Source organism: Micromonospora sp. AMSO31t, assembly GCF_008868175.1.
In the GTDB taxonomy this organism is placed as follows: Bacteria; Actinomycetota; Actinomycetes; order Mycobacteriales; family Micromonosporaceae; genus Micromonospora.
This window is the reverse complement of record NZ_WBKT01000003.1, coordinates 57672-113289: the sequence shown is the minus strand read 5'-3', so window position 1 is coordinate 113289 and position 55618 is coordinate 57672. Positions and strand designations below refer to the sequence as shown.

At 69.8% G+C, this 55618-nt stretch carries 55 protein-coding genes, 1 tRNA gene and 5 pseudogenes (1 of these 61 running past the window's edge); 27 read left to right on the top strand and 34 right to left on the bottom strand.

Going from position 1 to position 55618, the window contains the following annotated elements; genetic code table 11:
* From F8274_RS01555 to F8274_RS32515, 4 genes and pseudogenes are all read left to right on the top strand, one after another.
* Positions 1-495 carry the 3' portion of a TIGR02611 family protein gene (locus F8274_RS01555; RefSeq protein ID WP_370518185.1) on the top strand. The gene continues 18 nt to the left of window position 1, outside the view, so only the last 495 of its 513 coding nucleotides appear in the window; its start codon lies off the left edge, out of view; its stop codon occupies positions 493-495.
* Between the two features lie 50 nt (positions 496-545).
* Positions 546-617 (top strand) — tRNA-Val (locus F8274_RS01550).
* Positions 618-1181: 564 nt separating this feature from the next.
* Entirely contained in the window at positions 1182-1760 is a 579-nt protein-coding gene (locus F8274_RS01545; RefSeq protein WP_151460442.1) for a hypothetical protein, read from the top strand.
* A gap of 102 nt (positions 1761-1862) precedes the next feature.
* Positions 1863-2045, top strand: a pseudogene (locus tag F8274_RS32515) (IS5/IS1182 family transposase); the annotation flags it as partial.
* 262 nt (positions 2046-2307) lie between these two features.
* On the opposite strand, the pseudogene F8274_RS01540 reads toward F8274_RS32515, so the two are convergent.
* From F8274_RS01540 to F8274_RS01530, 3 genes and pseudogenes are all read right to left on the bottom strand, one after another.
* Positions 2308-2808 (bottom strand): annotated as a pseudogene (locus F8274_RS01540) (tyrosine-type recombinase/integrase); the annotation flags it as partial.
* 57 nt (positions 2809-2865) lie between these two features.
* The gene (locus F8274_RS01535; RefSeq protein WP_192579659.1) at positions 2866-4074 is read right to left on the bottom strand and encodes a low temperature requirement protein A; all 1209 of its coding nucleotides are present in this window, start codon (positions 4072-4074) and stop codon (positions 2866-2868) included.
* 432 nt (positions 4075-4506) lie between these two features.
* A complete protein-coding gene (locus F8274_RS01530; protein ID WP_091269831.1) occupies positions 4507-4731 on the bottom strand; it encodes a winged helix-turn-helix domain-containing protein in 225 nt (74 codons plus the stop codon).
* Positions 4732-5216: 485 nt separating this feature from the next.
* Between F8274_RS01530 and F8274_RS32510 the strand changes: the two genes are divergently transcribed.
* Entirely contained in the window at positions 5217-5438 is a 222-nt protein-coding gene (locus tag F8274_RS32510) for a flavin reductase (RefSeq protein WP_151460439.1), read from the top strand.
* On the top strand, positions 5435-5608 hold the full coding sequence (locus F8274_RS31085; RefSeq protein WP_192579658.1) for a hypothetical protein: 174 nt from the start codon (positions 5435-5437) through the stop codon (positions 5606-5608). Before F8274_RS32510 ends, F8274_RS31085 begins: the two co-directional genes overlap by 4 nt.
* Positions 5609-6000: 392 nt before the next feature.
* Here F8274_RS31085 and F8274_RS01515 read toward each other — a convergent pair whose 3' ends face one another.
* From F8274_RS01515 to amcA, 4 genes are all read right to left on the bottom strand, one after another.
* Positions 6001-6783, bottom strand: coding sequence for a phosphotransferase family protein (locus F8274_RS01515; protein ID WP_151460438.1), 783 nt, complete (start codon positions 6781-6783; stop codon positions 6001-6003).
* A gap of 15 nt (positions 6784-6798) precedes the next feature.
* A complete protein-coding gene (locus F8274_RS01510) occupies positions 6799-7218 on the bottom strand; it encodes a hypothetical protein (protein WP_225853537.1) in 420 nt (139 codons plus the stop codon).
* A 237-nt stretch (positions 7219-7455) separates the two neighbouring features.
* Positions 7456-7788, bottom strand: coding sequence for a hypothetical protein (locus F8274_RS31665; RefSeq protein WP_151460436.1), 333 nt, complete (start codon positions 7786-7788; stop codon positions 7456-7458).
* 277 nt (positions 7789-8065) lie between these two features.
* Positions 8066-8248, bottom strand: a complete 183-nt coding sequence (amcA, locus tag F8274_RS32425) for a multiple cyclophane-containing RiPP AmcA (protein ID WP_151460435.1) — start codon at positions 8246-8248, stop codon at positions 8066-8068.
* 443 nt (positions 8249-8691) lie between these two features.
* Between amcA and F8274_RS01495 the strand changes: the two genes are divergently transcribed.
* Positions 8692-9777, top strand: a complete 1086-nt coding sequence (locus F8274_RS01495) for a helix-turn-helix transcriptional regulator (RefSeq protein ID WP_225853536.1) — start codon at positions 8692-8694, stop codon at positions 9775-9777.
* A 244-nt stretch (positions 9778-10021) separates the two neighbouring features.
* Here F8274_RS01495 and F8274_RS01490 read toward each other — a convergent pair whose 3' ends face one another.
* The 7 genes and pseudogenes from F8274_RS01490 to F8274_RS01465 form a co-directional block, all read right to left on the bottom strand.
* Complete coding sequence (locus F8274_RS01490) at positions 10022-10708, bottom strand: HAD family hydrolase (RefSeq protein ID WP_151460434.1); 687 nt, start codon at positions 10706-10708, stop codon at positions 10022-10024.
* 732 nt (positions 10709-11440) lie between these two features.
* On the bottom strand, positions 11441-11683 hold the full coding sequence (locus F8274_RS01485; RefSeq protein WP_151460433.1) for a hypothetical protein: 243 nt from the start codon (positions 11681-11683) through the stop codon (positions 11441-11443).
* Between the two features lie 1195 nt (positions 11684-12878).
* On the bottom strand, positions 12879-13787 hold the full coding sequence (locus F8274_RS01480) for a hypothetical protein (RefSeq protein ID WP_151460432.1): 909 nt from the start codon (positions 13785-13787) through the stop codon (positions 12879-12881).
* 25 nt (positions 13788-13812) lie between these two features.
* A complete protein-coding gene (locus F8274_RS31660; protein WP_225853540.1) occupies positions 13813-14166 on the bottom strand; it encodes a hypothetical protein in 354 nt (117 codons plus the stop codon).
* A 250-nt stretch (positions 14167-14416) separates the two neighbouring features.
* A pseudogene (locus F8274_RS32505) lies at positions 14417-14761 on the bottom strand (transposase); the annotation flags it as partial.
* Positions 14722-15237, bottom strand: coding sequence for an IS3 family transposase (locus tag F8274_RS01470; RefSeq protein ID WP_151460431.1), 516 nt, complete (start codon positions 15235-15237; stop codon positions 14722-14724). The gene F8274_RS01470 and the pseudogene F8274_RS32505, both read right to left, overlap by 40 nt.
* Positions 15234-15545 carry a transposase gene (locus F8274_RS01465; protein ID WP_151460430.1) on the bottom strand — a complete coding sequence of 104 codons (312 nt, stop codon included), beginning with the start codon at positions 15543-15545 and terminating at the stop codon, positions 15234-15236. The genes F8274_RS01470 and F8274_RS01465 overlap by 4 nt, the downstream gene beginning before the upstream one ends.
* 1085 nt (positions 15546-16630) lie before the next feature.
* Between F8274_RS01465 and F8274_RS01460 the strand changes: the two genes are divergently transcribed.
* Positions 16631-17551: a phosphotransferase gene (locus F8274_RS01460; protein ID WP_151460429.1), complete on the top strand. Its 921-nt coding sequence runs from the start codon at positions 16631-16633 to the stop codon at positions 17549-17551.
* Between the two features lie 160 nt (positions 17552-17711).
* On the opposite strand, the pseudogene F8274_RS31650 reads toward F8274_RS01460, so the two are convergent.
* Positions 17712-18785, bottom strand: a pseudogene (locus F8274_RS31650) (MFS transporter); the annotation flags it as partial.
* 118 nt (positions 18786-18903) lie between these two features.
* On the opposite strand from F8274_RS31650, the gene F8274_RS01450 reads away from it, so the two are divergent.
* The 6 genes from F8274_RS01450 (at position 18904) to F8274_RS01425 (ending at position 23934) form a co-directional block, all read left to right on the top strand.
* A complete protein-coding gene (locus F8274_RS01450) occupies positions 18904-19995 on the top strand; it encodes a DUF5937 family protein (protein WP_225853535.1) in 1092 nt (363 codons plus the stop codon).
* Between the two features lie 75 nt (positions 19996-20070).
* On the top strand, positions 20071-20910 hold the full coding sequence (locus F8274_RS01445) for a helix-turn-helix domain-containing protein (protein WP_225853534.1): 840 nt from the start codon (positions 20071-20073) through the stop codon (positions 20908-20910).
* 65 nt (positions 20911-20975) lie between these two features.
* Positions 20976-21557, top strand: a complete 582-nt coding sequence (locus tag F8274_RS01440) for a dihydrofolate reductase family protein (protein WP_151460427.1) — start codon at positions 20976-20978, stop codon at positions 21555-21557.
* A 111-nt stretch (positions 21558-21668) separates the two neighbouring features.
* Positions 21669-22064, top strand: coding sequence for a GntR family transcriptional regulator (locus tag F8274_RS01435; protein WP_151460426.1), 396 nt, complete (start codon positions 21669-21671; stop codon positions 22062-22064).
* Positions 22061-22960: an ABC transporter ATP-binding protein gene (locus F8274_RS01430; RefSeq protein WP_151460425.1), complete on the top strand. Its 900-nt coding sequence runs from the start codon at positions 22061-22063 to the stop codon at positions 22958-22960. Before F8274_RS01435 ends, F8274_RS01430 begins: the two co-directional genes overlap by 4 nt.
* The gene (locus F8274_RS01425; RefSeq protein WP_151460424.1) at positions 22957-23934 is read left to right on the top strand and encodes an ABC transporter permease subunit; all 978 of its coding nucleotides are present in this window, start codon (positions 22957-22959) and stop codon (positions 23932-23934) included. The genes F8274_RS01430 and F8274_RS01425 overlap by 4 nt, the downstream gene beginning before the upstream one ends.
* Positions 23935-24027: 93 nt before the next feature.
* Here F8274_RS01425 and F8274_RS01420 read toward each other — a convergent pair whose 3' ends face one another.
* Positions 24028-25218 (bottom strand): amidohydrolase family protein, encoded by a 1191-nt coding sequence (locus tag F8274_RS01420; protein ID WP_151460423.1) that lies wholly within the window; start codon positions 25216-25218, stop codon positions 24028-24030.
* 126 nt (positions 25219-25344) lie between these two features.
* Positions 25345-25617: a hypothetical protein gene (locus tag F8274_RS01415; protein WP_192579655.1), complete on the bottom strand. Its 273-nt coding sequence runs from the start codon at positions 25615-25617 to the stop codon at positions 25345-25347.
* 441 nt (positions 25618-26058) lie between these two features.
* Between F8274_RS01415 and F8274_RS01410 the strand changes: the two genes are divergently transcribed.
* Complete coding sequence (locus tag F8274_RS01410) at positions 26059-27093, top strand: questin oxidase family protein (protein ID WP_151460421.1); 1035 nt, start codon at positions 26059-26061, stop codon at positions 27091-27093.
* A 378-nt stretch (positions 27094-27471) separates the two neighbouring features.
* Here F8274_RS01410 and F8274_RS01400 read toward each other — a convergent pair whose 3' ends face one another.
* Positions 27472-28689 (bottom strand): acyltransferase, encoded by a 1218-nt coding sequence (locus F8274_RS01400; protein ID WP_151460420.1) that lies wholly within the window; start codon positions 28687-28689, stop codon positions 27472-27474.
* Between the two features lie 376 nt (positions 28690-29065).
* On the opposite strand from F8274_RS01400, the gene F8274_RS01395 reads away from it, so the two are divergent.
* Positions 29066-29830, top strand: coding sequence for a maleylpyruvate isomerase N-terminal domain-containing protein (locus F8274_RS01395; protein ID WP_225853533.1), 765 nt, complete (start codon positions 29066-29068; stop codon positions 29828-29830).
* 87 nt (positions 29831-29917) lie between these two features.
* On the opposite strand, the gene F8274_RS01390 is transcribed toward F8274_RS01395, so the two are convergent.
* From F8274_RS01390 to F8274_RS01370, 5 genes are all read right to left on the bottom strand, one after another.
* The gene (locus F8274_RS01390) at positions 29918-31099 is read right to left on the bottom strand and encodes a low temperature requirement protein A (RefSeq protein ID WP_151460418.1); all 1182 of its coding nucleotides are present in this window, start codon (positions 31097-31099) and stop codon (positions 29918-29920) included.
* A 250-nt stretch (positions 31100-31349) separates the two neighbouring features.
* On the bottom strand, positions 31350-31724 hold the full coding sequence (locus F8274_RS01385; protein WP_151460417.1) for a YciI family protein: 375 nt from the start codon (positions 31722-31724) through the stop codon (positions 31350-31352).
* A 519-nt stretch (positions 31725-32243) separates the two neighbouring features.
* Positions 32244-32783 (bottom strand): zinc-binding dehydrogenase, encoded by a 540-nt coding sequence (locus F8274_RS31640; protein WP_225853539.1) that lies wholly within the window; start codon positions 32781-32783, stop codon positions 32244-32246.
* Positions 32784-32786: 3 nt separating this feature from the next.
* Positions 32787-33191 carry an alcohol dehydrogenase catalytic domain-containing protein gene (locus F8274_RS31635; RefSeq protein ID WP_225853532.1) on the bottom strand — a complete coding sequence of 135 codons (405 nt, stop codon included), beginning with the start codon at positions 33189-33191 and terminating at the stop codon, positions 32787-32789.
* 145 nt (positions 33192-33336) lie between these two features.
* Positions 33337-33975 (bottom strand): HD domain-containing protein, encoded by a 639-nt coding sequence (locus F8274_RS01370; RefSeq protein ID WP_151460416.1) that lies wholly within the window; start codon positions 33973-33975, stop codon positions 33337-33339.
* A gap of 268 nt (positions 33976-34243) precedes the next feature.
* On the opposite strand from F8274_RS01370, the gene F8274_RS01365 reads away from it, so the two are divergent.
* Complete coding sequence (locus tag F8274_RS01365) at positions 34244-35236, top strand: GlxA family transcriptional regulator (protein WP_151460415.1); 993 nt, start codon at positions 34244-34246, stop codon at positions 35234-35236.
* A 36-nt stretch (positions 35237-35272) separates the two neighbouring features.
* Here F8274_RS01365 and F8274_RS01360 read toward each other — a convergent pair whose 3' ends face one another.
* Positions 35273-35923: a fasciclin domain-containing protein gene (locus F8274_RS01360; protein ID WP_151460414.1), complete on the bottom strand. Its 651-nt coding sequence runs from the start codon at positions 35921-35923 to the stop codon at positions 35273-35275.
* A 143-nt stretch (positions 35924-36066) separates the two neighbouring features.
* On the opposite strand from F8274_RS01360, the gene F8274_RS01355 reads away from it, so the two are divergent.
* Entirely contained in the window at positions 36067-36663 is a 597-nt protein-coding gene (locus tag F8274_RS01355) for a VanZ family protein (protein WP_151460413.1), read from the top strand.
* A 137-nt stretch (positions 36664-36800) separates the two neighbouring features.
* Here F8274_RS01355 and F8274_RS01350 read toward each other — a convergent pair whose 3' ends face one another.
* Entirely contained in the window at positions 36801-37253 is a 453-nt protein-coding gene (locus tag F8274_RS01350; protein ID WP_151460412.1) for a helix-turn-helix domain-containing protein, read from the bottom strand.
* An 87-nt stretch (positions 37254-37340) separates the two neighbouring features.
* Here F8274_RS01350 and F8274_RS01345 point away from each other — a divergent pair, with 87 nt between their 5' ends.
* The 6 genes from F8274_RS01345 (at position 37341) to F8274_RS01320 (ending at position 41958) form a co-directional block, all read left to right on the top strand.
* Entirely contained in the window at positions 37341-37937 is a 597-nt protein-coding gene (locus F8274_RS01345) for a dihydrofolate reductase family protein (RefSeq protein WP_151460411.1), read from the top strand.
* Complete coding sequence (locus F8274_RS01340; protein ID WP_225853531.1) at positions 37934-38344, top strand: PPOX class F420-dependent oxidoreductase; 411 nt, start codon at positions 37934-37936, stop codon at positions 38342-38344. Before F8274_RS01345 ends, F8274_RS01340 begins: the two co-directional genes overlap by 4 nt.
* 298 nt (positions 38345-38642) lie before the next feature.
* Entirely contained in the window at positions 38643-39311 is a 669-nt protein-coding gene (locus F8274_RS01335) for a hypothetical protein (protein WP_151460410.1), read from the top strand.
* Entirely contained in the window at positions 39308-39703 is a 396-nt protein-coding gene (locus tag F8274_RS01330) for a phage holin family protein (protein ID WP_151460409.1), read from the top strand. The genes F8274_RS01335 and F8274_RS01330 overlap by 4 nt, the downstream gene beginning before the upstream one ends.
* 22 nt (positions 39704-39725) lie before the next feature.
* Positions 39726-40388: a DUF3618 domain-containing protein gene (locus F8274_RS01325; protein ID WP_151460408.1), complete on the top strand. Its 663-nt coding sequence runs from the start codon at positions 39726-39728 to the stop codon at positions 40386-40388.
* 268 nt (positions 40389-40656) lie between these two features.
* Complete coding sequence (locus F8274_RS01320; RefSeq protein ID WP_151460407.1) at positions 40657-41958, top strand: alpha/beta fold hydrolase; 1302 nt, start codon at positions 40657-40659, stop codon at positions 41956-41958.
* On the opposite strand, the gene F8274_RS01315 is transcribed toward F8274_RS01320, so the two are convergent.
* Together F8274_RS01315 and F8274_RS01310 are read right to left on the bottom strand one after the other, a co-directional pair.
* Positions 41903-42472 carry a PP2C family protein-serine/threonine phosphatase gene (locus F8274_RS01315; RefSeq protein WP_225853530.1) on the bottom strand — a complete coding sequence of 190 codons (570 nt, stop codon included), beginning with the start codon at positions 42470-42472 and terminating at the stop codon, positions 41903-41905. The two genes, F8274_RS01320 and F8274_RS01315, sit on opposite strands and share 56 nt — an antisense overlap.
* 14 nt (positions 42473-42486) lie before the next feature.
* Positions 42487-43317 (bottom strand): PIG-L family deacetylase, encoded by an 831-nt coding sequence (locus F8274_RS01310; RefSeq protein WP_151460406.1) that lies wholly within the window; start codon positions 43315-43317, stop codon positions 42487-42489.
* Between the two features lie 74 nt (positions 43318-43391).
* Between F8274_RS01310 and F8274_RS01305 the strand changes: the two genes are divergently transcribed.
* Positions 43392-44105 carry a hypothetical protein gene (locus F8274_RS01305; RefSeq protein WP_151460405.1) on the top strand — a complete coding sequence of 238 codons (714 nt, stop codon included), beginning with the start codon at positions 43392-43394 and terminating at the stop codon, positions 44103-44105.
* On the opposite strand, the gene F8274_RS01300 is transcribed toward F8274_RS01305, so the two are convergent.
* On the bottom strand, positions 44065-45378 hold the full coding sequence (locus F8274_RS01300; RefSeq protein WP_151460453.1) for an MFS transporter: 1314 nt from the start codon (positions 45376-45378) through the stop codon (positions 44065-44067). The genes F8274_RS01305 and F8274_RS01300 overlap by 41 nt on opposite strands.
* A 130-nt stretch (positions 45379-45508) precedes the next feature.
* Between F8274_RS01300 and F8274_RS01295 the strand changes: the two genes are divergently transcribed.
* A complete protein-coding gene (locus F8274_RS01295) occupies positions 45509-46447 on the top strand; it encodes a LysR family transcriptional regulator (RefSeq protein ID WP_151460404.1) in 939 nt (312 codons plus the stop codon).
* Position 46448: 1 nt separating this feature from the next.
* On the opposite strand, the gene F8274_RS01290 is transcribed toward F8274_RS01295, so the two are convergent.
* From F8274_RS01290 to F8274_RS31630, 5 genes and pseudogenes are all read right to left on the bottom strand, one after another.
* Positions 46449-48062 (bottom strand): FAD-binding oxidoreductase, encoded by a 1614-nt coding sequence (locus F8274_RS01290; protein WP_225853529.1) that lies wholly within the window; start codon positions 48060-48062, stop codon positions 46449-46451.
* 70 nt (positions 48063-48132) lie between these two features.
* Positions 48133-48849, bottom strand: coding sequence for a DNA alkylation repair protein (locus F8274_RS01285; protein WP_151460403.1), 717 nt, complete (start codon positions 48847-48849; stop codon positions 48133-48135).
* 146 nt (positions 48850-48995) lie between these two features.
* A complete protein-coding gene (locus tag F8274_RS01280) occupies positions 48996-51059 on the bottom strand; it encodes a glycogen debranching N-terminal domain-containing protein (protein WP_151460451.1) in 2064 nt (687 codons plus the stop codon).
* Positions 51060-51069: 10 nt separating this feature from the next.
* Positions 51070-51486 carry an SCP2 sterol-binding domain-containing protein gene (locus F8274_RS01275; protein ID WP_151460402.1) on the bottom strand — a complete coding sequence of 139 codons (417 nt, stop codon included), beginning with the start codon at positions 51484-51486 and terminating at the stop codon, positions 51070-51072.
* A 260-nt stretch (positions 51487-51746) separates the two neighbouring features.
* Positions 51747-52112: pseudogene (locus tag F8274_RS31630) on the bottom strand (manganese catalase family protein); the annotation flags it as partial.
* Between the two features lie 276 nt (positions 52113-52388).
* Here F8274_RS31630 and F8274_RS01265 point away from each other — a divergent pair.
* Positions 52389-54173 carry an N-acetylglutaminylglutamine amidotransferase gene (locus F8274_RS01265; protein WP_151460401.1) on the top strand — a complete coding sequence of 595 codons (1785 nt, stop codon included), beginning with the start codon at positions 52389-52391 and terminating at the stop codon, positions 54171-54173.
* Positions 54174-54192: 19 nt separating this feature from the next.
* Here the strand turns inward: F8274_RS01265 and glnA are convergent, their stop codons facing one another.
* Positions 54193-55617: a type I glutamate--ammonia ligase gene (gene glnA / locus F8274_RS01260; protein WP_151460450.1), complete on the bottom strand. Its 1425-nt coding sequence runs from the start codon at positions 55615-55617 to the stop codon at positions 54193-54195.
* Position 55618: the final 1 nt, after the last annotated feature.

Sequence of the window (55618 nt, the reverse complement as noted above, 5' to 3'; positions counted from 1 at the left end):
GCCGGCCCACCGAAAGGTGCGGCCCGAGCAGCCAAAAGTCGGGGGTACGAGGTGCCTGTCGAAGGGCGTTCCGGGACCGCTCTCGCCGAGCGTCGCCGCGGGGGATGGCGGGGCCGCCTGCACACCACCCTCGAACTCATCCGGGCCAACCCCACCGGCCGGGTGGCCCTCAAGATCTTCATCGGCCTGCTCGGCGCCGTCGTCGTCACCATCGGCCTCGCCCTCATCCCGCTGCCCGGACCCGGCTGGCTGCTGGTGATCGCCGGCCTCGGCGTCTGGGCCGTCGAGTTCCACTGGGCGCGACGGCTGCTCGCCTTCACCCGCCGGCACGTCAACGCCTGGACGCGGTGGGCGACCAGCCGGTCACTGCCCGTGCGCTGCGCCCTGGGCGTCGCCGGGCTGGTGTTCGTGTCGGTCGTGGTGTGGCTGTCGCTCAAGTACAGCCTGGGAATCGACCTCGTGGCACGGGCGCTGCACTACCTCGCGACCCACTGACACCCGGTTTTTGGTCCGCGGTCTCGATCAGGTAGAGTCATCGGCGCTGAGGGCGATTAGCTCAGCGGGAGAGCGCTTCGTTCACACCGAAGAGGTCACTGGTTCGATCCCAGTATCGCCCACCGTAGATATTTGCAGGTTAGAAGCCCGTCACCGGAACTACCGGTAACGGGCTTCTGCCGTCTTGCTCCTTAAATTGGGAGCAGATTGGGAGCAGGGCGCTCGGCTCTGGTGGCCGACCCGGCAGGCGGGCCGACGACTACTACTGGGTGGCAGGCCACACCGCCCCCGCCGACTGATCAGGGAGTCGGACGTAGCGCTACGGGCACCCGCGTGACGAGAGGCCCCGGGCTTAGCTCAGCGGCGATGGCCGTCGGTCCGGTGGCCGCCCACACGCCAGTCCACTCAGCGAGCTCGTGCACCCAGCTCTCAGTGCTCTGCCGAGCCTTGTCTGACCACTTTGACGCGTTCTTTGATGCGAAGTCGTCCAAGAGCACGCGGTCAGCAGCTGTCCATACGGGTGACTTCGTGAGCCACTCTTCTCCCTGTTCGGCGCTGTGGCCGCTGCAGATCAACCACTGGACGAGCAACATCGGGACGTCGGCCCAGGTTCCTTGTCCCGGGCGTTGCGCTCCGTTGTTGTCTAGATTTGGTATCCCAACGGCCACGGCTCCCTAAGGATCAGCATGGACTACGACGACTTCATTGATGCCATGGCAGGGCGTTTAGATGCTCTCCCGCCCCGGCGGAGGGCTGCGGTGTTCTGGCTGGCTGGGACTGCCCTTCGGGCTGGGCTGAGCGATTCTGACGGCGCCGGATGGGGTGGCTGGTTCGACGAGGCGAGCGACCTAGCTCTTAGCTTCATCCTTGATGGGCTTCTCGGGGATAACCTCCAGGGAGTTTGGGAGCAGGCCTCTGTTCCTACCAGGCCGGATGCGCCTCAGCTTCTTCACTCGGTCATCATCTGCCTGAGTAGTCCGCTCGCGATCGCGATCGAGCCAGAGAAGAAGGTAGGTGCCTGGATCGAGCACGCGATGTTCCCGGTGATCCAGAAGGTCTCGCTGGATCTTTTTGGTGACATCGCTTTCCCTGATGATGACGGGCTGGAGCAGGTATTCGCCGACGATCGCGTCCAATCAGCTGCGGATTATTGTGCATCGATGTGCGCCAGGCTGGAGGAGGGTTCGAGGTTGGATCGAGAGATGTTGGACGAAATGCTCGAAGGGGCCGGCGTGTTGAGGGGTGCCAGCGAAGGCAGGCCCTAATCCGACACCGACATGTGCAAGACCGTCGACGGAGAATGCGAGGGACTCGACAATCAATAGCCCCGTCCGGGCGTCGATCGCCGATTGCATGCGATCCCGTGAGAGTTCCTACCGCAGGAGCTGGGCTTCTTATCAGGGATGACCCGCTGGCGCAGGCTGAGGGACTGGAACAACGCCGGAGTGTCGCACCGACTGCACAAGATACTACTGGGCAAGCTGCCCGGGCGCCGGCCCGGCGGCCCGGGAAACCGTGCAGGCCGATCAGCCGCCGGCGGTCCGGCGGCCGAGATTAGGGGAGCGGTTTGGGGGCAGACGGATGCACTGAACGGCGTTGAACATCGTGCAACGGCCCTGAGTGGCATCCAACTGCACCCACCGCGGCCTGCGCGTTCTCGTTTCCGCAGGTCAGCGTCGGAACGGCGCCCTGCTTCACACCGAAGAGGTCACTGGTTCGATCCCAGTATCGCCCACGCAGGTCAAAGGCCATTCCCATTCATTGGGGATGGCCTTTTTGCTGCCCGTACAGCAGTGAAGTACAGCAGTTCGTTCAGCGGCCGAGCGAGTCGCCGAGGCGCTTGAGGGCTTCCCGCGTCGCCTTGGACGAGACCTGGGTGTAGATCTCCATCGTTACGGAGAAGCGGGCGTGCCTCAGCACCTGCATGGCGACTCGCGGATGGACGTCCAGGTCTGCCAGGAGCGTGGCGCAGGTTCTTCTTGCGTCGTGGACGGTGATCGGCTTGACCTTGGCCTTCTCGCATCTCGTTTGCCAGGACCGCTGGAAGTTGCGCGGCTCGATGGGTGTGCCATAGCGGGTGGTGAAGACGAGGCCGGTTTCGTGCCACGCCTTGCCGGCGGTCGCCTCAGCCTCGTCGCGTTGTTGCTGCCTGAGCTTGAGCGCGGTTAGGCAGATGTCGGGCAGGGGAAGAGTGGCGTCGGACGCCTGGGTCTTGGTGTCGCGGTGCAGGAGCTGGCCGCGTACGCGTTGCAGTTGGCGGCCGATGGTCAGCTCTCCAGCGTCGAGGTCAACGTCCTCCCAGGTGAGGCCGAGCTTCAACTACACGTCGACCAGCCTCGGAGGTGGCCTTCGTTCTCGCACTGCGTCAGTTCACGGTCGATAGGAAGCTATTTGGCCGGGTGCGGCTGGTTTGGGTGCGCGGGGGAACAGCCGCCATGAGATCACGTTGGAGGTGGCGACTCCGGTGAGTACGGCGGCGGCCGCGACGGCGACCAGGACCGGGGGGAGCGGGAGCGTCACCAGTGCCAAGATGGCCAGCGTTAGCAGTCCGATCGGTCGGGACCAGGAGACGTGGCTGAAGGTCACGTAGTCGAGCAGGGCCCGCCCAAGCAGGAATACCGCAGGACCGCCGAAGATGACCAAGATCCAGGGGCGCTCGGTGTGGCCGAGCGGGTGCGAGATGATCAGTTCGTCGCCGACGGCGCTGAGGCCGACGCCGGTGACCATGATGAGGTGCGCGTACGACGCCAGTCTGCCGACGTATGCCGGCGACTGTGCCGAGGCGATGGCGACGGCAAGCAGCTCACCGGCCCGGTAGAAGTAGATCTGCCACAGCAGAACGGTGATGGCGAATGACACCAGCAGCGCCGCGGCTCGGTCCCGCTCAAGACCGTATGGGCTGATCTGGATTCCGGAGATCAGGATCGTCTCGCCCAACGCGATGATGAGGAGCTGCCGGTAGCGCTCGGTGAGATGGTGTTCTTGGATCGGATGGGCTCGAAAGCCGGCCCGGCCGAGTCGCGGCGTGGGGTAGTCGAGGACGCCCGCGATGTAGTCCAGGCTGACGGCAAGGCTCCACAAGGCCACGCGGGCTCCGCTCGATGTGAAGGCGCCAGCGATCCATGGGACCGCTGAGATGAGGGCCCAGAAGAAGGCCCGGACGCTGACCAGGCGAACCTCTTTGTTGGTGCCGATCAGAATGATCCAGAGCGGGCGGACTATCTGGATCGCGACGTAGACCCCCGCGAAGAGCAGTCCACGGTCGCCGTAGGCCGCGGGCACGGCGATGGCCATCAGCAGACTGCCGAGCGTGGTGCCGATGACCAATACCTGGATCGCTGGCCGTGTCGAGTCGTACCTGTTGGTGGCCCACACCAGCCGGTACCAGACCCACCACAGCGCCAGCGTCAGCACGAACGTCGCGTAGGCGCTTCGCCAATTGAGGTCCGAGACCATCCGGTCGGACAGCCGAGTGAACGCAAACACGAAAACCACGTCGAACAGCAGTTCCACAAAGCCGGCGCGCTGAGACTGCCTGTACGTCCCCGGCTGCTCACCCGCCCCGCTCTCCATGGCCATGGGAGTGACGCTACTTCCGGGCCGCCTAGGCGTGTTGCCGAACGCGTGTCCGCTGCGGGGTCGACAGCGAGGACCAGGTCCACGAGCCGAAGGCCGCGGCCAACATCGGCCGACGAGGCTGCCCACCGGCTGACGCAAGGCACGAGCAGCCACGCGAGTAGCCAAGGCGGTGCATCCCGACGGACCGGGCCGTACGTTGGCGGACCCGGCGAGCAGCGCCACCCCACGCTGACCGGGCATCGCCCGCTCCTGACAGTGTGGGGTCCGGCAACAGCTGTCGACAGCTACGGTGACAGCAACGATCCGAAACGAGGCCAGCCGTCGGCGGTCGGGCGCGGACAGTAGCCCGAGGTCGCAGACGCGGACGGATCCCGCCGGACGACGCGCCCAGAACTTACAAGCGAGGGGTCGACACTCGGAGACGTCCCCGGCTTATCGAGGAAGCGGGTTGGCGACGTAGACGCCCTTGCCCTGCCGGCCGTCGATCAGCCCTTCAGCCTTGAGTAGCAGCATGGCGGCGCGGATGACGGTGTTGCTGACCTTGTAGTGCTCGCAGAGGGCGGCGAACGAGGGCAGCTTGTCGCCCGGCTTCAACTGACCGGAGCTGACCTGCTCGCGGATATCCCGGGCGACCTGTAGGTATGCAGCTTCAGACATCGGTGGTGCTCCCAGCTTGGCGGCTGGTGCAAGCAGACCACATCGCGGGCGCGACTTACAACGCTATGTGTCGTAGCTGTTGACCCTGCGCACATTGCGTCCTAAGTTGCTCGTGGGGCTACCCAGCTTGGCGGCCGGGTTGTCCTGCCGTGGGTGCCCCGTCTCCGGACACGGCTGACTGGGTGCCCACGGAGCCCCAAGCATCGCCGGGGAGGCGTGATGACCAGACCGAACGATGCAACCGTTCCGAGCCCAGATACCGCGCGAGATCACGGCTACCACCAGCGGCTGGACAACAGCCGGCGGCGCGTCTCCTACGACGAGTACGTCTTGGCGGCGGCGCTGACTTTCGCCAGGCGGCATCGGCCCGTCTGGTCATGGCAGCAGTGGCGGCGTATTTGCCGCTGCGGAGATGACCTTCCCTGTCGAAGCCGTCACCCAATCCCGATCAACCGCGGCCACTGGCCCAGCCCGGACGGCCGGCGGTGACGACACACCTCCCGATCAGGCCGGCCTGGACGTGCGGCGGCTGTGCGGGGGAGTGGCCCTGCCAGACCCGGCGGCGGGAGCTCCGAGCCGAGTACGACCGCGCGCCCGTCTCGCTGGCCCTCTACCTGGCCGCCCAACTCATCGACGCGACCCACGACTTGGCCCATGTTCCCGCCGGCCACCTGCACCGCCGATTCCTTGGCTGGACCCGGCAATGAGCATCCTGCGGCCCGGCGACGAGAAGTTCCACTACAGCGATGGCTCCCACAAGTGGATCCCGCCGAACCCGCACTACGACCAGGAGGTCTGGGACGAGCAGGTCCGCCAACACAAGCAAGGCCACCTCAGGAACGAGCGCCCTAAGGTCCGCATTCAACGCCTGGTGTGATGTCAGCAGTACAGCAGCGAAGTACAGCAACCGTGCCAGCCGAACCGAGCCGAGAAGCGCGCCAGCAGGCCGTCTGACCTCGTATCGAGCCCGATCCGACCCGCTCGCCGAGAGTTCACACCGAAGAGGTCACTGGTTCGATCCCAGTATCGCCCACCATAAATATTCCCAGGTAGGAAGCCCGTCACCGGTTCGGCCGGTAACGGGCTTCCGCGCTGTTGCCCCTTAAATTGGGAGCAGATTGGGAGCAGGCGGTTCGGCTTTGGTGTCCCACCGCCGTCGGCCGCCCGGCGGCGGTACTGGTTACCTCCCTGGCCGCGCCCGCCGGCTGATCGTGAAGCCGGACGTACCGGGACCGGCAGCCGCCTGACGAAAGGGCGGCCCGCTCTGGCTCACCGACGGCCGTCGGTCCGGTAGGCCGCCCACTCGCCGGTCCACATCGCGAGGTCGTGCACCCAGCCCTCGGTGCTCTGCCGGGACTTCGCCGACCACTTCGATGCGTTCCTTGACGCGAAGTCATCCAAGACCTCGCGGTCAGTCGCCGTCCATGCGGGAAACTGCGCTAGCCATTCTTCTGCCTGTTCGGCGCTGTGGCCGCTGCCGATCAGCCACTGGACGAGCAACGCGAGTTCGACCCATGGCGCGGCCTTGGTTGCCCACGCCCAATCGACGATCCGTAGGCCGTGTGTGGTCACGATCAGGTTGGCCGGGTTGAGGTCGGAGTGGATGAGTGTCTCGCCGTGCATCGCCGGGTGCGCGAACCCGAGCCGGGCAGTCGCGGTGAACCATGGCTCGCCCGGCGCGGGAGTCTCCTGAAGTGCCTTCAGCGTGACTGCGAGCAGATCGAGATCCTCACTGCCGGGTGACAGGTCGGGGTGGGGACCGGCAAGATGCTCGGTCCCCACCACCAGCCAGCCATCGGACTCGAAGTGCCACAGAACTGCGGGCGGGTGCCGGTCGATGGCCCGGGTTGCCGCCAGCTCGTAGCGCAGTGACCGAACGTTCAACTCTCCCAAGGCCGCCTTGACGAAGACCGGTCCGGCGGGCCCGGTGACCGTCGAGGCGATCTCCGCGTGGTTGCCACTGGGAGCCGGGGTTACGGCGAAGGCTCCGCCGATCCGTTCGGCGATCCCTGCCGTGACACTCTCAGGCAGAGCGGTCCAATCGCTACGCATCGGTTCTCTTCTCTGCTACTTGCCGGGCTGAGGCGGGTTCGGCGGGCAGCAGGACTCGGCCTCACCACCCCAGAATTCCATGTCGACCCGGTAGCCGGTGTCGTGCAGCGCCGCGAGTGTGTAGCTGATGGCGGTGCCGTCCTGCATGGCCTCGGTCAGGATCGGCCGGTGGTGTACGTAGTGGCCCCCGATCTCCTTGCAGGCGGCGGTGTAGGGCTCGCTGATCTGGAGGGCAGCGTGCCATACGGCGTCGACCGGCCGGGTAGGCACGACCCGGTAGGACTCGCCGGTCGGCAGGAGCATCCCGAAGTCCGGCTTGTTCAACCGGTCGGCGTACGCCTTCAGGAAGACGAGGAACTGCCCGACCGCACGCTCGGCGTAGGTCTGGGTCACCTCCTGCCTGGCAGCGACGTAGCGGGCGATCTTGTCGAACACCTCGGCCGAGACTAGGGTGCGAGGGTCTGCGGCGGTCGTCGTGACCGGCCTGTCTGCGGTGATACTCAAGATTCCTCCTTGATTCTGTGCGGGTCAGCGAGGAAGGTGCGGCTTCGCGTCACCTTCGAAGCGGAGTTGCGTCCGTGTATGTCTTGCGTAAGCGATCACGGTGCGCGGGAGACTCGCGGCAAGGTCGGTGCGGAGGCGCCCTCGCCCTCGGCAGGCGACAGCGCATGGTCACCGGCCCTCCAGGATTGACCTTCGGAACGGCCCCCAGGCCACGAAGCGTTCGAACATCTCGCGCGGGCTCGGCCCGTCGTGCGGGTTTAGATGGAAGAGGTCGCGCATCGCTTCGTACATCAAACCGCTGAGGTAGATCGAGAGGGCGGGGAGAGCGGACTCGTACTCAACCTTCAGTAGGAGACGCGCCTCAGCGCAGGGCCATGGCCGGCCACACGAGCGGCACGCCCACATCGGCCGCAGCGGGGTATGCGGGGGTGCTGTCTCCGTCCTGTAGCTCGGCCGATTCGGCTTAGGTCCGGCGCTGGGGATGGGCAGCTTGGACGTCATCACCAGCGGCCTCCATTCGCGCGCCACTTCTGCCCAGAATGAAGTTGCCCACCCGGCCCGGCTGCGCGATCGGAAGCAGCGCAGTGAGCCCCTTCCCCCAAGGGGCGGCGCTGACGGCGCGCACCTTCGGCGGTCTCACCAGCGGCCAACCGGCGGCGCGGGGTTGGTGGGCATGGAGCGTCGAGGTCGACCACCTCCACACCACGGCCGCGGAGCGCGTCGACCAAATGTAAGCCGATGAATCTGGCAGCGCCGGTCACCACCACCACCCGGGCCATCATCGCTGCCCGCCCATTCCGGTCCGCTGCGCGAACACCCACTGCCACACATACGTGAGTAAGGGCGGGTCCGCCAGCGAGACCGTCGCCCGGCCGGTAGCCGCCCGCACCGAAACGGGAATCGAGGGGTACGGGATGCCTGTCGTGTTGCCAAAGGCGTGCCGCGAGACGTACAGAGTCATGCCGCCACCGTTCGACGAACCCGGCCCATTGACTGCAGGACCTGGTGGACCCGCCGGAATCCCGGCGGGTCCACCATCGCGAGGCGGCGGCTGAGAGCACCCCGCCGGTCACCCGCCCGCGCAGCCCCGATGGCGGTACGCGGACGAGGAGTCACCCTCACGTACGGGCATCCGGCCGCCGCCACAGCCGGACGGGTCAACTCCCTGGCAGACTTGCCAGGCTCAATTAATCTGTCCACCGTTAATCCCCTGGCGTCGATGACATTGGGTCGGTGAGCAGGCCCGCCACTCGGCAGCGGTCTTCGATGCTCGTCAACAGCGAACCGTCCACAGGAGCCAGGCGGTACCGTCCACTAGCCGTCCGCTCGCAACCAGGTGATGACGGGCCGTAGCGGAGGTGGATAGCGTGACCGTCGTCGACAACGCCACGCGGAGGTGCCCAGATGGCCGGACGCCGCTATCCCCCCAACCGGCGGCTAGCGTGGGAGAGGCTTCAACGGGGCTGGTCGTACGAGGAGGTCGCCGAGCGCATCCGCGTGGGTATGAGCCATGCCGGAGAGACCGACACCGGCCTCAACGCGAACACGGTGCGGCGCTGGGAGACCGGTGAACGGTGGCCGGACCCCCGTTACCGCAAGCACCTGGTCGCCATCTTCGACAAGCCAGCCAGCCAGCTCGGCCTCCTCACCCCCGATGAGCTGGCCATGTGCCCGCAGGCGGACAGACTGCACGAGTTCAGGAGGTTGCGGGACATGCTCACCGGAGACGAGAACGAAGCCGGCTGGGACCGGGCAGCCGTCCTGCGAGCACTGTTCGGCGCCAGCATGCTGCCCCTCGTCGCGCCGCTGCTGTCACTTGACCCACAGGCAGCGCACGCCGACACGAAAACCATTGACCCGGGCGCGTACACCGACATCGTTCGCTGCCAGCGAGCCCTGTACTGGACCAGCCCGGCCCGGCCGCTCTACGAGGCCGCCTACGCCCACACCCAGCTCGGCACCGGACTCGTCCGAGCAGCGAGCGGCACCAGCCGCGTCACCCTCGCCGCCGCCCTCGCCGAATCCGCGCTCCTCACCGCCCGACTGGCGTTCTTCGACCTCAACCAACCCGCCATCGCCCAGCGCTGCTACGACGTCGCCCTCGCCGCCACCCGGGAAGCCGGCGACCACGCCCTGGCCGCCGCCGTCCTCGGCCACATGTCCTTCATCCCCGCCTTCAGCCACGACCCCTCCGCCGCCCGGCCACTGATCGACGCGGCGCTCCAAACACCTGGCACGGCGTCAGCCCGGCCATCCGCTCTTGGCTGCACTGCGTCGCCTCGGAAGTCGAAGCCCGCGCCGGCGCCGGAGGAGCCAGCCGCCACCAGATCGACCTCGCCGCAACCGCGATCGAGGCCAACCCCACCCCGCCGGAATGGCTCGACTTCTACAACGCCGGCCGACTGCACTCCTTCGCCGGCTACGCGGCCCTCGCGGCCGACGACCACCCCGAGGCCATCAGACAGCTCACCGAGGCCCTCGCCGGCCTAGGCGCCAACGCGGCCAAGCAGCGTAGCGTCATCCTCGCCGACCTCGCCTCCGCACACAGCGGCGACGGAGACCACGCCGCCGACTACCTCAACCAGGCGATGGACGCCCTACACAACGACTGGTACGGCACCGGCCTGGACCGAGTCAGGGCCGTCCGGCCCATACTCGGCGACAGCCGACAGGGCAGACAGCTCGACGAACGCATCGCCGCCCTCGCCGCCCGCCGCGCCGCCCTACCCGACAGCTAGGCCGCCGACTCGTTGTGCTTGCGCACCAGCTCGGGCAGCTCCGCCAACGAGTCGAGCCGGAACACGCAGCGCTCGCTGACGGCCTGGTCGTCGAGGATGTATCCCCAGGGGCCGCGCCGAACCAGCGCGGTCGCAATCCCGGCGTCCTGCGCAGGCCGGATGTCGTTGTCCAGCCGGTCACCGACATACAGCACCTGGCCGGCTGGGCAGCCCGCCTCGGCGACAACACGGTCGAAGAACGCGCGCGACGGTTTCTCCACACCCCAACCGTCCGACGTGCCGATCACGTCCACCGGCAAATCCAAGGCGCGCAGAATCGTCTCGGCCCGTGCGGTCTGGTTACCAGCCAGGCCGACGTGCGCGCCCAACTTTCGCAGTGCGGCCAGACACGGCCGAGCATCGGGGTACAGGTTCTCCTCGGAGAAGTGCTCCGGCTGACCAGCCGCTGCGCGGCGCTCCCGCTCTTCGGTCAGATCGAAGCCTGGCCGGAAAACCTGGAACGTCTCCCGGTAGTCCAAACCGCGCGCGATCACCGCACCGAAAACGGCCGAGAAGGTGTGCCGGGGTACGCCGAGCCAGTCCGCCCAGGTCCCATACTCCCGAGACTCGTCGACGATCGTCTCGCCCACATCGAAGAACACGCTCGCGACACGGTCTGAGTGTGCCGTGCCCCGCTCCCACAGGATCGTTGCCCCCTACGGTCGCCCATCGCCTACGAAGACGGTGGCGACAGAACCGATGGGCCGACCCGGCGGAGGTGCTCCCGCGGTACGTCGAAATCCGCGAAGTCCTCTTCGCTCGCTGCGATGGCCACCACCACCACCACCACCGTCGCCGCAGCGGCCTCAAGGTCCTTGGCCCTGCCAACTCCTGACCGTAGCTCAAGCGACCGGATTGCAATCCACAGATCTCTGTCGGTGACGACCATGCGCTGAGTGCTGTCCCCGCAACCCACGGCGGATCGAGGGTCACTCCGGGCCGCTGGCTTGTCGTGTGCAAGCTTGTCTGCCACCTTGGGCCAGGCTGGGCGCGGTACGGGTTGATCCGGAGACGCTCCGTCATCGCAACTGTTTAGGAAACCGTTGCTCTATCCCCTGAGCTACGAGGGCGCGAGCGCTCAGTCTAGCGACCTGGGCGTTCACCTGGGTGGCAGGGAGTGACCCACGTTCGCCCACGTCACCCGCACCCCTGTTCTCCCGGCCCAGGACCACACCCGGCGCCCACGAACCCGGTTTGCGACCGGCGGTCGGCCGCGGTGACCCGCGCTGGCATGGTTGACCCGGGGTTGGCATCCGCTGGAGAGCACACACCGTGCCCGCGGGGCCTGCGGCGAAAGGGGCGGTCCGACTGCGGTTCCACCCGTTGACCGGAGCGGCTACGAGGGCAGTGTTCGAACTGGGCGCTAGCAGCGCAGCCTAGGATCTTGGCGGCTCCTGGTAGGCAGTCTGCGTGTAGGTGTCGATCAGGGTGCTGGCGATCAACTTGTGGTAGCCCAGGTGGCGTTCGACATCAGCCGGGTTGCGGTACTGGCCGTCGCTTGCGATCGCTCGCGTGAATTGCCTGATTGCCGCCTTGAGGGCTTTGAGTTTGCCGGCGGTGATGACGCGGGTGTTTTGGGGCGGAGTGCCTGTCCCTTCGACCACGTGGGTCTGATGCACGATGACCGGAATGATCTTGGCGTCGTGCCCGTAAACGCCGACCGTATCCGTCGGTCAGCCGCCGGCGCTGTCGTGCCGAGATTCGGGGAGCGGGATGGGAGCAGATGGGTGAACTGAACGGCGTCGAACAGCGTTTAACGGCTCGGAACGGCATCCAACTGCACCCACCGCGACCTGCAGGTTCTCGTTTTCGCAGGTCAGAGTGGGTGCGGCGTCCTGCTTCACACGGAGTGCTCTGCGGTTTTGCGCAGCAGTCGACCGCTCTCTATCTTCCCTGACAAGGGAGTATGGGCAGGTCAAGGTGGTAAGGGGCTGCTGGATGGCCTGGCCTTGCAAGTGGGAGCAGATTGGGTGCAGCTTGGCGAAGTGGTCACCGTGCCCGAAGTGCTCGCCGGACCCGGAACGAGCAGAGGGCTTTGACCTGCGGTGATGCGGTCGAGCGGTCCAGCGTGACCTCCCGGAGAACACCGAAGTGGTCAGCGTTGGCTGCTCCCCGCCTGCCTGCTGTCGGCTTGTCGTCCTAGGCTCACCGACGCCAGTCGCCGGGAGGATCCTGCATCGACGTGCGGCTCTAGATCCGCCATGGCGGAGTTAGTAGGGATTCCGGCAGTTGAGACTCGAATCCCACCGGCAGTCATCTGACCAGGGCTTCCTGGGTGGTGACCTCTTCGGCGGTGAAGTGGTCACGGCGCATCCACCATGGGCTGGTGGCGACCCCTCCATCAGTCTAGAAATTGGGCCTCGGGCGCGAATCCTGTTGTGAGGGCGTGACAAGCGATCAGGCTGCACTCGAGCTTGAGCCGTTGGATCGGAGAGCAGCACAGCAAGCCCGCCCAGGAGCTATCGAGGGGTTGGCTAAACGGGCGGCGCCGCCGGTGGCCTTTCAAGTTGGCTCTTGGCGGCCATCAGCGGCAAGTTGGGCTCGGATTATCCCCTGGCCGATGTACACGAGGCGCGTCTAGCCGGGGCGGCGGATGCGGGCTCATCTCGGTGTGTGAACTGCTTGCCCGCGCGCGTCAGCACGGTCCACTCGTCGTCGTGCCGACCGTACGCCGAAACGCGATCAGCCCCTCCCGCCGGTCCTGGTGTTCACGGAATCGGACTGTAGGTGACGGCAGTACGGGCTGTAGAGCCAACTGGAAGTTCGTGGGCCGGGCTTGGTGGGTGCGTTCGACCACCAAGCCCGGCCAGAAGACTATTTCGCGGTGTTTGTTTTGACGGTGGCGCGCAGTGTTTGTGCCAGGCTCGGCATCGCCTTCCAACCGTTGGCGACATGGGCGAGCCGGGTGGTGTTGGTGCTGTTGAATGTCTGCAGGTCGGCTGCGGCGGCATTCACGATTTCGTCGATCCGTGATTCACGGCATGCCCAGTCTGCGGCGGCTACCTTCTTCTCGAATGCGGCGGCGTCGGCCCATTCCGGAAGGGTGGTCGGGTCTGACGGGCGCTCGAACGATACGGGCGGGAATTTCTGTTCGACCTTCAGGTATGCCTCGGACAGGTCGCCAGCGTCAATTCCGGCCGCCTTCATGCAGCTGGCGTATTGGCTGGTCAAGTCCGGTGCAACCTGCTGCTGGACACGGCCGAGCAGGTCTACCAGCTTGGCTTCCAATTCTGGCTGGCCGTCGGGGACTCTAAGCTTCTCACCGGCGGTGGCAGCGTCCTGACAGGACTCCACGGCGGTGAACCAGCGGGCTTGGTCATCCGCGGCGGCGGGCAGACCAGGGTTCGGAACCTCGCCTCGCTTGGCCAGCATCTCGATACGGGTGGCCACCCCGAAATCGGCCCGTTGAGGCGCAAATCCGAGCAGGTCTCCGGGGGCGGGCTCGGCGGGAGGCAGCATCGGCTGGTATGGGGTGACGCCGTACATGACGCCCTTGGTTCGGGCGCAGGCGGCGATCGCGGACTGGCTGGTGAGCCACATCCGTTCCTCGCCGGCCTGGCGTTGTTGCGGCGTGCCGTACACCTGGTTGATCACAGCGGACAGCACGGTCGGGGCGTCGACGCCGACGGGGGCGGCGGCCGGCATGCCGGGCTGGGCACAGCCGGCCATCGCAACGAGGGTGACGGCGGCCGCAGCGGCGATGTAACGACGACGGTTGATCATCGGACGATGGGCTCCCTTCAAGGTGTCAGGACGTGCAGGAGGTGGCCGAGCCGCCCGAGTTGTACTGGTAGGAGCCGGTGGAGGTCAGCCACCAGGAGCGGGTGCAGTTGTTCGGGATGCTGGCAATGACCGCGGCCGGCGAGCCGACGGCCACCTCGCAGGTGCCGCTGGTGGTCGCATTGTTGCTGCCGTAGCAGCTGAACAGCTTGTTGAAGCCGTACACGTTGTCGGCTTCGTACGTGTTACCGCTGTCGCGTTGGTAGGCCGGTCGGCAGGACCGGGCCATGCGCGCATCGTAGTGGCCGCTTTCGCGGCTCCAGTCGTACCACATGTCCAGGCACTTGCCGCTGGGCACGGCGCCGGTCGGATTGGCCAGCACGCGCAGCAGGTCGGAGGTGTCGTTCTGGTTGTAGAACCCGTAGGAGGGCGATGGGCCGACGTACAGATATCCGGATGCGGCCTGGGCAGGACTGGCGACCAGACAGGCTGCCGCGCTGAGGTTCCCCCGGATTGCCGGAGGGTTGGTTACCTGGCGCCGGTGGGCTCAGGCTGAACGATAGCTGTCTGGTCCTGTCGGGCCTGGTGGGTGTGCCAGGCGGTTTCGTACTCGTCTGGGATCGCCAGCCGAGGTCTTTTTGGATGCGGCGGGTGTTGTACCAGCCGTCGATGTAGCTAAAAATCGCGTTCTCCGCCTCGTCCCGGGTCCGCCACGAGTTTCGGTAGATCAGTTCGATCTTCAACGTCGACCAGAAGTTCTCCATCAGAGCGTTGTCGTAGCTGTCGCCGACGGAGCCCATGGAGGGCAGGATGCCGTTGTCGGCCAGGCGTTGCGCGAAGCGGAACGACGTGTAGTTCGACCCGCGATCTGAGTGGTGGATCAGTTGGCCGTCACGGACGTCACGCGACCAGATGCCGTATTCGAGGGCGCCGAGGATCAGGTCGGTGTCACAGCGGTCGGAGCAGCGCCAGCCCACGATGCGGTTGGAAAGACATCCCGCACCGCGGCCAGCCAGAACACGCCCTCACCGCAGGGGATGCGGGTGGCGTCGGCGACCCACAACCGATTCGGCGCCGCAGCGGTGAACTGCCGGTTGACCAGGTCCGGCACCGGTGTCGCCTTCGGGTTCGACCGGGTCGAGGGGATGCGCCACTTCTTGCGCAGGAACGCGCCCTGCAGACCTTGGTCGCGCATCAACCGCTGCACCCGTTTGCGGCCAACGTGGCGGCCTTGGCGGCGCAGCATGGCGTGCACCCGCGGACTGCCGTAGGTGCCGCCGGACACGTCATGGATCTCCGCGATCTCCACGGCCAGGTCCGCGTCTTCGCGTCGGCGCGGTGACGGGTTCGCCGCCTGGGCGAGCCAGCCGTAGTAGGTGGAGACGGCCACGCCGATAACCCGGAGGACGGGCTCGACCCCGAAGCGATCGCGCAGCTCGCCAACGAGCGTCACGACCGTCGCCGGGTCGGGTCGAGTTCCGAGGCGAAAAAAGCCGACGCGGCCTTCAGGATCTCATTCGCCCGCTTCAACTCGGCGTTCTCCCGCCGCAACCGGCGCAGCTCCTCCACCTCAGAGCTGGTCGGCCGGCCGTCGCGCTGACCGCGGTCGGCCTCGTCTTGGCGGATCCAGTTCCGCAACGCTTCGTGGTGCACCCCAAGCTGGCGGGCCAGCTGGCGGATCACGGGCTTCGGGTCCGACTCCCGATACAGACGCACCGCACGTTCACGCAGCTCATCGGGGTACTTCTTCGGTGCTGCCACGGATGACTCCCTTCAGCTCCATCAGAGCATGATCGAAAGCCTCCGAGCTACCGGGGGAACCTCACGCCGAGTACGGTAGCCGCCGCAGTGGCGAGCCGGCGGCGCATGGTGTGAGCAGACAAGCGTTTCCTCCCCCTGATGAACAACGCAACGCCTCTCGCCAACAAGGCGAGAGGCGTGGATGGATCCACCGAGCGAGTAGCGTACCCCAAATCCAGCCGGTGCATCGAGGCCGAACAATCAAATCGGCACGTTGCATGCGCTAGCGATTCGTGCTTATGGAGCGTGTCGAAGGAGATTGGATCTTTTGCTGGGCTAATCTGCTCGCGACGTGATTACCCGTTTTGTGGCGATTTTAAGCGGATTCCTCGTTGAGGTAGCGGTGCCGACACGCCTTCCCACTGCGCGTCGGAAGTGCCGGTGTAGCCGGTTCCCGGCAGTACGCGGGCCAGCGGGCGCGGTTGGCGTGGTGCCGCGGTAGACGTCAGCCCCGGAGTGAGCGGGCTGGGAACTCGGGACACCTCTGCCCGGCAGCGCCAAGCTCACATGCACACGGCCCGCAACCGCCAGCGCGATCCGCGCAGGGATGTCTATCTGCTCGATCCGAGCCGGTGCCGGTGGATGAGCTGGCCGGTCTCGGAAGATCCGGGGAGCGAATTGGGAGCAACCGGTTGCGCTGAACGGCGTTGAACGGTGCCCAACGGCACCGAACTGCGCTCTACTGCACCCTTGGCCACCTGCGGTCCTTCGTTTCCGCAGGTCAGAGTCGGTGCGGCGTCCCGCTTCACACCGAAGAGGTCACTGGTTCGATCCCAGTATCGCCCACCATGTATAAGGCAAGCTGAAGGCCCCTCAATCGAGGGGCCTTCAGCTTGCCAAGACTGGTCACCCACGCCGCACCGCCGAGTGCTCAATGCTGGACAATGGCTGCGAGCCCCATCGAGGGACTACGTGATTGCGCCTCACGGAGGCGTGCCGAGCAGCGGTCGTCTTCTCATCGTTGCGAGCGGCCCGCCAACGTTCGGCGTAGTCGCCGAGGCGAAGCCGGCCGGTGCCACGTAGGTGTCCATGGCACAGTCCTGGGTGTGCCGTTGGATGAGGTGCCGGACTGGTTGCCCGCTTGGTGTCTTGACCATCTGGGCGGCGAGCCCGCCGGCGTGCTGTTCCAGTCGCGACAGGTCTCGATGGTGTTCGGGCTGCGGTTGGTCGGTGGCAGGGACGTCGTGGTCAAGGCGCGCGCCGACGACGGTCGGGCCGGGTCGTGTGTCGCGGCGCAGGCTCGGCTGGCCGAGCGCGGGTTTCCGTGTGCCCGGCCGCTCACGCCGGTGGTCGGTGTCGGTGCGCTGGCCGTGCACGCGGAGGAATTCCGGCCCGGCGGCGAGGTGTTGCAGGGGGACTCGCCGGACGTGGCCATGCGCTGCGCGGAGGTGTTCGCCCGACTGATGGCCGCGCTTGCCGGCGCGAGCGTCGCGCCGCCGCTGCCGAACCCGCCCTGGGTGCGCTGGGACCACACCGACTCTGGGGTGTGGCCGGCGATCGACTTTCTCGACAGCCGGGACCAGAGTGTCGTGTCCGAGCACATTGTCCAGACGGCTGAGCGGGCGCGAGGGCGGCTGCTGGCGGCCGGCTTGCCGTGCGTGCTCGGCCACGCCGACTTCGAGGCGCAGAACCTGCGGTGGCGGGGTTGGCAGGTGTGGGCGGTGCACGACTGGGACAGCCTGGCGTGGCAGCCGGAGGCGGCACTGGTGGGAGCGGCGAGCGGGTCGTTTGCCAGTGCCGGGCCGCCCACGCTGGCGCCGATCGAAAGCTCCGAGGCGTTCCTGGTGGCTTATCAAGACATTCGAGAACGCTTGTTCACGGCCGGGGAGCTGGAGATTGCCTGGGCGGCCAGCTTGTGGATGGCTGCGTACAACGCCCGGGAGATGGCGCTGTGCGGTGGCACCCCGGTGGGCGGCGATGCCCTGCGGGCGCAGGCAGCCGAACGCCTTCGCCGGGCTGATGCGTAACATCAGCACGCACATTCAGCGGGTGAGCCGCGACCAAGCGTCGAGTGCCCAGGCGCACCGTCGCTGCGCCCAGCAAGGTCGCGGCGGCCAGCGGCAGCCACAGCGCCGCCGCGCCCAGAGTGAGCAGACCGGTGATGATGATGGGATCGACGGCCCGGGCCAGGCCGTAGCTGAGCTGCCAGCGGGCGAGCGCGCGCCCCACCTGGTGTGGCGGTGCTGACTCGATCACCAGCGGCACGCTGCTGCCGGTGTAGAGAATCTCAGCCAGCGTGTAAGGCACGATGATCAGCGCGACGAGCATCGTGCCGGGGCCGCCGCCGGTCGCCCCGCCGAGCCAGAAGCCGAGGTAGGAGGCGGCGAGCAACAGGCCGGACCAGAAGAGCACGGTGCGGTGCGGCCACTTCGCGAGGCGCACGACCACGACCAGTTGCAGCGCAATCACCATGACGGTGTTGGCGATGAAGATGCCCGAGGGCCACGCCAGGGACGCGTGCAGGCCCTGCACCAGCAGCAGTGGCAGGGCGATCTCGAGGATGTCGGCGTAGAACGCGTACGGAATGCCGGCCAGGGCCAGGATGGTGACGGTGCGTAGGCCGGCACCGCGCGCTTCCTTCGTTGCCGCAGCCGGGGCGGGGGCTGGAACATCTTGATGGGGCAGCGGCACCCGGGCGATCACCGCCGCGCCGAAGGCGCACCCGAGCGCCGTCGCCAGCGCGAGCCAGCGGAGCACTTCCGGCCCGGTCGCGACCAGGACCGTGCCGAGCAGGGCGCCGGCGCCCAGGCCGGCGTTGCGCAGTGAGCGGCCGACGGCCAGCGCCGCCGCACGCCGGGCCGGGCCGGCGAGTGCGGCGACCAGCGCGGAATTGGTGGGTGGAGCGATCTGCGTGCCGACGCCGATGAGCACCGCACCGATCGCGGATCCGGCGATGCCGGGCACCAGGGCAAGCAGCAGCGACCCCACCGCCCGCACCAGTAAGGCGGCGACGGCGGGGGCCCGCCGCGCTCCGCGGTCGATCCACCGTCCGGCCAGCGGGACGGCGCCGAGGCCGGCCAGCATGCCGACGGTCAGCGTCATACCGGCCTGCGGCGCGCTGAGCCCGATCAGCACGGCGTAGATCACGATGAACGGGCGCAGCATCCCGGAGGTCGCTGCCTCGACTGTGGCGCTGAGCGCGTAGCGGCCGCCGCCCGGGATGCGGACCAGCTCACGAAGCGTCGTACGGGTGGTCGTCACGGCTCCGATCGTCCGGCCGTACGGCCGGGAAGGGACCTCGGTTGGCCAGCGTCGTCAATCCATGCCTTGCCGATTGACGAACGACGTCAATCGGTCTGCCCGGCCGCGGACCCCTGCCATGATCGGTACTGTGGTTACCTCGGTCGACATCGCCGGCGTACCCGTCGATCGGATCCGGATAAGGCCGTCGCCGCTCGCGGAGCTCGGCGCGGTGCTGCACGTGCTCGCGGAGCCGCAGCATCATCCGGACACCGCCGCGGCGGTGGCGATGATGGCGGCTGCCCTTCCCGCGGAGCTGGCTCCAGACCTCGAGGAATTGGGTCTGCTCTGGCACTCCGGCCGGGCCGACTTTCTGTTCCCGTCCGATCCACGGCCGAGCCTGCGCGAGGAACTCGACGACGTCGACCGCCTGGACGACGAGCGCTGGGTCGCTGCGGCGCTCGCCGCCCATCGGGCCGTCTCACCGGCGCCGCGAATGTGGTCGCCGCTGCGTGACCCGATCGTGCGGCAGCGGGCGCTGGCCGCGGCCCGCGCCCGAGGGCCGCGGCAGGCGGCGTGGGCCGAGCGGGTGCTCGCCGATCCGGCCGCCGAGCGCGAGCGGGTACGACGCTTTCTGCTCGCCTGCGAGTCCGCCTTCTTCGGCACGGTCTGGAAACGCGTCCGCCCAGCGCTCACCGAGGATGCCGACCGTCGACGCTTCGACCTGGCCCGCGAGGGTATCGGCGCCCTCGGCCGGATCTCGCACGCAATCGGGGTCGACACCGAGCGCGGCATTCTGACGATCGACAAGCTGCAGGACCAGACCGCAGACGGTCGCGGCGGCGGGATGACGCTCATCCCGAGCGCCTACGGCGCACCGCACATGACCGTCGTGTACGCGCCCGGCTGGCTGCCCGTGCTGCACTATCCGGCACCGGGCTGGGACCCGCGCCCGGTGTTGCGGGTGGACGAGCTGGATGCTCGGCTGGCCGCGCTTGCGCACCCGCTGCGGCTACGTTTCTGCCGCACGCTCGCCCGAGGCCCGCACACGACCGGCGAACTGGCCGACTTCTGGCGGGTGACGGCGCCGGAGGTGTCCAGGCACCTCGCGGTGCTGAAGGCGGCCGGGCTGCTGATCTCGGCGCGACGCGGCCGTTACGTGACGTATCGCCTGGACATGGATGCCTGCACCGGCCTGGGGCAGCAACTGGTGGACGTCCTCGGGCGCTGAACGAGGAGCGCCCTGGCGTGGGTGAGGTTGCGGAAGCGAGGGCGATCCCGGAGGGGCGTCGGCGATACTGTGGGCGTGGAGTACGTGTCCAGAGTGCCGCGACCGCCGCTGGACGGGCTGATCGACGACCTTTACTACCTGGAGGGTGCATCGCCGTACGCCCGGCTGACGCTGCCGCCGATGCCGGCGGCGTTGCTCATCGTCAACCTCGGGGCGCCGTTCCGCATCCGCGCCGGCACCGACATCGAGACGACCGGGTACGCCGACGGCTGCGTGGTCACCACGCCCACCCGCGCGTTGGAGTTCAGCTACCCAGTCCGGACCCGGTCCGTCGGCGTGCACGTCAAGCCGTGGGGACTGGCGCCGTTCCTGCCGATGCCCGCCGCCGAGCTGTGTGACCGGCCGGTGACGGTGGAGCAGGTCTGGGGCCGGCCCGCCGTTGCTGAGCTGCGCGACCGGCTGGCCACGGCGGACGGACCGCACGAGATGCTGACGCTGCTCGAGGAGGAGCTGATGCGACGGCTGTGTGAGACCGCCGGCCTGGGGCTGGTCCGCCATACGAGCAGCGTCATCGCGGCGACCAGCGGGGCGGTGGCGATCGGCGACCTGAGGGTGGCAGCCGGTGTCAGCAGCACTCACCTGGCTGAGCGGTTCAGGAAGCTCATCGGCGTCACGCCGAAGCGGTTGGCCCGCACCTACCGCTTCGCCGCCACCGTGTTCGCGATCGACCCCGCCGGACCGATCGACTGGGGCGACCTCGCCGGTGGCGCAGGCTACTTCGACCAGGCCCACTTCGGCCACGAGTTCCGGGCGTTCACCGGGCTGACGCCGACCCGGTACGTCGAAGTCCGGCGGCGCTTCCTGCGCGAACATCCCGGCCACGTGCTGGACGGCTGGCCGCTGCCGGCCGATTGATTTCGTACAAGACCGACAGCTGACGGTAGCCAATATGGGGGCATCCCAGAGCAGAGGAGCGCCCCATGGGCACAGTAGTCATGTACAGCTCGGTGTCGGTGGACGGCTTCGTCGCGGACGAGAATGACCAGCCCGGACCGCTGTTCGACTGGTTGTCCAGCGGTGACGTCCCGTTGGACTCCAGCGGCGAGGTCAAGGTGTCGCAGACGTCCTACGACTACACCCGGCCGTACTGGGACCAGATCGGGGCGACAATCGTCGGCCGCCACGTCTTCGACATGACGGACGGCTGGGACGGGAAGCCTCCGGGCGGGGTCGACCACGTGGTGGTTGTGACGCACCGGCCGCAGCCCGAGGGCTGGGACCCCGAGGCGCCGTTCCACTTCGTCGACGGCGTCGAGGCAGCCGTGGCCAAGGCGCAGGAGCTTGCGGGTGACCGCACGGTCGAGGTCGCCGCTGGCGACGTCGGTGGCCAGGTACTTGCCGCAGGCCTGGTCGACGAGGTGCGCATGGACGTCGTACCCGTCGTGATCGGGTCCGGCAAGCGCTACTTCGGGTCGGTCCACGCTCAGCACCTGTTGGAGGATCCGGACGTGGTGATTCAGGGCAACCGGGTGCTTCACCTGCGCTATCGGGTGCGCCGTTGACCGATCTGAGCGGATCCGCGAACAAGTCCACTGCGAACGGTGACGCGTCGGCTCTCTTGACCGGCAACTTGCTGCTTTACTAGGGTTCTAGTAAAGCAGCAAGGGGCTACCGTGTTCGTCTTCCGGCTCGACACCCACTCCGGCGTGCCGCCGTACCTGCAACTCGTCCAGCAGGTCCGCCAGGCGGTGCTGCTGGGCTTTCTCCAACCCGGTGACCGCCTCCCGCTCATCCGCGAGGTGGTCGAGGACCTGGCGATCAATCCGAACACCGTCGCCAAGGCGTACCGGCAGATGGAGCAGGAGAACCTGGTCACCGGCCGGCCCGGCCAGGGCACGTTCGTCAATGAACAGCAGTCGGCCGTGATGTCGGCATCGACGTACACGTCGCTGCGCCGCGGCCTGACGACCTGGCTGCGCCGCGCCTACGGGGCCGGCCTCGACGAGCAGGCGGTCAACGCGCTTTTTACCTCCGTCCACCAGCAGACGAGGAATGAGGACGTGGCGTGACAGCGACCGAGTTCGCGCTGCGCGCCGACGGTGTGGGCAAGCGGTACCGGAAGGGCTGGGCGCTGCGCGACTGCACCCTGGCCCTGCCGGCGGGCGGCGTGATCGCCCTGGTCGGGCCGAACGGCGCGGGCAAGACCACGCTGCTGCGCCTGGTCGTCGGGTTGCTGGCACCGAGCACCGGCACGGTGGAGGTCCTCGGCCACGACGTCACCGCCAGCACCCCGCAAACCCTGTCCCGGGTCGGGTTCCTGGCCCAGGACCACCCGCTGTACAAGCGCTTCACCGTCGCCGAGATGCTCCGCTTCGGCCGGGCCTGCAACCTGCGGTTCGACCAGGGGCTGGCCGAGCGCCGGCTGGCGAAGCTGGGCATCCCGCTCGACCGCAGGGCCGGTACGCTCTCCGGCGGGCAGCAGGCCCAGGTCGCGTTGGCTCTGGCCCTGGCGAAGCGGCCGGACCTGCTTGTCCTCGACGAGCCGGTGGCCAGCCTCGACCCGCTGGCCCGGCACGAGTTCCTGCAGGTCCTCATGGGCGCGGTGGCCGAGGGCGGGGTGACCGTCCTGTTCTCCTCACACGTCGTGCACGAGCTGGAGCGCGTCTGCGACCACCTGGTCGTGCTCAACCACGGCCGGGTCACGCTCACCGGCGACATCGACACCCTCCTCGCCGAGCATCGGCTGCTCGTCGGCCCGCGCACGGCCACCGACGTCGACCGGGCCGGCACCGTCGTGGAGGCCGTCCACAGCGACCGGCACACGACCCTGCTGGTACGCGACGGCGCGATCCCGGCCGCGCCTGGGTGGCAGGCCCAGCCGGTCGCGCTGGAGGACCTGGTGCTGGCATACCTGCGCCGGCCGTCCGAGCCGAGCGCCGCGATCTCGTCGGGGGTGGCGGCATGACGTGGTTGATCTGGCGCCAGCACCGGACCGAGGTTTGCGTCCTGGGTCTGCTTGTCGGCATGTTCGGCATCGCCCTGCTCGTGCTCGGGACGCAGGCCCACGACCTGTTCCCCGGCGGTCCCGCCCGGTGTGCGGGAGAGGCCGGTGTCAACGAGGCCTGCGCGGCCTCCTTCCGCCGGCTCGACGAGGAGTACGGGTACGTCGAGAACCTCCTGGCGGGCTTCTATCTGGTCCCCGTCGTCATCGGTGCGTTCCTCGGTGCGCCACTGCTCGCGCGCGAACTGGAGGACGGCACCTGGCAGCTCGCCTGGACGCAGGCCGTGCCGCGGATGCGCTGGCTGGCGGCCAAGCTCGCGGCACTGGCCGGCGTCACCGTCACGCTCACCGGGATGTTCACCGCGGTGCTCACCTGGTTCCGTCAGCCATTCGACGCGTGGGAAGGGCGGTTCCAGTACGACGCCTTCGACCTGGAGGGACTTGTTCCGGTGGCGTACGCGCTGTTCGCGTTCGGCGTCGCCACCGCCGCCGGGGCGATCCTGCGGCGCAGCCTGCCCGCGTTCGGCGTCGCGTTCGGGGCGTTCCTCGCCGCCCGGATGTCGGTGGCGCTGCTGGCCCGTCCCGCGTACGCCACGCCGCTCACCACCATGGAGCCGGTCCCTGTCGGCGGCTCGAAGGACCAGGCGGGGCACTGGCCCGTGCCCAGCTTCGCTGACTGGATGATCGAACACGGCTACGCGGACGCCACCGGGCGCAGGTTGAGCTGGACCGAGTACTACGAGCTGGAGGGCGCCGCCAACCGGGCCGGCGCCAACCTCAACCAGTTCCTGCACGCACGGGGCATCCAGCAGTTCGGGGTCTACCACCCGGCCGACCGGTTCTGGACGTTCCAGCTCATCGAGGCGGCCCTGTTCATCGCCGTCGCGGCGGTCCTGATCGGTGTGGTGGCGTGGCGGGTACGGCGCCGTATGATCTAGTGCCCTGACCACAAACGTTCACGCTGTGTGGATGGCAGAGCTGGCCGTCTTGCCTTAGCGGTGACTTCCGTCGGTGCGATCGTCCGGAACCAATCACCTGCTCACCGGGCAGCCGGCACGGTACACGGCGAGCGGGCACCGCAGTACCGTGATGTCGCTCGTCGGGTCGCCGTTCACGACCAGTAGGTCGGCGTGGAATCCGGGGCGGACGCGGCCCTTGCTCCGCCCGAGACCACAGACCTGGGCGCCGACCGAGGTGCCCGCGGCGAGGGCGGCGGTGGCGGGGATGCCGCACGCGACGTACTCGATGAGCGTCTCTGGCAGGATCCCGTGCGGCTTCGCCGGGCCGAGGCCCGCGTCCGAGCCGGCCACCAGGCGGACCCCGGCCCGGTGCAGGGTGGTAACGCCGTCGCGCAGCGTGGCCTCGTTGAGCCCGGCTCGCGCCGCCATCGCCACCACCTCCGGTGGCGTGACCACGGCCGGGTCGGTGCCGAGCGTGGCACAGACCACCACCCCGGACGTGGCCAGGCGGTCCGCGAGCTCGTCGGGAACGTGGGCGCCGGTAGCGGTCACGCACGTGCAGTGTTCGATACCGTCGACACCGACGCGCAGCGCCTGCTCGACCGCGCTGAGCGCGTGCGCGTGCGCGGTCACCGGCAGGCCCAGGTCGTGCGCCAGGGTCAGCGCGGCGGTCAGCTCCTGGTCGGTGAACTGAGGCCGGGTGGTGTCGGTGCCGGGGGTGAACACCCCACCGCTGGCCATGACCTTCACCAGGTCAGCGCCGGCCTCCGCCCGCAACCGCACGGCCTCGCGGATCCCGTCGACGCCGCTCGCCTCGCCCCCCATCGACCAGCAGTGCCCGCCGACGCTGGTGATTGGCGCGCCCGACCCCACCACCGTTGGCAGATCGTCGCGGCTCTTCCGGTCCCGCCACCGGAGCACGGCGCCACGCCGGTCGCCCAGGTCCCGAACCGTCGTGACACCGGCCGCCAACTGCGAGCGCAGTGACGCCTCGATGACCGCGTCGAGGTCCGGCTCGGCACGCTCGGCGAGCCGGCCGAGAGCGTCGAGCCCAGCATCGGCGCACAGGTGCACATGCGCATCGATCAAGCCGGGGAGCACGGTGCCGTCGGGCTCCTCGTACACCGGCCAGCCCTCCGGCGCCTCGGCCCGACCCCGGTGCACGTCGGCGATGCGCCCTTCGTCCAGCAGGACCAGGACCCCGCCGTCCGTCAGCCGCTCGCCGTCGAACACTCGCGCCGCCCGGATAGCATGTTTCGTCATCGGTCCTCCCCGCTGGCGGCCCACCCACCGGTACCTGCTGGTTCTCGTTTACGCAGTTCAGAGTGGGTGCAGAGTCCTGCTTCACACTGAAGAGGTCACTGGTTCGATCCCACGGCGAAGGGCGCGTCAGGAACGACGAAACCAGGCTCGGGCGGAGGCGGGAACCAGCACGAGCAGCGCCACCAATGACCCGTACGCGATCGGCAGGAATCCGAAATTGCTGGACCCGAGCGAATTCAGCCCCGAGAGCAGAACCAGCACGCCGAGCACCACGGCCACGATCCGGGATCCACGCCAGCCGCGCCACAGCCCGTACCCGACCGACGCGCAGACACCCACGCCGACCAAGGTGAGTAGTAGCACTGGCACCAGATTCCGGGCCTCGAACTCGGTCAGCACCAGGACGAGTAGCCCGAGTGGCACCAGTGCGCCAGCGGCAACGAGCAGTGCGGCGATGAGCACCGGCGTGGGTGGCCGGGACGAAACCCAGGCGCTCCCGCCCGGAGAGCTGCCAGGAGCCGCGCGACGGCGATCATTACCAATGTCCATACCGGACAAGCTATCCGACAAATGCGCGAGCGGTAGGCCCACGCACGGCGGGATGGTCCATCGCCATGCCTGGTTTGACCTGCGCCTACCCTCGGCTCCCGTCCTTACGGGCACGCAGCGGGCACACGGCCCGGTCATGCACTCTTGTCCCGCAACCGGGCGGTGCCTGCTCGACCAGTTCCCGTTCCAGTAGGCAGGTGAGATTCGTGTCCCCTGGCGAAGGTTCTCTTGGTCAACCCCGAGCAGCTATCGCTTGACTTCAACCGAACTTCAGATTGAAGACTCGAGTGCATGACGAGTTCCGTCCTCGACGAGGCATACGAACGGGTGCGCCACACTGGCCCGGAGCGGAACGGTTGGCTATCCAACCACGCCCCCATGGCGGTGGAGGTCCTGGCTTATCGCGGCCACGAGCGGGCAGTTCACCGATGGATTGACGGCTACGCGGACAGGCTGGAAGAGCGACCACGCGGTATTCGGCCCATCCCACATGATGAGTGGCGTGACCCGCTCGGCGACCCGGTTCGTACCGGAGACTGGCTGAACTATTTCGACCGCGAGTTGGCCGGCGAACCTTGGCGGGACGTGCTGGTCCGGTGGTGGCCACGCCTGCTACCTGGCATAGCCGCTGGCGCGACCCACGGAGTCATCCGGGTCGGCCACGCCATACGCGCCCTGCTCGACGAGGAGACCCAGCCGCGCGTCGCCGAACTCGGTCAAGGGCTGGCCTACTGGGCCGCCCGGTGGCAGCCCCTCGCACCACCCGGCGTCGGACCATACTCGACAACCGACGCCCGGTCCGCGCTCGACGCAGTACCCCGCATACCCGACCAGCGGTCCGGCATCCGAGCCCGCCTCGCTCAACTGGCCGACCTGACCCGGTGGCCTTCAGTAGCCGGAGCAGTGCCCGGCAACAACAAGGACGACGTGCCAACACGGCTCGGGGGCATCGTCGACGCCGCGGTCATCCGGCACGGCACCCACGGGTACGCCAGCCCTGTCATGCTCGTCCACGCCGCCACCGCGCCGAACGCGGTCCTGCGTGCCCTGCCGGCTCTACCGCCAACGCTCTGGGCGCCGAGCCTCGCCGCCGCCTGGGCGGCAACAGCTGCGGTTACCGCCGCCTACGCCCCGGCCGAGGCGCGGCCCGCCCCGCCCGCTGGCCCCGACCTGAGCCTCGACGAGGTCATGCGCCGTGCAACAGACGCCGGAGACCCGCACGCGATCAAATTCATTGATGCCGTAAGCGACACGTACACCCGCTCCGGAGATCCCGCCCTGCTCGCCATCGCCGCCCAATCCATCGAGCAGATCGCCGCCGACTAACGAACGTGTGCCATCTGCCATGCCAGGCACGAGCCGCGGATCTCCTCGTCGGGCGGCCGTAGACCCGCCAGCCTCCCCGGACGGGGAGGCTGGCGGACATGATGACCGGAGGGCAACGCCGTGACCCACTTGGATCAACGCTCCGCCGACTGGCCGGCCAGTTGATCGCCGAGAGGGCTGCGACGGTACAGCACGCAGCGTCCGTCGCGGGCGCGGGTGATCAGGCCCGTCGCGTGGAGGACTTGCAGGTGTGGTGATACGGCGCTGGTTGACCGGGTGGTGGTGGTCGGCAGCCGGCCGGGCCGCGCGGCCGGTGTTCCGGGCGGCGCGAGGGAGCGGACGTCCCGCCCTGCCGAACCTCGGCGAGCGAGTAGCGGCTCAGTCGGTGGAGCTGGCCCGGGCCAGGACGAGGGGCGGGGCGTCTGCCGGCGACGTCCCCGGCTCGTCGGAGGCGGCCACCGGGCCGGCGCCGGCCGGTGCCGGGGCGCCCGGGCGGGACTGGGCCGGCGGGCCGAACGTTGGCGGGCGCAGGAAGCCCGAAGCCCGGGCCTCGGCGAACTTCCGGCGCATCCAGCGGGCGACCGGCCTTTCAATGAACCGGTGCACCAGCCACGAAACCGCCAGGAAGAACAGCACCACGACGAGCCCGGTCACCCAGTCGGGAAGGACCTGGTGCAGGTGGTAGATCAGCACCCACCCGATGTACTCGTGCAGGAGGTAGAGCGGGTAGGTCAGCGCGCCGGCGGTGGTCAGCCACCGCCAGCCGACCGCGAGGCGGTGGGTGGCTACCGCGGCGAGGATCAGGAAGAAGAGCGTGACCAGCCCCGCCTCGATGATCGCGACCTGGGTCGACGAGAGCACCGTCCGGGCCGGGAGGTGTGGGGTGATGGTGCCGATCATCTGGAGCGCGACGAGCCACGAGGCGCCGAGCAGTCCCCAGACGTAGATGTTGGAGCCGTGCCGGTAGATCAGGTACAGGGCCATGCCGGCCACGAAGCAGGGCGCGCTGAGGGGCACCAGCAGGCCGGTGAGCCACGGGATGGAGTGGTAGGCGAACAGGCTGGCGACCAGCCAGCCCGCGGCGAACAGCAGGACCCGCCGCGGGGTGTATCCACGGACCAGGACGAACAGACCGAAGAGAAGGTAGAAGCGGAGTTCGTGGGCCAGGGTCCAGTAGACGTAGTCGGCGGAGTCCACCTTCATCAGGTCGTGGAACATGGTGAGGTTGGTCAGCACGTCACCCGGGGCCAGTGGCTTCGCGACGACCGGCCAGAGCGTCACCACCGCGCTGGTGACGATCACCGCGAACCAGTACGCGGGAAAGAGCCGGGTGATCCGGGCTGCCGCGAACTGGCCCAGGCCACGCCCTTCGGCGCTCATGCAGATCACAAAGCCGCTGATGAGGAAGAAGAGGAAGACACCCAGCCAGCCGAACTGGGTGTAGATGCTCAAGGTCGGCAGGGTGGGGCTGGGCGGGTTGCCCCACGGCTCGGAGAAGACGGTGAAGTGGAAAGCCACGACGAGGATGGCGGCGACCAGACGCAACCCGTCGAGGACGTACAGGCGCGGCGCAGCGGCTCCGGAGGGAGGTTTCACATGATCTCCTCGTCGAGGCCACGACCCGGCCCGGCGCGGCGTACGCCGGGCAAGCTAGCAGGCGGTCGGTGACGTCAGCAAGGTAGACACGAGGCGACCGGCGGCTGGATCGACGGCGCTCGAAGGCGAGGTCGGCGTCGGTTCTGCGGCCACAGGGCGTCGTGTCTCCTGGCGCCGCCGAAAGGGCGGCTGACGCCGGAGGGCGGATGTGATTGGCGGTCGACCGCTGAACCACACCGGTGTTCCGTTGGCGAGCAGTGCGCGGAGTTTCAGGACGCCTTCGGCGCCGGCGCTCCGCCCGGCTGTCGACGCGTTCGTCCGACAAATTCGCTACTCGGCGGCCGGCGCGCAGTGATACACAACCGAGGTGCAAAACATGTTGGAGTTCCCCGAGGTCCTGCGGCTGATCGAAGACCGCTCGGCCGCGTTCCGCGCCGCGATCGCGTCCGCCCCCGACCTCGACGTCCAGGTACCGACCTGCCCGGACTGGACGCTGCGCGAACTGGCGCAGCACCTCGGCGACGGCCGCCGCCGCCAGGCCGCCATCATCGCGGCGGGCCCGGGCGCTGAGCCCCCGGCGAGGACGGACCCGAAGGGCGCCCCGACCGCGCCCCGCGACCGCGAAGCCCTGGACGCCTGGCTCGCCGAGTCGACCGAGCTCATGCTCGACGCGATGCGCGAGGCCGGCCCGGACCGCGGCTGCTGGACCTGGTGGGGCCGCTCGCAGGCCCCGCAGACCAGCGGAGCCGTGGCCCGGCACCAGATCCAGGAGATCGCCGTCCACACCTACGACGCCCAGCTCACCCAGGGCGCCGCACAGCCGCTGCCGACGGACGTCGCGGTCGAGGGCGTCGACGAGTTCCTGACGACCGTCTCGGCGACGACCGTCCCCTGGCCGTTCAAGCCGGCGACCATCGACCTGCACACGACCGAGGGCCGCTCCTGGCGCCTGACCCTCAACGCCGACGGCGTCCGCTGCGACGACCTCGCCGCCGACGCGGAGCCGGGCCACATGGCGATGCGAGGCGCAGCGAGTGAACTCATCCTCTACTTCTACGCGCGCGTCCCGCTCGACGGCCTGGAGACCACCGGCGACACCGAGCCGATGGAGCAGCTCGCAGAGTGGGACCCGAACGCGTAAAACGCGCACTTGTGACGCATCTGTCGGTTGTGCGCGCACTCCTGCGGGCACCACTGGGCCCGCCGGTAAGCGTTCCCGGTCAGAGCACTAGCCGGGTGGTGACGGCGGCTCGGGCGCGTGCCCGCGGGCGCGGGCTGCATCGGATATGGCGATCCCGGTCAGGACGAGGGCAGCGGCGGCGGCGACCACGACTGGCGGCAAGGGGAGCATCGCCGGCGCCAGGGCGGCCAGCGCAAGGACGCCGATAGGCCGGGACCGGGAGACGCGGCCGAATACCGCGTGCTCGAAGCGGGCGCGCCCGACCAGGTACAGCGCTGGCCCGCCGAGGATGACGGCGATCCAGGCCGGTGGGGTGTGCCCGAGTGGATGGGCGATGACAAGTTCGGCGCCGACGGCTGCGGCGACCACGCCGGCCACCATGGCCAGGTGGGCGTACGACGCCCATCGGGCGAGGCGGACCGGGTCGGTCGACGCGGCAATCGCTTCCGCCAGGACCTGCCCGGCGCGGTATATGTAGATCCGCCACAGCAGCACGGTGGTCGCGATCGACACTGTGAACGCGGCAGCGGCGTCCGGTGCGAAGCCGCTGCTGCTCAGCGCCAGACCGGTAACCAGGATCAGCTCGCCGAGCGCGATGATGAAGAACTGTCGGTAGCGCTCGGACAGGTGCTCGCCCGAGATCACCAGGTCCTGGCTCGGCGTACGGCCCACCCCCGGGGTGGGGAAGCCGATTCTGCCTGCCGTGTGGTCCAGGACCACCGCGAGTGCCCACAACGCGCCACGCGCCGTACCGTGCACGAGCGCCCCCGCGATCCACGGCAGCGCCGACAGGCTGTACCAGAACAGCCCCCGGGCGACGTGGCGCTGCAGTTCGTGGCCACGCAGAACGACCATGAGGACGAGCCCGCGGCTGAGCTGGACGGCGACGTAGGCGCCCGCGAAGATCGGGCCCGTGTCGCCGAATGCCTCGGGCACCGCCGCCGCCATCACCAGGCTGCCGACCATGGTCGCGATGACGAGCGCCTGGATGACCGGTCGTTGCGGGTCCGTCCGGTCGGTCAGCCATGCGGTGCTGGACCAGACCCACCACATGGCCGCCAACAGCACCAGCGTCCGGAAGACGCCGCTCCAGCCGAGATCGTCGGCCAGGCCGCGCGAGAGCTGAGTGAGTGCGAGGACAAACACCAGGTCGAAGAAGAGTTCCAGGAACGTGGCGCGCTGTGGAACCCCGGGTCTCCGCAGCAGCTCGGCCGCCCTGCTCGTCGTCATCCGCTCGCCCGTTCTGCCAGCCTTGCCCGGTCTTGTGGCATTTTGCCACTGCGTGAGCGGTCGTGGCTGCGGACGTGGTCAGCGTTCGCGAGGTCGGCCCGGCCCGAGGCCCGGGCTCCGTCCACGCCCGATCCCCGGGCCACCGCCCCGCGCCTCAGGTCAGGTCGGTACGAAGATCCACATCGTCAACCGCGGCCACGCAACTCTTGCGCCAACGTGCGGGTCTCCCTCGATCAGGCGCCGTCGGGAGTCACCATCGCCTGTCAGCCTGGCGGAGCATCTCGTCCTGCTCGGCGTCGGGCATGAGCTCCCTGACCTCCTGCGCGCAGCGGCACGCGACGGCGATCTTGGCAGCCCACGCCAGCGCTTCCTCGCGGGAGGCCACGTCGACGACCACGAACCCGCCGATGACCTCCTTGGTTTCGGGGTAAGGGCCGTCGGTGACCATCCCGTCCGTGGCCACGACGCTCGCCTGCTGCCTTTCCAGCCCGCCGCCGAAAACCCACACGCTGGCGTTCACGGCCTCCTGGACCACCGCGTGCGAGGCCTTGGCCACGTCGGGCATCTCCTCGCCGGGGATGTGGTCCATCGCGCCGTCATTGAACGAGATCAGGTAACGCGTCATCCCGTGACTCCCTTGTCCGGACGGCCTTCTCCGGCCGCCTCTCACCTGTTCTACGAACGACTCGCTCCGGATCCGACGCTAAGCCAGGAGAGCTTTCCGCGTGACCCCCGCCGATCGGCGCCTGCGCGGTAGGCCGCCCACTCGCCGGTCGACAGGGCGAGATCGGGTACCCAGCTCTCGGTGCTCTGCCGGGCCTTGGCCGACCACTTCGCTGCGTTCCTTGACGCGAAGTCGTCCAAGACCTCGCGGTCGGCCGCGCTCCACGCGGCGAACTTCAGTGTGACGGCGAGCAGGTCGAGGTCCGAGCTGCCGGGGGTCAGGTCCGGGTGGGGACCGGCGAGATGCTCGGTTCCCTGGCCCGGTGACCGTCGAGGCGATCTCCGCATGGTCGCCCCCGGATGCCGGGGCTACGGCGAAGGCGCCACCGACCCGTGCGGCGATCCCTGTCGTGACACTCTCAGGCAGAGCAGTCCAGTCGCTACGCATCGGTGTTCATCCTGCTACGTGCCCGGTCGAGGCTCACACTGATGACGAGTGCTGCGTACCCTCTTCGTCCGCGACCTGAATGATCGTCTTGCCGGGCGTGCGGCGGCGGCGGGCGAACGCGGACGCCGTTTCGGAAAGCGGGCGCACGGCGCCGACGATGGGCTTGAGCCGCCCCGCCCGCAGACGTTGGGCGAGGTCGGTCAGCCGGACGCGATCAGGTTCGACGACGAAGAAGATGGCGCGCCCGTTCGTGGGCTGCACGGTGGGTGGCATGGCGATCGTGACGACCGTGCCGCCCGGGCGTACCAGTTCGGTGGATCGCGTGAGGATGTCGCCGCCGATGACGTCGAACACCAGGTCCACCTCGCCGGCGTGCGGCAGTTCGTCGGCCTCCAGGTCGAGGAAGCTGTGCGCGCCGAGGTCGAGCGCGACATCCCGGTCGCCGGCACGGCCGGTGCCGATCACGCGGGCACCAACCTCCCGCGCGAGTTGGACGGCGAGTGAGCCGACGCCGCCCGCGGCGCCGTGAACGAGGACGGTCTGGCCGGTCGTGAGGTGGCCGTGGTCGAACAGCCGCTACCACGCGGTCAGCCCGGAGATGGGCAACGCGGCGGCCGCGGAGTGGTCGATGTCGGCCGCGAGCGGAGCGAGGTTGCGCGCTTCCACCGCGGTGTATTCGGCCAGGGAACCGTTGCGGGTCCAGTCGGTCAGTCCGAACACCCGCTGGCCCACGGTGAGGCCGGTGGTCCCGTAGCCGAGCTCGACCACGACTCCGGACAGCTCGTGACCGGGGATGCTGGGTGTCCGGTCGCGACCGGCGCGGTCGGACCAGGTTCCCGGCCAGTCGAGCTCCCCGGGGGTGAAGCCGGCGGCGTGCACGCGCACGATGACGTCGTTCTCCGCAGCGTGGGGGTAGGGCATGTCGGCCAGGGTGAGGCCGCCGACACCCGCGGCACGGTCTCGCACGGTGATCGCTCGCATGCTCGAATCCTTCCAAGAAAGCTCGCCGATGTGGCCCGATCCGCGACCTCCGCGGCCGTGGCCGGCACCGCGCGCCCACGAAGCGGGCCGCTGCTGGAGCCCACTTCACCAAACCTCATCGGTACGCTGCTGAGCCCGCGTCGTGTCAGCTGGGCCAGGGCGAGCCGGCGATGCGCTGAACCGTCGTCACCCGCTGGAAGCCGGGGATGAAGTGTTCGAGCACGTCGGAGTTCACGGTGCCGTTCGTTGTCTCGGGCCGGTTCTTCAGCCCGTCGACGTAGGTCCGCAGAAACTCGTTCTTGAAGTCGCCGCGCGGATGGACGGCGAGGATGTCGTCCAGCTGATCCTGCTCCAGTCCGTCCAGGCCGAAGCCGAGCACGTCGGTCAGGACACCGAGGTACGTGGTCGCGATTTCCGGAGCCATCCGGTCGGGGATGCCCGGCGTGGTGTGCAGCGCGATCGCCGTCCACACGGTCTCCGCGGCGGCCGTCGGGAAACCCCGCTCCAGGAGGAACGCGCGCGCGTGGTCGGCCCCGTCGACTTCGAAGCGCTGCTCGACGTCGGAAAAGGGAGTCAGGAGGCCGGTGTCGTGGAACATGGCCGCCAGATAGAGCAGCTCCGGGTCCGGTTTCACGCCGAGCTTCCGGGCGTGGATCAGGCTGAAGAAGAAGACCCGTCGGGAGTGGTGGTAGATGAGAGGACTGGTCGTTTCCTGGATGCGCCTGGTCGCTTCCGCGACCGCCGCCGTCTCGGGAACTTCCAGCCCCGCGATGACCTCTGGCATGATCGGTGACCTTCCCTGAAGAGTGTGGCCGGCGTCCATGCTGCCCACCGATCGTCGTACGCCGCCGCCTTCGTCCGGCCAGGAAACCCTCATATCCGGACAGGCCCAGCCGGGCTTGATCAGCTCAAGATCACGGAGTTCGCCTTCCGGCAACGGTGGCGTGCTACCAATAGGCGGTGTCCACACCTCCCGTTCCGGCGACCCGGCGGCGGTCAGTGCCGGGGTCGGGCCACCCGCGCGTGGATCCGGCGCCGGGGGAGCCGGCGCGGTGAATGCCGGTCCTCATCGCGTCGCGGTCTTCGTCTACGACGGAGTGACATTGCTGGACGTCGCCGGTCCCGCGGAGGTGTTCAAGGAGGCGAACCGGTTCGGTGCCGACTACCGGATCGTGCTGCTGTCGCCGACCGGCGCGGACGTCACGTCGAACCTCGGGGTCCGGATCGCGGTCGACGGCGCCGTCTCCTCGGCGCCGGCGGTCGACACGTTGCTGGTGGCCGGGTCCGACCGCTATCCGCGCGCTGGTGTGCCGGCCGACCTGGCGGACGCCGCACGGATACCGGCGGCCGTGGCCGGCCGGGTCGCGTCGATCTGCACCGGGGCGTTCGTCCTCGCCGCCGCCGGCCTTCTCGACGGCAAGCGCGCGACCACCCACTGGCAGGTGGCGCACGAGCTTGCCGCGCGGCACCCGACGTGCCGCGTCGAGCCTGACGCGATCTACGTTCGCGACGGCACGACGTACACGTCGGCAGGGGTGACCGCCGGTATCGACCTGGCGCTCGCTCTCGTCGAAGAGGACCACGGGCCCGGCGTGGCGCGCGACGTCGCCCGCGCCCTGGTGGTGTACATGCAGCGTGCGGGCGGGCAGTCGCAGTTCTCGGCGCCGCTGCAGGGACCACCGCCCCGGTCGGCGGCTCTCCGTAAGATCACCGACCTGGTGACGGCGAACCCCCGCGGGGACCACTCGCTCGGCGAACTGGCGAGACACCTCAACGTGAGCACCCGGCACCTCACCCGGCTCTTCCACGACGAGCTGTCCACGACACCGGCCCGCTACGTGGAGAGCATCCGATTCGACCTGGCCAGGGCACTGCTCGACCAGGGACACAGCGCGACTCAGGCCGCGACGCGCGCCGGGTTCCCCAGCTACGAGAGCATGCGACGGGTTTTCGCCAGGAAGCTGTCGATCAGCCCCGCCGCGTACCAGCGCCGGTTCGGCACGGCCCGCCGCCCCAACGCGGGTCAGCACTCCGGTCGCAGTTGAGGGCGCCCGGCAGGTGCCGGGCGCCGCCGGTGAGCGTCAGGGCAGGTCGATCGGGCGGAGCACCCGGTCGACCGCGTGGCCGATCTGCCGGTTGCCCTTGTTCAGGTCATAGCGGACCACCCGCGCGTCGCGGTCGCTGGTGTCGGCGTCGACGAGCCGCACCTGCCGGCCGTACCAGCAGCGCTTGACGTCGACCTCGACGGTCGCGCCGAGCGCGGTGGACAGCTCCACCCCGTCGGCCTTGAGTGCCGCCTTCCGGTCGATCGTGGCGCCGGGCACCACGTGGTAGAGCAACACGTCCTCGACGGTGTCCACCCCGAGGCCGGCCACCGCGTCGAACGCGGTCCGTTCGCCGGGCAGCGTGCGGGCGTGCGTGAGGTCGCGGACCAGCTCCCGGAAGGCGTGGTCGTTCGGCACGAACGCGGTCAGCGGGGCGCTGCCGTCGGTGAGCACCTCGACCGGCGAGTCCGGCTTGGCCTGCAGCACCGCCAGCACCGCCGCGGTGAGCACGTCGAAGTCCCGGGAGTTGCGGTCGAATCCGCTGGTGTCGGCCGTGAGCACTGCCGCCAGCGATCGGGTGCCGAACGCCGTGGTGGCAGCCTGCGCGGGCGCGGCGACGGCGGTGGTGGCCATGGCCGCGGCCGTGGTGCCCACGGCGAGCCGGGCAGCGACACGAGAGATCCTCATTGGTAAGCCCTTCGTCGGTGGGACCCAAGCGGTGACTGGTCGTCACGACCCTTGTTCGCCCCGAGCGTCCCGCCCGGATGCACCACGCCGGACAGCCCGCGCGGCCCGGGTAGATTCCGCGGTCGGACGACAGTGGAGGCGGCATGGTCAAGGGATGGCACGGCTGGGTCGGCACGTTCAACGGCGTCGTACTCATCACGGTTGCCGCACTGCCGCTGGCCGCGCTGGCGGTCTGGGCCCTGGCGCGCCGTCGGAGTGTCACCGGCACCGTGCCGGCGGGGGCGTGGCGCACGTCGCTGGCTGAGGTCGGCATCGTCTACGGCACGGTGCCGTGGGTATGGATGATCATGTTGCCGGGCGACGGGGCCGGCGCGGTTCCCGGTCGGGTGGGCCTCGTGCCGCTGCGGGACCTCCTCACGATCCTCGCGAGCGGGCCGCTGACGGTGACGGTCCAGATCGTCGGCAACCTGCTGGTGTTCGCGGCACTGGGGTTCCTCGCCCCGCTGCGTTTCGCGGCGCTCGCGTCGGTGCCGCGGATCCTGGCGCTCGCGGCGGGCTGCTCGCTCCTGGTCGAGGCGGCGCAGTACCTCCTGCGGCTGGACCGGGTGTCCTCCGTCGATGACGTACTGCTCAACACCGCCGGTGCCGGGCTCGCCGCGCTGGCGTCGCGCCGCTGGTGGCGGGCCCCGGCCAGTGCGTCGTCAGACCGGCCTCGACCGGCCCCGGTGCCGGGACGCTGAGCCGCCCGCGGCGCGCCGGTCAGCGGTCCTGGGCGGTCGCCGGGGCCGCGCAGGTGCCGCCCGTGCCTCGCCGAGGCGCTCCACCGGGTCACCCGCCCTGGCCTTGTCCGCCGGTGACGGCCCACGGTGCGGTGGCGTCAGCTCGCCGCGCCGGGGCCGGGAAGCAGGTCGACGTCGCCGGCGTGCATCGGCTCGCCGCAGTGTGCACAGCGCAGGTCGACGCTGCTGATCTCGCCGCATGCGTGGTGGCGGTACAGCAGCGGCGCGCCGGCCTGACCGGCGAGCCACTTGTCGCCCCAGCGGACCATCACCATCAGCAGGTCGACCAGCTCGGTGCCCTTCTCGGTCAGGACGTACTCGAACCGGGGTCGCTGGTCGTAGGGCCGGCGCTCGAGGACGCCCTGGTCGACGAGGTGGTTCAGCCGCTCGGTCAGGACCTTGCGGGAGATGCCGAGGTCCGCCTGGATCTGCTCGAAGCGGGTGAACCCGGCGTACACGTCACGCAGGACCAGCGGGGACCAGGGCTCTCCGATCACGTCGAGCGTGCGCGCGATCGAGCACGCCATCTCGCCGAAGTTCGTCCGTTGCATGGGATGAGCGTAGCAAACGGGGTTCCCTTAAGGAACTTGGGCTGTTACGGTCATGGAGTCTCTTGAAGGAACTTAGGGGGTACGGCAATGAGCAAGGTGTTCACCGCACTGTCGGTCTCGGTCGACGGCTACATCACCGGTCGCGACCCGGGCGAAGGGCGAGGGCTGGGCGACGCCACGATGCTGTTCGACTGGTACTTCGACGGTGACACCCCCAGCCAGGTGTTCGATGGCTTCCGGCTGAGTGAGCCCAGTGCCCGGGTGTTCGACGCCCTGGCCGGTCGCGTCGGCGCGAGCCTGGCCGGCCGCAACACCTACGACGACTCCGGGTGGATCCACGGCGGGACGCCGCACCCGGCGGCGCCGCTGTTCGTGCTCAGCCACCGACCGGTGCCGGGTATGAGCGACGACCGTCAGACGCTGGTCACCACCGGGATCGAGGACGCCGTCGCGGCCGCGCGGGACGCCGCCGGCGACAAGGACGTCGCCCTCATGGGTGGCGGCGTCGTGACAGCGGCCCTGGCTGCGGGACTGGTCGACGAGCTGATCCTGCACCAGGTGCCGATCCTGCTCGGCGGCGGCCGACCCTACTTCCAGTCGCTCCCCGAGCACGTGCGACTCCGTCTCGTCGAGGCCGTCCCGGCGCCCGGCGTGACCCACCTCCACTACGAGGTGCTCCGATGACCACCACCGAAGGGACCGGTCCCATGCTCGATCCGCGCGCGCGGCGCGTACTCGACGGCACCTCGATCGCTCACCTCGCCACCGTCCTTCCGGACGGCTCGCCCCACGCCACCCCCGTCTATGTCGGCACGCACGGTGACCGGATCGTCTTCTTCACCGGTCCCGGCTCGCGCAAGGCACGCAACCTGCGCCGCGACCCTCGGCTCGCGCTGTCCATCGCGCCCGTCGACAACCCGTTCGAACCCGTCGTCATCCGCGGGCGCGTCGTCGAATGGGTCGAGGGTGACGCGGCGTGGCAGATCATCGACCAGTTGGCCATCAAGTACGCCGGAGCGCCCTACCCCCGAGGACAGGAACGCGTGGTGGCCCTGATCGAGCTTGACCGACAGACCGTCGGGGTGGGCTGAACGGCGTATCGAGCTGTTTCCGCCGGCCTGCCCCAGGTCGTCCCGGCCGCGCGCCGTCTCCGGTTCCGGCTCCTGGCGGGCGGGCATAACGGCCGGTCCGGCGGGCACTCACCTGCGGAATGCGAGAAGTCGAAAACGTGCACCACGCCAGGGCCGCACTGCAACGCGCATTTCGACAACTGACATCTGCGTCTCGCGGGTCATCGGATGGCGCTCCTGCAACGGCGGCGACATGTGCTGTGACCGGGCGGGCGGAGCGGAAAGCTTCGCGGGCCCGGCGCGAGGGAGGAATCAGGGCATGACGGCAACCAACCAGAGCCGGCCTCCAGGCGGCGGCACGGGGGAGCAGGCCCGGCAGCAGGCGTCCCGGGTCGGGCAGCACGCCATGCAGACGGGCGGCCAGGTGGCGCACGCCGCCACCGAGCAGGGCGGGCAGGTGGCCGCGGAGGCGGCGCAGCAGGCGCGGAACCTGACCGGGCAGGCCACCACGCAACTGCGGGACCAGGCTCGGACGCAGCAGCACCGGGCCGCCGACGGGTTGCGCGACCTCGGCCGTGAGCTCGGCTCGATGGCCGAGCGGAGCGGCGAGTCCGGCATGGCCGGCGAGGCCGTCCGCCGGGCGGCCGACGCGGCGCAGCGCGCCGCCGGATGGCTCGACCAGCGGGAGCCGGGCGACGTCCTGGACGAGGTACGAGGGTACGCCCGGCAGCATCCCGGAACGTTCCTCGCCGGCGCGGTGGTGGCGGGCCTGCTGGTCGGCCGGCTCACGAGAAACATGACCGGCTCCGACGGGTCGGGCTCCGGCGCCCAGCCGGCCCAGCCCACGCAGCCGGCGTCGCCGTCGTCCGAGCGGGCGGTCGAGGCGCCGTACACCGGAGACCAGCCCTACACCGGGGTGGCCCGGGCGCAGAACGTGTCGCCGGCCGGCCGGCCGGAGCCGGACATCCCGGGCGGGGTGGCACCGTGAGCGCCCCGGAGAAGGAACGGACGCAGTCCTCCGTCGGCGAGCTGCTGGGCGACGTGACCCGGGATCTCTCCACACTGGTCCGCAAAGAGGTCGAGCTGGCCAAGGCGGAGCTGCGCGAGGAGGCGACGCAGGCCGGCAAGGCCGGCGGCATGTTCGGCGGGGCGGCGCTTGCCGGTTTCCTGGCCGTGCTGTTCGTGTCGTACGCGGTGTGGTGGGGTCTGTCGAACGTCATGGATGAGGGATGGGCCGCACTGATCGTGGCGGTCGTCTGGGCGGTTGCCGCCGCCATCCTGCTCGCCAACGCGCGGACCAAGATGCAGCAACTCCGTGCGGTCCTGCCCCGGACCAAACAGACCGCGCGGGAGATGCCGCAGGCCATGCGAGGCCGGTGACCGAGCCAGAGGGGAGCGGATCATGTCCAACGATCCGGATCGGATCCGATCAGAGATCGAGAGCACCCGGAGCGACTTGAGCAGCGACGTGGATGCGCTGACCGACAAGATGAACCCGCGTCGGATCGCCGGTGAGCGTGTCGGGCAGGCTCGCGGCGCGCTGACCCGAGCCAAGGAGAAGGTGATGGGCGCGCAGACGGACGGGCACGGTGCCGGCCAGCGGATGTCGCAGGCTGCCGGTTCGGTCCGGGAGGGGACGCGATCGCTCGGGCACCAGTCCCGCGCGCAGGCGCAGAGCGCTGCCGGCACGGTCCGGGACGAGGCGCGGTCGCTCGGGCAGCAGTCCCGGGCGCAGACCCAGGGCAACCCGCTCGCGGCCGGCCTGATCGCCTTCGGCGCCGGACTGCTGGTGTCCTCCCTGATCCCGCCCAGCCGCCCGGAGCGGCAGTGGGCCGGACAGGCCAAGGGCATGGTCCAGGAGCACTCCGCCGGGCTGCGCGAGCAGGCGAGCCAGGTCGGCAACCAGCTCCGGGACGACCTGCGCGAGCCCGCGCAGCAGGCGGCCCAGTCGGTGCGGTCCACCGCTGCCCAGGGCGCGTCCGCCGTCCGCGACCAGGGCCGATCGGCCGCACACCAGGTTCAGGAGGACACCCGGAACGCCGCCGGGGAGATCCGGCACCGCTAGATCGGCGTGGCCGTTCGGGCTCCGACCCGCCGCGAGCATGGTCTGCTGCCTGCAGGGCAGCAGACCATGCTCGTTCGGGGTGGGGAGAGGGCCTGACCGGGAACACTCTCGCGAACCGCGTCCCGGCTTCCTCCCGGTATGCCCACCCAGACCGCGTCGATGCGTCCCGTCACGTTCGTGACGATCATCCGCGCTAGGGTCGGGCGCGCCGCCCTCCCGTGCCCGCGCGGGCACCTGATCGCGGACACCGTGAGGAAGGGAAAAACCCGTGCCGACCTACCGCCATCCGGGCACCGTCATCACCGACCACAGCTTCCGGGTACCGCTCGACCACGCGGACCCGGCCGGTGAGCGGATCGAGGTGTACGGCCGCGAGGTCGTGGCCGCCGGCCGGGAACGGGAGTCACTGCCCTGGCTGCTGTTCCTTCAGGGCGGGCCGGGCGGCCGGTCACCGCGGCCGGTGGGCCGCGACAGCTGGCTGGACCGCGCGTTGGACGACTACCGGGTGCTGCTGCTCGACCAGCGCGGCACCGGCCGCTCCACGCCCGTCGACCGGCACACGCTGCCGGAGCGGGGTGGCGCGGCCGCCCAGGCCGGGTACCTGGCGCATTTCCGGGCCGACTCGATCGTCCGGGACTGCGAGCTGATCCGCCGGGAACTCCTCGGCGAGGGCGGCCGGTGGAGCCTGCTGGGCCAGAGCTACGGCGGCTTCTGCACCCTCACCTACCTGTCGTACGCGCCCGACGGCATCCGCGAGGCGTTCGTGACCGGCGGCCTCCCGGGCCTGCGCAGCACGCCCGAGGCCGTCTACCGGGCCGCCTATCCGCGGGTGCAGCGCAAGGTCGAGGCGCACTACGCGCGCTACCCGGACGACGTCGACACCGTCCGCGCCCTGGTGCGGCACCTGCGGGAGCAGGAGGTACGGCTGCCCGGCGGCGGGCTGCTGACCGCCGAGGCGTTCCAGGCGCTCGGCATCATGCTGGGCACCGGCAGCGGCTCGCACACGCTGCACTACCTGCTCGAGGACAGCGTTCTGCGCGGCGGCCGGCTGTCCGACCCGTTCCTCGCCCAGGTCGAGGGCCACCTGTCGTTCGCCGGCCGCCCGCTCTACGCCGTCCTGCACGAGTCGATCTACGGCCAGCGGTCGGCGTCCCCGCGCGGCACGGGATGGGCGGCCCAGTCGGTACGCGCGGAGTTCCCGCGGTTCGACGCCGACCGGGCGCTGGCCGACGGCCTCCCCGTGCTGCTGACCGGCGAGATGATCTATCCGTGGATGTTCGCCACCGACCCGGCGCTGGCCCCGCTCGACGAGGTGGCGGACCTGCTCGCCCAGCGGGGGGACTGGCCGGACCTCTACGACCCCGCACAACTCGCGCGCAACGAGGTACCGGTGGCCGCGGCCGTCTACCACGACGACATGTACGTCGACGCCGACGATTCGCTCGCCACGGCGCGCGCGGTGCGCGGCCTGCGCACCTGGGTCACGAACGAGTACGAGCACGACGGCCTCCGGGTCAGCGGCGGCCGGGTCCTCGACCGGCTGATCCGGCTGGTCCGCGGCGAACTCTGACGCCGGCGAGAGGACCCTCGGGCCGGGCTCGCCGGGCCAACGCCCGGACCGCCTCGCGGGGGTGCAGATCGCCGATCGACCGCAGCATGGCCAACAGGTCCAGGCTGGCGGCGGTGCCCTCGCGCATGCCGTCGGTGACCAGTACCAGGCGGTCGCCGGGTTGCAGTGTGATCTCCCCGTGGTGGTAGTCGGCCTCGGTGAACATGCCCAGCGGGAAGTTACGCGGGAGCCGCAGCGGCTGGGCGTCCCCGCCGCGCATCACCAGCGGCGGCACGTGCCCGGCATTCAGCAACGCGCACACACCGGTGCGCAGGTCGAGGCGGCCGAGCACCGGGGTGACGTAGCTGCCGCGTACGCCGGTGTGTTCGGCCACGGCGGCGTTCGCGGCGTCGGCCTGCTGCACCAGGCCGGCCCCGCGGCGGCGGATGTTGCGCAGGCTGCCCAAGCCGAGGGTGGCCGTCAGCGCGCTGGCCACCCCGTGGCCCATCGCGTCGGTGACGCTGAAGTGCAGCACGTCGCGGCCCAGGTTCAGCGCAGCCCGGCGAACAGGTCGTCCTCGCGCGCCGGCGCGCCGGTGGTGTCGCGGACCCGGACGAAGGTCTCCACGCCCATCAGCTCGGTGAACCGGTCCTGCCCCAGTTGCAGGAAGAAGATGTTCTCGGCCTGGCTGGCATGCGCGGCCAGGGAGGCGAACTTCTGCGCCCCGTAGGCGCTCGTGTCCACCCAGGTGGTGATCTCGTCGTCGGGCAGGCCGAGCTGCGGCATGTCCTCCGACGGCGCGTCCGGCTCGGGGAACTCGACGCCGATCTCCTTCATGACGCGGCCGAACTCCTGGAAGGCGCTGCGCGGCACGGTGGTCCAGTAGACCTTCGCGGGGATGCCCGTCCGCTCGACGGCGGCCATGGTGATGCGGTGCGCCTGGATGTGGTCCGGGTGGCCGTAGAAGCCGTTCTCGTCGTAGGTGACGACGACGTCGGGCCGGTAGCGCCGGATCAACTCGGCCAGCCGGTCGGCCGCCTCCGTCACCGGCGTGTTCCAGAACGCGCCGGGCAGGTCGTTGGTGGCCCAACCCATCATCCCGGAGTCGGCATAGCCGAGCGTCTCCAGGTGCGTCACCTTCAACGCCTCGCAGCTGGCCTCCAGCTCGGCCCGGCGCATCGCCGCCACGGCCTCCGCGTCGTGCCCCGGGTCGCCCGGTTTGATGCCGCCGGGGCCGTCGCCGCACCCGCCGTCCGTGCAGGTCACGAGAACCGTCGTGACCCCCTCCGCCGCATAGCGGGCGAGGATGCCGCCGGTGCTCGTCGCCTCGTCGTCGGGGTGCGCGTGCACCGCCATCAGGGTCAGGGTTCTGTCAGCCACCCCATCACCATACGAGGGCGGTCCGACGCATAGCATTGCCGCGGTCCGGGACGGCTCGGCTGAAACGAGGCGACATGCGGTGGCTCCAGCGGTTGCTGGGTGGCGGGCGGGTCCAGCTCGACCCGGATCGGCAGCAGAGCCTGCTGGAGGAGGTCCGGCACCGCTACGGCGCCCGCGCGCGGATCCGGTTCGCTGACCAGGTCGACGCCGTCACCCGGATGCTGGACGGCGACGACGGCCTCGTGGTGGCGGCCCGGATCGTCGGCGAGGTCGCCGACGAGGCCCACGCCGACCTGCGGGCCCAGGCCCACGACGTGCACCGGCGGACGGGCCGGCGGCTCCTCGTGCACCGCCGGAACTACCGGCCGCTGTGGAAGGAGGCCGGCCCGGCGTTGCGGTGGCCGCTGTTCGCGCTGCCGTCCGGCTTCCACCCGTACGCGCAGGTGGCCGCCGCCGTCGCGGTGGTCGGCGGCGGGGCGTCCCGGCTCGACCGGGTGACCGACCCGACCCCGGTCGTGACCCGCGTGTTCGAGCTGCTCGACCTCACCACCGCCGGCTGGGAGTACGGCCGGGTGCGGGTGGACACCGACGCCGCCGCCCTGGCCACTCGCCTCATCTCGACCGCGGGGCAGGTCCTCGCGGCCATGGACGACCCGCCCCGGCTGCCACCCGCGATCCGCGAGCTGATGCGCCGCAACAACACCCTCGACGTGTACGACCCGACCGGTCCCCGGGTCGTCGACCGGATCAATCCGGGGGCGACGATGCGGGAGACGCTCCTGGCGTGAGGGCGCCGCGGGAGGTGGCCTCCCGCGTACGGGTGGCCGCCGGTGCCGGCTCGCGGTCGGGCCCGACCGGGGGATCCTGACGGCGGGGCAGCAGCAGCGGGCTGGCGAGGATCAGCAGCCCCGCGACGGCGATAGCCGTGCGGGGGCTCGTGGCGTTGGCGAGCAGTCCGCCGAGCGCGCTGAGGACGGCGATGGTGGCGCTGCTGCTGATCGACCAGGCCGAGAGGGTGCGGGCGACGCGGCCTCCGGGTGTGTGTTCGAGCCGGTAGGTGGCGAGCACCGGGTTGTACAGGCTCATGCTGATGATGATCGCGAGCTCGACGGCGATCACCGTCGCGAGGCCGGCGATGCCGGGCTGGACGAAGGCGAGGCCGATCAGCCAGACCGCGCGCAGCGTGCCGACGGTACGGAGGATCCGGTGCTGGCCGTACCGCGCCACGACGCGGCGGGCGAGGCGTGAGCCGATGAGTCCGCCGACGCAGGGTGCCGCGAAGGCGAGGCCGTACTGCCAGGGTGGGAATCCGAGCTGGCCGAGCAGGAGCACGGCCAGCAGCGGCTCGGTGGCCATGATCAGCCCGCCGACGAGCAGCTGGTTGAGGTAGAGCGCCCGCAGGCCGCGGTGGGTCAGGAGGTGCCGCCAGCCGTCGAGCAGCTCGCCGGCCCGGACCGGCTGCCGGTCGTCGCGCAGCCGGTGTTCCTCCCGGCCGCGGATCGCCGTGATGCCCAGCGCGGAGAGCAGGTAGCTGAGCGCGTCGACCACCACGGTGGTCACCGGCCCGACGAGGCCGACGGCCGCGCCGCCCAGCGGCGGCCCGACGGCGATGGCGCTCCACGTCGTCGACTCGAACCTCGCGTTGGCCACGAGCAGCTCGTCCGGCCGGACGAGGGCCTTGAGGAAGGCGCCGCCGGCCGCCTGGAAGGTGATCCTGGCGGCGGCGACCACGGCCGAGACGATCAGCAACTGGACGAAACCGAGCCGGCCGACGGCGTACGCGATCGGGATCGTCATGAGGACCGCGAAACGGGTCAGGTCCATCGCGATCATCACGGGTCGCTTGCGGCGGAACTCCACCCAGGGCCCGAGCGGCAAGGCGACGAGGGCGCCGATCGCCGGCCCCACCGCGGACAGCGCGGACACCTGAGCGGGGCTGGCGTGCAACACCAGCAGGGCGATCAGCGGCATCGCGCCGAAACCCAGCGCGGAGCCGTAGGCGCTCACGGCGTAGGCCGCCCAGAGCCATCCGAACTGCCGGCCGAGGGATCGTCTGACCACCAAGCTCCGCACCTTCCGCCTCGGACGTGTGCCGTTGACGGCGGTGATCACAGCAAGGACGAGGAGGCGGGATCAAACAACCGCACCGGCGGCGAGCCACAACGGTTGGTTGTGCGACTAGGGTCGGCGGGTGGATCTCGACGCCGTGCGCACCTTCGTCGCCGCCGCCGACGCCGGCCAGCTCCAGGTGGCGGCCGGCGCGCTGTCGATCACCCAGCAGGCCGTCTCCAAGCGGGTCGCCGCGCTGGAGAGAGACCTGGACGTGCGCCTTTTCACCCGTACGCCCCGCGGGGTGCAGCTCACGGTCGACGGCCAGGCGTTCCTGCCGCACGCCCGTGAACTCCTCCGGGTGGCGGACCGGGCCGACGCGTCCGTGCGTCCCGGCCGGCGCGCCCTCCGCGTCGACGTCCACAGCCGGCGCACCGCGCCGGCGGTGCTTCTGCAGGACTTCCACCGGACGCATCCGCGGATCGAGCTGGACGTCGTGACCCTGGACGCCGACGTCCATGCCGCGATCGCCGCCGTCGAGGCGGGGACGGTCGACGCCACGTTTCACGCCGTCGCCGTCCCCGCGCGCCAACTACCGGCCGCGATCAGGACCGCCCGCGTGATCGACGAGCACCACGAGCTCCTCGTCGGGCCACGCCATGCGCTCGCCGACGCCCGCGCCGTCACGCCCGCGCAACTCGCCGAACACCGCATCTGGATGCCGGGCATGGCCGCCGGCACGGAATGGGCCAGCTACTACGACGAACTCGCCGCCGCGTTCGGGCTCACCATCGACCGGGCCGGGCCGGTCTTCGGGAACGAGGCGCTGCTGGCCGAGATCGCCGAGTCGCCGGACCTGGCGACGCTGGCCGGCGAACGCACCCGATACCTGTGGCCGGACAGCTATGACCTGCGGCGTGTACCGGTGCGGGACCCCGCGCCGGTATACCCGATGTCCCTCATCTGGCGCGACGACAACCGGCATCCCGGGCTCACCACACTTTGCGACCACCTGGCGGCCAGGCGGGCGGACGCACCCGACACCGAGGTCTGGACGCCGACGAGGTACGAAGCCCGTTGAGTCAGCATGCCGCGGGCGGGATGCTCTGCTCGTACTGGAAGACGTTGTGGGGGTCGTACTTCGCCTTGACCTTGCGCAGCCGGTCGAAGTGGGACCCCCAGTAGGCGGTTTCCCATTCCGCCATTCCGACGTTCGGCACGTTGACGTAGGCGCCGTCGACGTAGGGCCGGAGTGCCTGGCTGAACTCGGCGATCCACGCCTGGGCGACGGGGGTGAGGGCGTCGCCGCTGTCGGGCACCCCCCGGGTGCCCCAACCGGCGCCGGGCTCCGAGTAGAAGAGCGCATCGCGGTGCGGGAACGCCGCGCCGCCGAGAGGTTCCCTCGTCTGAGCCCCCGTGCCGAAGGCCTGCGTGAAGAAGTTGCTGTCCTCCGAGGGCGCGTTCTGCATGAAGGTGTGGATCACGCTGATCGCCTCCTTCGGGAACGGCCGCCTGGTGAACTGCGAGAAGAACTTCCAGTTCGCGGGCTCGTCCTCGGTCGGAATCTGGAATCCGGCATAGATGTCGCCCCAGCCGCCGGTCTGCACCGTGACCTCGGGGTCGCCGATCGAGAGGACCGGTGCCAGCAACGCCGTCGCCTCGGCCTCCGACCCGTCCGCGAGAACACCGAACAGCAGGATCTGGGACTTGTGGATCTCGACCTGGGTTCCGAGGCGGTTGTCGGCGAACGGCGCGAGCCGCTGCCATGCGTCGAAGACCTCCTGCAGGTCGTCGAGACCCGGCCAGGTCGCCTGAAGGTAGGCGACGCTCCGCAGTGGCGCCGCACGGTAGGTGAGGGAGGTGACGATCCCGAAGTTGCCGTTCCCCGCTCCCCGGAGTGCCCAGAGCAGGTCGGAGTGGTTCTTCAGGTCCACCTGGACGGCCTTCGCGCCGTCGGCGCCCCACGGGACGACAATCTCCGCGCCGATCAGGTTGTCGCAGGCCATGCCGAGGTAGCGGGTGAGGAAGCCGAAGCCGCCGCCCAGGGTCGCGCCGGACAGGCCGACGCTTCCCTCGGTGCCGGTGGTCACCGCGAGGTCGTGCTCGCCGAGCGCGGTCACGGCTTCCAACTGATTGAGCCCGGCGCCGACCGTCGCGATGCGAGCGGTCGTGTCGATCTGGACCGACTTCAGCTCGCTGACGTCGATCACGATGCCGTTGTCGACATTGGACCAGCCTTCGAGGCTGTGCCGGCCGCTGCGCACCCGCAGCGCGACGTTGTGCTGCCGCGCCCACGTGAGGGCGTTGACGACGTCCTGGGTCTCCTGGGCGAAGACGATGACCAGCGGGTAGCGAACGAAGAGTTCGTCCCAGCCGAGGCTCGCATTCGCGTACCCGGGGTCCTGAGGACGGACGATGCGGCCGGTCAGTGTCGCGGGCGGGCATTTCTCGCTGGAGGGCCACCCCAGGTCGTCGGCCGCGAAGCCCGGGGTGCCGCCGGACAGCAGGCCCGGGAAGGCGACCGCCCCGGCGCCGACGGCCGCTGTCGCCTTGAGCAGCTTGCGACGAGAAAGATCGTGCATGTCCGTGTCCTCCCGATCGATGACCGCCAGTCCGACCAGGAAGACTTTCCGCCTCCGGCTGGCGCGCTCACTGACGGTATTACGGGGGGTTTGGTCCGAGTTGCGAGATTTCATCGCGGAACCCGGTCAGGTGATCACGGCGGCGTGCTCCGCACCGGCAGGGAAGTATTCGCAGGTCAGGGCCTCAGAGCGTGCCGGACAGGTACTCCCGGCGTCGCTGCGGTTCGAACTTCTCGATCGCGTACCGCAACATGACCCGCGGCATGGCCCGGTACCGCCGGGCCAGGAACTCCTCCTCCGCCGCCCGGTCACGGTTGCCCACCTCGCGCAGCATCCAGCCCACCGCCTTCTGGACGAGATCGTGCGGGTCGCCCAGGAGCCGTTCACCCAGGCGGAAGGTCCAGTCGAAGTCGCCGGCCCTGATGAAGGCGAAGGTGGCCATGACGGCGATGCGCCGGTCCCACACCAGGCTCGACCCCGCCAACCGGTCCAGGACGCTCCGGTCCTTGTCGACCAACCACGGACCGACGATGTACGGAGCGGACGAGTCCACCAGGTCCCAATTGTTGATGCGGGCCGTGTTCGCCAGGACGAGGCGGAAGATCCGGCCCCGTTCCTCCTCGTCTCCCCTGGTGAACTTCCGCACCAGGATGAACAGCGACGTCAGTCGCTCCTCGTGCACGCCACCGGCCAGCAGGTCAGCCGTGTCGGCCAGGGAGAGGTCCCGCCAGTACCGGGCGGCCACCCGGCGCTGCTCCGGCACCGGCACCGGCACGCCGATGGTCTGATCGCCCTCGCCGTACCCGCCCGGGGTCATCTGGAGGAACCGGCTCGACGCCTCCGCCCGCCGGGGATCGGCGAGGCGGGCGAGGTCGTGGCGGACGTCGGCGGTCGTGGCCATGACTGTGCAACCTACCGCGACCGCCGGCGGCACCGCGGAAATCCCGGGGCCGTGGGGCGGCGCGTCCGGCTGGCCTCCACGGACACCCGCGGAGGAGAGGCTCGAATTGGCCGGCGGCCAGATACACACGGACGAGGTGCGGCCGGCTAGCCGCCCGAGCCCGGCGGGATTCCGTCGGTGGCGGTGCGGCTGCGCCCCAGGGCGTCGATCCGGCCCCACCGGCCGGGGATGTCGAGCAGTTCCAGCCGGCCCAGCCCGGGTGGGAGTGCCGGGTCGATGATGAGGTGCTCGTCGTGGGGTTGCAGGCCGAGGATCACCCGCAGCAGGAGCAGCGGGGTTCCCGCGGACCATGCCTGGGGGCTGCACGCGGTCGGGTACTCCACGGGGTAGGTGGTGCGGGCCCGCGGGTAGCCGGCGAATGCCTCGGGCAGCCGGCCCTGGAAGTAGTCGGCGGCGTCGAAGACGGCCTGGCAGATGGTGGCGGCCTCGCGGCGGTAGCCGTAGCGCCAGAGCCCCCAGGCGATGATCGAGTTGTCGAAGGGCCACACGGTGCCCACGTGGTAGCCGAGCGGGTTGTAGCGGGCGCAGTCGGTGGCGAGGGTGCGCACGCCCCAGCCGGAGAAGAGCCGGTCGCTGAGCAGCAGTTCGGCGATGCGACCGGCCCGAGACTCCTCGACGATGCCGCTCCACAGCAGGTGCCCGATGTTCGAGGACAGCGCGTCGACCTGGCCTCCCTCGGCGTCCAACGCGAGGGCGTAGTACTCGCCGTCGGCGATCCAGAAGTCCTCGTTGAACCGGGCCTTCAGGTCGGCGGCCTCACGTTCGAGGCGGTCGGCGTAGGCGGGGTCGTTCCAGAACAGGCGGGCCAGCCGGGCGCCCCGGATCTTGGCATCGTAGGCGTAGCCCTGCTGTTCGCAGGTCGCACGGGGAAACGGGGGCAGGCGCCCGTCGCGGTAGCAGATCGAGTCCGGGGAGTCCTTCCAGCAGTGGTTGACCAGACCGTTGTCGCGGTTGCGGGTCTCGTACCAGATGTAGCCGGTGCCGAGCAGGTCGCCGTAGTTGTCGATCCAGTCGAGCGCGGCCCGGGCCTCGAACTCGTAGGCGCGCACCACGGCGCTGTCGCCGGTCCAGCGTTCGTACTCGTCGAGCAGGATGACGAACAGGGGAGTGGTGTCGGCGGCGCCGTAGTACGGCGAGTGGGGCTGTTCTTCGAATCCGGCGGACTCGCCGTAGCGCAGCTCGTGCAGGATCTTGCCGGGCTCCTCGTCGCGGAAGTCGTCGAGGCGGCTGCCCTGGCCGTAGGCGAGCGTGCCGAGGGTGGCGGGCACGAGCTGCGGGGTGAACGGCAGGGCCTGCAGGCAGGTGAAGATGCTGTCCCGGCCGAACACGGTCATGAACCACGGCAGCCCGGCGGCGACCAGTTCCTCGGCCATCGTGATGGAGGTGTAGCGCAGCGCGGCCAGGTCCACCAGGCTCCGCCGGTAGGCGGTGGTGATGGACGGGCTGTCGCACTTCAGCCGGGGTGCGGCCGCCGTCCACTGCCGCAGCTGCTCGTCCAGCTCGGCCGGGGACCGGGCCTGGCGCAGCTCAAGGCTGTCGCGGAAGTCGCGCTCGTGTGCGCCCAGCACGAGCGTGCGTACGTGCAACCGGGTCTGCCACTCCGACTGCGGCGGTACGCGCACCTCGAACGTCATGCCCTCCGGGTCGACCCGGGCGGGTGCCGAGCTGGAGATCACGGTCTCGCGGTGGAAGCTGTCCCGCCGGTAGCGCAGCCGCAGCTGTCCCTCCTCGACGATCGCCTGGACCGGCGCCTTCTTGCCCTGCGGGTTCTTGATCTCGAAGATGTCGGCGAAGTCGGAGGCCATGTCGACGCGTACCGTCAGGGTCGTCTCCTCGTCGGTGTGGTTGAGCACCGCGAGGTTCTCGGTGAAGCTGCCGCCGATGCTGCGGTCGCGGATCACCGACACCGTCGCGTCGACGTAGTGGGTCGGTTCGCCCGGCACCAGGAAGAAGCGGCTCTCGAAGTAGCGGATGTCGTCCACCGACAACGCGTGCAGCCGTTCACCGTTCACGCTCAACCGCCAGGTGGACAGGAAGCGGGTGTCGTAGGAGAACAGCCCGGTCGGCACGCTGGGCGACGGGTCCACGTCGCCACGGTCGTCGCAGACCAGGAACGTGTTCCCGTCCAGGATGTTGATCGACTTCCGCATCGCCATCCGGTCACCCCGTCCGGGCCCGCAGGCGCTCGCGCCACGCCTGCCCGTGGGGAGCCCGCCGCTGCGCACCCTCCCGCGGATCGCCGGTGCCGTGCGGTTGCGGGAAGTAGCGCCGGAACGCCAGGATCAGTCGGGCGTCGCCGACCAGGGTGGCCTCGTTGCGCAGCAGCACGGCCGTGGCGGGGGACTCGCCCCGCACCAGCCGGGCGAAGACGGCGGGCGTCGTCGTCAGCACGGCGTCGGCCGCCCGGACGTCCCGGTTCACGAGCACCCGGCCCGGCGCGCGGAGGTCGACGTACCAGTGGCGGGTCGAGTCGTGGGTCACCAGGTCCACGCGCAGCGTCCCGCGCACGCGCGGTGGCAGCAGGGCCCGCCCCCGCGCCGGTAGCGCCACGAAGAACGCCTCGATGTCATCGCTCATGCCTGCCCCCGCCCGATTGCAGCCTAACGCCACACCACCTGCGAGAACCGCCGTTTTCGCACGTTGCCGTGCGAGCGGTGACCTCTCGTCGGTGGCTCGGCTGCCAATGGCTCGACGAGTACGAGGGCCGCCTACCGGAGGCCGTCGACGAGTTTCTCGACCCGGGCGCGGATGTCGTCACGGACGCGCCGGACGACGGGGAGGGACTGCTCGGCCGGATCGGTGAGCGCCCAGTCCTCGTGCCGCTTGCTCGGGAAGACGGGGCAGGCGTCGCCGCCGCCCACGGTGACGATGACGTCGCTGGCCTCGGCCGCGTCCCAGGTGAGCCGGGCCGGGGTGCGGTCGGTGACAGCCTTCTCGGTGGTCTCGGCGGGGGCGCCCTCGAGGAGCCGGGCGAGCATGGTGGTGAGCATCTCGACGTGACCGATCTCCTCGGTCCCGATGTCCATGATCATGTCCTTGTACTTGCCGGGAACCCGGCAGGTCCAGCCCTGCCACAGGTACTGCATCATCACGGTCATCTCGCCGAACTGGCCCCCGAGTACCTCCTGCAACTTCATCGCGAACGGCGCGTCGGGCTTCTCGGGCTCGGCCTGGAACTGCAAGTGGCGGTCGTGGCGGAACACGATCTTCTCCGATCAGTCGTTCACGAGTGGTTCTTGGTCGACGTCTCCTCCCATTCCCGGCCCGGTGGCCCGCCGGTGTGCCGACCCATGACCTCTATGGGCCCAGCGGGAGCCGGCCGAGGGGGGTGACACACGAAGCCGGCGTCACCCTTCGGAGCCCGTTTCGTCACCCGCGCAGCGGGTAGTCGCGGCCTCTCATGGGCCGTGCCACCGGTCCGGCGGTGACGGGCAAGCGATGTTCGTGTCTACCGGCAGGCCAGAGGGGGTGCCCTGAGGATGTGTGGGATCAGCGGGGAGGCCCGATTCGACGGATCCGTGCCGGACGGCCACGCGGTGACCCGGATGAGCGAGGCGATGCGATCCCGGGGGCCCGACGGGGAGGGCCTGTGGAACGACGGGTGGATCACCCTCGGCCACCGCCGGCTGACCATCATCGATCTGTCCGATGCGGGGGCCCAGCCGATGGTCCGGGAGGATCTGGGCCTGGCGCTGGTGTTCAACGGGTGCGTCTACAACTACCCGCAGCTCCGCGACGAACTGCGCAGCGCCGGGCACACCTTCCACTCCACCAGCGACACCGAGGTCATCCTCGTGGCGTACGCGGAATGGGGTGAGGAGTTCGTCCACCACCTCGTCGGGATGTTCGCGGTCGTGCTGGTCGACCGGGAGCGGCGCCGGCTCGTGCTGGCTCGGGACCGGCTCGGCATCAAGCCCCTCTACCTCGCCGAGTCCCCGGGGCGGCTGCGGTTCGCCTCCACCCTGCCGGCGCTGCTGGCGGCCGGCGACGTCGACACCGGCATCGACCCGGTGGCGCTGCACCACTACCTGTCCTGGCACTCGATCGTGCCGGCGCCCCGGACCGTCCTGCGGGGGATACGCAAGCTGCCGCCGGCCACCGTGCGGGTGGTGGAGGCCGACGGGCGCAGCCGCGAGCGCGTCTACTGGCGGCCCGACTACCAGCGGGACCCGGCGCACGCCGGCATGGACGCGCGGGACTGGCAGGCCGCGGTCGGCGACGCGCTGCGCACGGCGGTGCGGCGGCGGCTCATGGCCGACGTGCCGGTCGGGGTGCTGCTCTCCGGCGGGCTGGACTCCAGCATGATCGTGGCCCTGCTCGCCGAGGCCGGGCAGCACCACCTGCAGACGTTCAGCATCGGCTTCGACAGCCGGGGCGGCGAGAGCGGCGACGAGTTCCACTACTCCGATCTGGTCGCCCGTGCCTTCGGCACCGACCACCACCGCATCCAGCTCTCGAACGACGACCTGGAGCCGGCGGTCCGGCGGACGATCCTGGCGATGACCGAGCCGATGGGCAGCCACGACGTGGTCGCCTTCCACCTGCTCTCCGAACAGGTGGCCCGGCACGTCAAGGTGGCGCAGTCCGGCCAGGGCGCCGACGAGGTGTTCGCCGGCTACGGCTACCACCAGCCCCTCACGGAGGTGCCCCGGGACGGCGCCGCCGAGGCGTTCGCCGAGGCGTTCTTCGACCGGAGCCACGCCGAGCTGGACCTGGTGGTCGACCCGGCGTACGCCTGCGACCACGACGCCAGCCGTGAGCTGCTCGCCGCGCAGCTGGCCGCGCCCGGGGCGCACACCGCGCTCGACGCGGTGCTGCGCCTGGACACCCACCTGATGCTGCCGGACGACCCGGTGAAGCGGGTGGACAGCATGAGCATGGCGTGGGGGCTGGAGGTGCGCACCCCGTTCCTGGATCAGGACCTCGTCGCTCTCGCGGCCGCCTGCCCGCCGGAACACAAGGTGGCGCAGGGCGGCAAGGGGATCCTCAAGGAGGTGGCCCGGGAGGCGCTGCCCGCGGAGGTGATCGACCGGCCCAAGGGCTACTTCCCGGTGCCCGCCCTGCGCAACGTCGACGGCCCGGTGCGGCACCTCGTCACGGAGGCCCTAGCCGCGCCGGCCGCACGGGATCGGGGCCTGTTCCGGCCCGAATACGTCGCCGAGCTGCTCGCCGAACCGGACCGGGCGCAGGCCGCCGCCGGCAGCAACAAGCTCTGGCAGCTCGGCCTGCTGGAACTCTGGCTCCAGTCCCACGGCATCCGCTGAACGCGGGGGCGGGCCGCCGTCAGCAGTCGAAGTACAGGGCGAACTCGTGCGGGGTGGGGCGCAGGCGCACCGGGTCCACCTCGTTGGTCCGCTTGTAGGAGAGCCAGGTGGAGATGAGGTCGGGGGTGAACACGCCGCCGTCGAGCAGGTAGTCGTGGTCGGCTTCGAGCGCGTCGAGGACGGCGGGCAGGCTGCCGGGGACCTGCTTGACGTCGCCCCACTCCTCCGGCGGCAGGTCGTAGAGGTCCTTGTCGATCGGGGCCGGCGGCTCGGTCTTGCTCTTGATGCCGTCCAGGCCCGCCATCATCATCGCCGAGAACGCGAGGTACGGGTTGCTGGACGGGTCGGGGACGCGGAACTCGACGCGCTTGGCCTTGGGGTTGCTGCCGGTCACCGGGATGCGGGTGCAGGCGGAGCGGTTGCGCTGGGAGTACACGAGGTTGACCGGGGCTTCGAAGCCGGGCACGAGCCGCCGGTAGGAGTTGACCGTGGGGTTGGTGAAGGCCAGCAGCGAGGGCGCGTGGTGCAGCAGGCCGCCGATGTACCAGCGGGCGGTGTCGGACAGCCCGGCGTAGCCGGTCTCGTCGTAGAACAGCGGCTTACCGCCCCGCCAGAGGCTCTGGTGGGTGTGCATGCCCGAGCCGTTGTCCCCGAACAGCGGCTTGGGCATGAAGGTGGCCGTCTTCCCGGCGGCCCACGCCTCGTTCTTGATCAGATACTTGAACAGCTGCAACTGGTCGGCCGAGTGCAGCAGGGTGGAGTACCGGTAGTTGATCTCCGACTGGCCGCCGGTGCCGACCTCGTGGTGCGAACGCTCCACCGTGAACCCGGCGTCGATGAGCCGGCGGACCATGGCGTCGCGCAGGTCGGCGTAGTGGTCCACCGGCGGGACGGGGAAGTAGCCGCCCTTGTAGGCGGTCTTGTAACCCCGGTTGCCGCCCTCCTCTTCCCGGCCCGAGTTCCAGGCGCCCTCGATGGAGTCGATGTAGTAGAACGACTGGTGCGCGGAGGTCTCGTGGCGGATGGAGTCGAAGATGTAGAACTCGGCCTCGGCGCCGAAGTAGGCGGTGTCGGCGATGCCGCTGGCGGCGAGGAACGCCTCGGCCTTCTTGGCCACGTTGCGGGGATCCCGGGAGTAGGCCTCCCGGGTGAACGGGTCGTGGATGAAGAAGTTCAACGCCACGGTCTTCTGCGTCCGGAACGGGTCGACGAACGCCGACGTGACGTCCGGAAGCAGCAGCATGTCCGACTCGTGGATCGTCTGGAAGCCGCGGATCGACGAGCCGTCGAAGGCCAGGCCGTCGGTGAAGACGCTGTCGTCGAAGGATTCCACCGGCAGGTTGAAGTGCTGCATCACGCCGGGCAGGTCACAGAAACGTACGTCGACGAACTTCACGTCCTCGTTGGCGAGGTAGCGCAGCAGTTCCTCGGGATTGGCGAACACA

Coding starts and splice junctions, on each gene's coding strand:
- F8274_RS01495 (WP_225853536.1), top strand. CDS start 8,692: ATGGCCGGACGCCGCTATCCCCCCAACCGGCGGCTAGCGTGGGAGAGG.
- F8274_RS31665 (WP_151460436.1), bottom strand. CDS start 7,788: ATGACGTCCAAGCTGCCCATCCCCAGCGCCGGACCTAAGCCGAATCGG.
- F8274_RS01290 (WP_225853529.1), bottom strand. CDS start 48,062: ATGAAATCTCGCAACTCGGACCAAACCCCCCGTAATACCGTCAGTGAG.
- F8274_RS01275 (WP_151460402.1), bottom strand. CDS start 51,486: ATGAGCGATGACATCGAGGCGTTCTTCGTGGCGCTACCGGCGCGGGGG.
- F8274_RS01425 (WP_151460424.1), top strand. CDS start 22,957: ATGACGTGGTTGATCTGGCGCCAGCACCGGACCGAGGTTTGCGTCCTG.
- F8274_RS01280 (WP_151460451.1), bottom strand. CDS start 51,059: ATGCGGAAGTCGATCAACATCCTGGACGGGAACACGTTCCTGGTCTGC.
- F8274_RS31635 (WP_225853532.1), bottom strand. CDS start 33,191: ATGCGAGCGATCACCGTGCGAGACCGTGCCGCGGGTGTCGGCGGCCTC.
- F8274_RS01545 (WP_151460442.1), top strand. CDS start 1,182: ATGGACTACGACGACTTCATTGATGCCATGGCAGGGCGTTTAGATGCT.
- F8274_RS01305 (WP_151460405.1), top strand. CDS start 43,392: ATGCGGTGGCTCCAGCGGTTGCTGGGTGGCGGGCGGGTCCAGCTCGAC.
- F8274_RS01370 (WP_151460416.1), bottom strand. CDS start 33,975: ATGCCAGAGGTCATCGCGGGGCTGGAAGTTCCCGAGACGGCGGCGGTC.
- F8274_RS01410 (WP_151460421.1), top strand. CDS start 26,059: ATGACGAGTTCCGTCCTCGACGAGGCATACGAACGGGTGCGCCACACT.
- F8274_RS01265 (WP_151460401.1), top strand. CDS start 52,389: ATGTGTGGGATCAGCGGGGAGGCCCGATTCGACGGATCCGTGCCGGAC.
- F8274_RS01450 (WP_225853535.1), top strand. CDS start 18,904: ATGATCGGTACTGTGGTTACCTCGGTCGACATCGCCGGCGTACCCGTC.
- F8274_RS01535 (WP_192579659.1), bottom strand. CDS start 4,074: ATGGCCATGGAGAGCGGGGCGGGTGAGCAGCCGGGGACGTACAGGCAG.
- F8274_RS01350 (WP_151460412.1), bottom strand. CDS start 37,253: ATGCAACGGACGAACTTCGGCGAGATGGCGTGCTCGATCGCGCGCACG.
- F8274_RS01285 (WP_151460403.1), bottom strand. CDS start 48,849: ATGGCCACGACCGCCGACGTCCGCCACGACCTCGCCCGCCTCGCCGAT.
- F8274_RS01345 (WP_151460411.1), top strand. CDS start 37,341: ATGAGCAAGGTGTTCACCGCACTGTCGGTCTCGGTCGACGGCTACATC.
- F8274_RS01395 (WP_225853533.1), top strand. CDS start 29,066: ATGTTGGAGTTCCCCGAGGTCCTGCGGCTGATCGAAGACCGCTCGGCC.
- F8274_RS31085 (WP_192579658.1), top strand. CDS start 5,435: ATGAGCATCCTGCGGCCCGGCGACGAGAAGTTCCACTACAGCGATGGC.
- F8274_RS01335 (WP_151460410.1), top strand. CDS start 38,643: ATGACGGCAACCAACCAGAGCCGGCCTCCAGGCGGCGGCACGGGGGAG.
- F8274_RS01360 (WP_151460414.1), bottom strand. CDS start 35,923: ATGAGGATCTCTCGTGTCGCTGCCCGGCTCGCCGTGGGCACCACGGCC.
- amcA (WP_151460435.1), bottom strand. CDS start 8,248: ATGACTCTGTACGTCTCGCGGCACGCCTTTGGCAACACGACAGGCATC.
- F8274_RS01480 (WP_151460432.1), bottom strand. CDS start 13,787: ATGATCAACCGTCGTCGTTACATCGCCGCTGCGGCCGCCGTCACCCTC.
- F8274_RS01515 (WP_151460438.1), bottom strand. CDS start 6,783: ATGCGTAGCGATTGGACCGCTCTGCCTGAGAGTGTCACGGCAGGGATC.
- F8274_RS01390 (WP_151460418.1), bottom strand. CDS start 31,099: ATGACGACGAGCAGGGCGGCCGAGCTGCTGCGGAGACCCGGGGTTCCA.
- F8274_RS01385 (WP_151460417.1), bottom strand. CDS start 31,724: ATGACGCGTTACCTGATCTCGTTCAATGACGGCGCGATGGACCACATC.
- F8274_RS01355 (WP_151460413.1), top strand. CDS start 36,067: ATGGTCAAGGGATGGCACGGCTGGGTCGGCACGTTCAACGGCGTCGTA.
- F8274_RS01340 (WP_225853531.1), top strand. CDS start 37,934: ATGACCACCACCGAAGGGACCGGTCCCATGCTCGATCCGCGCGCGCGG.
- F8274_RS01440 (WP_151460427.1), top strand. CDS start 20,976: ATGGGCACAGTAGTCATGTACAGCTCGGTGTCGGTGGACGGCTTCGTC.
- F8274_RS01325 (WP_151460408.1), top strand. CDS start 39,726: ATGTCCAACGATCCGGATCGGATCCGATCAGAGATCGAGAGCACCCGG.
- F8274_RS01530 (WP_091269831.1), bottom strand. CDS start 4,731: ATGTCTGAAGCTGCATACCTACAGGTCGCCCGGGATATCCGCGAGCAG.
- F8274_RS01420 (WP_151460423.1), bottom strand. CDS start 25,218: ATGACGAAACATGCTATCCGGGCGGCGCGAGTGTTCGACGGCGAGCGG.